Origin of the sequence: Xenorhabdus hominickii (assembly GCF_002632725.1) — a bacterium.
Classification (GTDB): Bacteria; Pseudomonadota; Gammaproteobacteria; order Enterobacterales; family Enterobacteriaceae; genus Xenorhabdus; species Xenorhabdus hominickii.
The window spans coordinates 56,725-102,378 of sequence record NZ_NJAI01000009.1 but is presented as its reverse complement, the minus strand read 5'-3'; the positions used below and the strand labels follow the sequence as shown (position 1 = coordinate 102,378).

The following is a 45,654-nucleotide window of genomic DNA, read 5'->3' as shown; positions in this document are numbered from 1 at the left end:
GCCTTAGCCGACCAGATAACATGCGTTGATTGGCGAGCCAGAAAGGTGACAAAGAAAGGTAAGATTAACTCTTCAGAACTGGAAGATATAAGAGCTAAGGCAAAAGCGCTTATCGGATAATGGGGTTTTCACATGATTGGACTCGAAACCCCCTAGTCTTACCTCATGAAATCGACTTTTCGCCTAGATTTTTGACAGAATAGGGCACTGTATAAGGCTGGCTGCTGAAGTTGTGGTGGGACTGAATTTAGGGTGACGGAAATTTCTGGGATTCCGGCTAATCCCATATTAACGCTGTTCTGAATATCAAACAGCAGGGTCTCTTTGAATTACAGGCATCGGGTTTCGTCGTCTCTGCCTAGGTCAGACTTGTCATGGATAAGTCGCGGAGCAGTTACTTAGGATCATCCCGTTAGTAGGGGCTAATGTATTCTTTGAATAAAATCGTTTTAAAAATAAAATCCATCAAAATAGGTAAATAAATACTTATTGCAATAAATGTAATTATGTTGTTATATTGTCATCGTCATGGAATGACGTGCTCAGCGGTAGCTGTTATTACTCAGGATGAGTAAAAATCGGGGTAGCGGAATCAGATTTTCTGATTCCCTCTCCACCGTCAAGGAGACGGGTTTACGGGGCATTCCTAATTCTCAAAAAAACACTCGCTACATTGGCCGCTTTCATTACAGGTGATAAAGATCTTGCAATTGGAGGACATTCAGAGAAAAAGAAGTTTTAATTAAACTGAGTCAGTCTTTATCCGGGATATCCCTTGCATCATAGTAATCAATGCCAATTCCATAAAAAAGTTCCCGCCCGTCAGGGCCTCCATGAATATCTCCAACTGCAAAGGTGTTTGGCGCGTTATTGCTTCTTAATTTTATTATGTCCTCTGTTTTTGGTGGGGAGCGTTCGTCATTAGTAAAATCTGGCAACGGCTGTAATGGTTGGTAATCTACTCCAGCAGGATTATAAGACAAATAGAAGTTACGATAATTACCTGGATTTCCCAGATAATGATATTCCATGTACTCATAAAATTTTGATGAAAAGCCAGAATAAAGGAATTGGTAATCTTGTCCGTAGTTTGTAAATAGCTCTCCTAAGCGAACGTTAAGGTAAGGAACGTTTGGATGAAAATCTTTATCTTTACTGGTTACAGCATAGAAAATTACAGTGTTGTTGTTATCGTAAACAATTTGTAGATAGAATTTTTTAAATGAATAAATATATTCATGAATTCCTTCTTCGCTATGCATTTCTCTAACAGGGGAGCCAAATATCGATTCAATATACTTAATGGAAGTTCCTGTATAAATAACACTCAAGTTATCTTCTGCTTTTTTTTGAAAAAATGCTTCACTAATGTTTTGATAAACATCAAAAGTGCCATTTAATAGTGAAAATCCTTGTGAAGCAAACATAACAGTAGCACTAACGAAAGCTGCGAATGCAGCCATCCAAGCTAAAATCTTTCTTTTCATAAATAGTGATTGCTTTTAGATCGTTTGATAATGCCATCAGATTACGGTATGGCTTGTAGTTATGTAAACCATACAAAAATTATTTTCAATAAGTGGTTATGACTATGAGGTGGATCATGAAAATGATCCTTTCCGTCTCGAGTTTTATTCTTTCATTCGCAACAAGTACCCTACTAAACAAAGTCAGATTTAATGATTGCGTATTCTGTGTGAAATAGAGGCATCCCAAAATTTGATTGCTTGATTGTGGCAGTTATTTTATAACACGCTCACTAAATTCTTTATCAGAGATACCCACAATAATGTTGTCATCACTCATGAATACTTTAGATCGAGTCTTAAACAAACCTAGAACCTCAGACGAAGAAGCGGAGCAATACACCCCTGAACAACTCCTCTCATGGGCGCAAGGCTGTATGCTTGAAGGATTACCTGATGATTTTAACGAAGCGTACATCGAATGCCAGCAACAACAGCTCCCTGATGGGAAAAGGGAAGTAAAAATAACGTATCAGTTTAAGCTTAATGCAGATTCTGCATATGAAACATACACACCAGCAGATAACCTTTATCCTGCACAGTGTATAGAGATGGTTCTGACAGGAAAGGACTGGAAGAAAGCTAGGCTGACATTCAACCCAAAAGAGGCGACATTTTCTTGGGAATAAAACGTTCTTTTAAACCACTAACTTGAACTTCTTTGTTAGTAAAATAAAAAGATAAAAATTTTTTTCACATGCTCTGCAACACTTTTAGATCAAATCAGATAGGTAATTAGAGTTCCCTTAAGGTCATGATGATGCGATTGTAACATCATAAATGTGACCACAAACAAAAAGGATAAGAGCTGTAATGTTTTGGAGAAAAAGTAAAACCCCAGTCAGTAAAAGTAAAGCCTGATTTGAACACCTGCTTGATTGTGGCTAACCAATTACCACAGGCGGCGTTACCGGATTTATTGCGAGTCATCGTGCGACAAACACAGAGTGATTTTCTGCTGGCTGTTGCAGAGGAAGGTATTATGCTACGTTATCTCACCCGAAGATTACGATAAATACATCAGAAAGGTGCAAAAATAGCACGTCAAACAGAGTGCCAAAAACTATGTCACAGTTGACCATCTCTATAAGTACCAATTGACTATCATTTTAAGCCTCTTTTTATTTTTTTTATTTAATTAAATCAATAACATATTGCGAGTATAGCAAGCAGGAATCTAGATCAATGAAAAGTCAACGAAAAACCCATTTTTGAAAGGTAAAAAATTGATCTAATTTCCAACCGATTCTTACATATTTCAAATCTCAATTTCAGAACAAGCCACTAAAGAAACTGAATTGCAACAGAGCAAAAATGACTCAACCAACAGACCTAACAATCCAGCCTAATTTCCATCCTGAAACACTGTGAAATGATCCCAAGCCAGAATCAATAATCAAACCACAAATAGAACCAACCTAAATCCAGTCAGGTTATAAAGACCAACCCAATAACACTAGGCAAACACAGACCTAAATCTCATAGGCAACCAACTCAATATCAATTCAACCAGAGAGAACCGAAGAAGAACTATTCCGGCAATATTCTCAATACGTCATTACCAACAGTTGCAAAACCCCAACCCAACAGAGATAAAACCAACGGGAAAGCCCATACGTCAACTATTACAGCAAGGAATAGATAACCACTATATCAGTATCCAAACAAAGAAAATAACTAATTCAAAACAATAACTAAATAATATAAATAACCAATGTGTCAATACTAATAGCAGCAAGGAAACAACAAAAGTAAAGAAACAACCCATAGAAGCAATGCAACCAATACAGAGATGATTAAAGCAATCACATACCAATAGGGATAACGATTAATAAGATGCGGATAGAAACCAATACAGGAAGTAGAAAGAAGTATTAACCGCAGGAAGGAAACAGTAGGAAAAGCAGCCACGGTTATACAGTCATTCACGTAGTAGGGATAGCATACAGGTAGCAGCAGAAGAAGCAGAAGAAAGTAGCAGGGCAAAGAGGAGGTATAAGAGAGGGGGAATCTGAGGGGGCGGATTCCTTTCCCGTATTTATTCTCCACCGATGCCTAGCTCCCCTAAACAAGCCTCCGGTTACGAGCCTCAGCAGCCCTACGGTCAGAAGCGGGAAACGGGACGAAGTTCGCATCAGGTGGAAAAGGGAAACGGCTGTAAACGGGGAAAGGCGGAGTTTTCGCATAGGTGTAGGTTAATACAGGCGGAATACGGTTATTCGCCTGATAAAATTTTCGGGGCGAGCATAATAACACTGCGGATATTATACGCCACCCTCAGAGGGTCACGAAGCACTATTAAACGGCTTTATCGGGTATCAAGTTGTCTATCAGGTTAGTTGCGGCAGCAAATCGCCTCCACCAGCCTAAGTGAACCTACGGCGTGTAGATTGTTCTTAACTACGGTGGATATAGGCTGATTTGCAGAATGTTCTAAATTGATCACCAAGGCTAATAGAAAAGAACTCACTATAAAAAAGATAAATAGCCGAATAAAATTCTAAAATAATGCTTTTTCGCCGTTTTCAGTCAGTGATAATAGTCACATCTCAGGAAAACGAGATGACGCTCTTTAAAAATAAATAATTCAAATTAAGGAATTTAAAAATGGCATATATCACAAAAATTTCTGGCTCTGATGTAATTCACTTAATCGGAAATGCTGGCAAAACAATTGATGGAAATTTTGCGATTGTTTCAGCGACTCATTTAATTGAGTTTATGGAATTAGATGGAAATTCTTATTTGTCTGTTGTCGCACTGGCTGATGATCACGAAGTTACAGACATTACAGCGATTCATAAAGTGCACCAAGACAAAGCAATGGAACTCAACAATATCATGTTTGGTTTGAAAGTTACTGGCTACAATGCTCGTTATATTGCTGGCATTTTGATTGGTCAGTGTATGGCGGAGCAATCCATAGAACCATTGCATAACGCGTAACATCAATCTGAAAAGCTCTCAATAACGAGAGCTTTTTTCTACCATTAGCCACATACATTAATAACATCAATAAGAAAACAACTTGAATAACTTAGCGCTATAAGTAAGATAACCATTCCAATAATGGAAAGTAGTTAACAAGGAATAGTTATCATGGAAAAGATTAATCGCTCAAATCTCGTTTTCGACATGTACTACGCTTCTAGGAAGAATGGAGCAGCTAGTGAGAAGATTGCTGAAATCACAACCATTGTTCGTGATCGTGCAACTGGAGAAGAAGTTACCACTGCTACATTCAAACGCATTACCGGTAAAGATCGAAACCAGAAATTCGATTTAGGTGTTATCCGTTTGAGTCGTGGTAATGACTTGTTCTGTACATCGGTAATCGAACACTATCGCAAAGACGTGGAAAACCAATTTAAAAATTTGATGGTCGAAGTGAGTGATGTACTGGAAAGTGGTTTAAACAGCTCCACTTGGATCAGTATGTTTGGCCTGCGTATTATGGGCGATATCCCTGTTGAGCAGCACCTGCCAGAAGAAGTCTTGACTCTGATTGGTGAAAAGCCGATTGAAGAGCCTGCGGTGGTTGCAGGTAAATAAAGGTCGATAGACTGATACCTACGGGGCGCGGCATAAAAACTGCGCCCTTTTCACTTTTAGTTACCCCTATTGCTTTCACTTTCTCACCTATCTGCTGGTGGCAAAATACATCTATCAAAACGATAAAGTGCAAATTAAGGAACGCAGTATGGCTAAGAGCTTAATGAACTCTGAAAACATGATTTTTCCAGATGAGTCTCGTGAAATTGAACTTGTTGAAACTATCATGCTGGTGGAAGTGGGACACACTCAGTTTGAGTTGGTAGAAGAAGAAATCTATCGCAAAGCTGACGGAAAGCTCATTGATACACGGATTGCGCTAACACGTAAAGAATGGAAGTATGGAAGACGTGTTACAGTGACTGCCAAACATTACCCAATGTCAGAACGCGATAAAGCGATTGGTGAAATGGTTACATTAACTCAGTGGGCGATTATGGAAACAGCTCAAGAGAAAATGACGAAATAAAGAATTATCGGCGGATAAGGTGTTGGAAAAACCTTGTTTAGTATTTTGTGTAATCGCCACTTCCTCGAAAAGTTCACTAATACTGAGTGGCCAAAACGAAAACCGCATTCCGTAGTCATGGTTGGGATAGGGGGTTTTGGGCACAGTGCAATGCACCCTATTTTTATCCCCTTTTCTTCAACATAACCCAGTGCAAAACACGGAGAAGGTGATGTTATTAACTTACTGATAAACAGTTAATTCATTATCAGGCTGGGGGAAGTAGGTATGAATTTCTCCCATGATGACTTTTTCCTTATTCTAGATAAAGTAAATCCAATCTTTCTTTCACATTTCTTATATTACAAAAGTATCGTACTCAGTACGATTTATTTGTTGATTTTCGTACCATGTACGATTACAATGTTTCTCATTGATGGGCAAGGATGTTTGTTATGGAATACTTAGTTTTTATCGAAACTCCTGTATTTAGTAGAGAACGAGCTGGGTTATTAACTGATGATGAATTCAGACTATTACAGGAACACTTATTAAAGAATCATGAACAAGGCAGTACCATTAGCGCTACTGGAGGATGTAAGAAAATTCGCTGGCAACGTGAAGGAATGGGTAAAAGTGGCGGTGTCAGAATTATTTATTACACAATAACCAAAACTGGAAGGCTCTACCTTCTTTTGATTTATCCTAAAAATAAAAAGGATAATGTAACGGCAAAAGAAAAAGAAGTGCTCAAAGCCATCAGTAGCAAATTGCAGTAATCAACGCCGCGCAAAAGCGCGGCATGTTCATACCACGGAGAAACTATGGACAAAGAACTTTTTAATGACTTGGTTGAAAGTATGAAGCAGATGGTAGCGATTGAAAAAGGCGAACTTTCTGTCCCTAGTGAGAATATCCATTACCATCGTTTACCCGATGTAAAAAACTTGCGCGAATCTTTTGGGTTAAAACAGAGTGAATTTGCTGAAGCTGTTGGTGTTTCATCCTCCCTAATTCAAAGCTGGGAACAGCACCGTCGTATTCCTTCAGGTTCATCATTGAAACTTCTTAAGATACTTGAACGCCATCCAGCACTCATTAATGAATTAAATTCACTTTAACACTTTCATTAGAACTCTCCGCTTTAAATGCGGGGGAGAAGTCAGAAAAAAATCGGAAACAAAGTCCATTCCCACGCCGCTAACATAGCGGCTTTTTTTACCCACCTGTTTCCCGTAGGCAATAGACTCTTTTTACTCGGCTACCGAACTCTCCCGTGGGAAGCCGCAGGGAGTTTATCTAACGCATATATGTTAAGTATTTATTTCCCTGCACCATTAGATGTATTACTTCCTGTGCCCGTCAGTTATCTCTTTGTACCCGTATCCAGTGTGTGAAAATAACTCCATTAAGAAAATAATATAAATAACCAAATGGAGTAAATAATATGCGCCGTAACGCATTTAACCACAGCAACGCTCAAAACCTATTTGTCGATCATGCTGCTCTTGAACACGATCTTGAATTGGATAAGAAAATCGCCGAAAAAATCGAAGAGAACCGTCGTCATTTGCGTTTGAAGATACGTATTGCTGATGAAATACGAAAAGAACATGAAACCTATAAGCGGCCATCAGCCTGTGAAAAGCTGACAATGTTTTTCTGTCTGTTGGATAAAACACCAATTTATTCAAACGGCACTGAATTTTTCAAACTGAAAAAAGATTTCAGCCGTGAACCTTTTTGTCTATAACGTTGTGTTGTGTGTGAACGAAGAAAGCGGGGGAAACTCTGCCTTTCTTTTGGAAGTAACTAGCCGAAGGGGAAAAATGCAATAAAGTGGAGAAAAACCTACGGCTGTGAAAGGTGAGAAAAGATTCCAAAACTTGAAAAATGGCTACCTGCGGGAAACGGTCGTGCGCGGGAAAAGGGAAAAGGGTCGCATCCCGCTGAGGTATAGTCGGGGGAATAAACGCGGTTGAGGTTTATTTTCAAATGCGGTTGAGAATTACCCGTATTTACTATTTCTTTCTCGCTCGCTGTTTTTCGTTGCGTGTATTGTGTCGGATCTGTCTAGCCAAACAAGCAAAATTAAACGGTTGTTACAACTTTTAAACGAATTTTTCTAAAACGCAATATAAGCCATTTTAATAGACTATTAATTATTAATAGTGCAATACAGCAAGTTGTTGGTTAAAACGTCTTAAAATCTATTTGGTGGCGCTACTTTTCGTTTATTGTCGCTACAGTTGCCAGCTTTTCCACTTGTAAGAAAGTAAACCAGATTAAAAGCTAATATAAAGCGTTTTAAACGTGATTTGATTGTTATGTATAGGATAGATAAGAGAGAATAGAAAAGCGTTATAGTGCGATTTGTGGCGTTATCAGTGCGGATAGTGTGAAGCGTTGAGCGTGTCAGAAAAGAAGCAAAAAAATCCGCTACAATGAGCGGATTTCATAAAGTGGTTAAATTGTTATTCTGTTACTGCTAGATCTAATTTTTTTTGTGTGGCTTTATCTTTCACAAAAATAGATTTTAGATATTTTACTAATTCATTTTCTGAATTGATCTTATATTCGCCATATCCTGCGCTGATTTTTCCGCCAGTGTACGAAACAATACCCATACGCTCACAAAGTTTTAACGCTTGATTTGTTTGTGTGAATCCATCGTCAATATCGCGATCAATTTGTTTTTTATATTCGCCCATTACTGCGCGATATTCACGCATTGAAAACTTGATCTTATCCGCTTTGATAAAGTCTAAGATTGCAATGATATTTGACGCGCTCATATCTGATATATCGTAGTTATAGAATCCATCTGCGATACTTTTAATAATAAAACCAAACTTATTTAAACTGTAAGAGTTGGTAGCAATTTCTTTTAATAAATCAGCTGGGTCTTGTTTAGCATTCATTACGATATAGTACAGCGCGGATACTGCTTTATTATTGGTGGTAATAAGTGCAGATAAACCAGTAAAATATTTAACTTTCGTTTGTGCTGCTTGTAATTCCTTTTTTTCCGCGCTAGATAACTTCTCAACGCTTGATAAGCGTTGTTGTATTTGTTCAAGATTAGAAGCGTATAAAGAAAGAGTAGAAGCAACAGAAGAAGCGATTAATGATTTAGATAATGTAGCCATGATATTATAGATTCCTTAACTATGCGCCAATGCGCTAAATTTGATTTTTTTATCGCTGCGTTATTTCGCTTTGATGGGATGTATAATAACAGTCAAAAAACCCGTTTCAAGTCTTTTTTTACTTTTTATAAGTTTTTTTTGTTTTCATCTATATATATTAAGTCCTAGAAAAAACAGCGTGTTAAGGAAAGGTGTTCCCTCAATAAATCCCCTTTCTCGGTGTTTAACCTTATATATTACGAAAAGTCTCTAAATTAATAACTTTCCCTGTAGAAGTAGCGGTGGAACAGTTGGATGGCGAGGTCTGCTGGTCTTGTGGGGCAGGTAAAATACGAGCAGTCGATCCTTATACAAATTACAAGTGTACAACGAGGGCTTTGTCCGTGCCTTTCGGCACAGGACAATTTGCAGGAAGCTGGTAGGGCGATTTATTCAGCCAGAGAACCGTCAGCTTCGAGAGGAACGATACGCTTAACTGCATCGTACATGATTATAAGTTGTTTATCTTCTTGCGTTATTAGTAATAAGGTGTCGTAGTCTTGTCTTATTGATTTGCCCTTATAAACATTTCCATCTTTCATAAAAACAGCCACATCTTTGCTTAGGGCGTGGGCTTTTTTTAAAATCAAGTGGAATGTTCTCGGCTTAGACAGAACGCTAGAATCAAAATTCTTAACTTGGGATTCGATAATCTCCATTTCTTGCCGCCCAATTAGTTCAATTTTTGCGATCTGGCAAAATAGCATTCTGTGGTCTGAAAACACAACAACACCATTGCGATTATTGGTTTTTATTACATTGCTAACAAACTCATTCCCATCTATATCTAAAACCTTTACCGAACATAGTCCCTTGACTGCTGGAACAAGGCTCGTATAAAAAGTTTTGTAAATGCGATCGTTGTAACGCTTCGTGCCGTATGTAACATCAACTTTAGGTAGTTCGTTGTTCATTTTTATTCCAGTTATTTTGTTTGTTACATTTTACCAAAACTAAAACGGTTAGTGGTTTTTAATCAAACTATGCTGATATCTGAGTTCACAATCTGTTTGAAATTCAATCTACTTATGAGATGTTTTTAAATCAATTATGTTTGCAAAATGTTCACATTCACTCGGTGATTAAAAAACAAACGTTCATGCTCTAGCCCTGTGTAACGAGGGCTTTGTCTGTGCCGAAAGGCACAGGACAATTTGCAGGAAGCAACTTATTCAGCAAGAGAGTCGTTAATTTTCCTTGATGGCTGGAGTCTTTTTAGGAGGGTAGGGGGCTTGTTGATTAGTCGAATGTTCGTCTAATTCGTAGGTAATAAATGATATTAGTTGTTCTAGTCCTTTAATATCATAGATTGCCACTTCTATACCAAACTGTGTGTTAGATATTTTAGGTTTGAACATAACACACCCTGTGCTTTTAACCGTTTTCAACCCATATTTCGAGTGCTGAAAGCTAATAAGACGTTCATTGACTGCCGGAAGTTGATTTAGTCGCTTTTGGATTTCTTCGCAGAAAGGGTATATGACGATTCTGAATGATGAGTTCTCTTTTTCGCCAGTTGACTCTTTTACATACATGTACTCTTTCCTTGCTGCTGGATCTCCCTTACGTTGCCTTGCTTTAAATACTTATACAATCATACAATGCGAACAATTATCAATAACAGGGCAGTTGTATGAAAAATAAGGTATTGTTGGTTGGTTTTAGCGCAGTTTATTTGTCCTTGTCTGGTTGCGTCGTTCAACCTAAGCAAGTAAGACCTGTCCATAAATTTGAACCTTATATCACTGGTGAAAAATTGGTCATAACACCAGAGGTAATTGAGAATTCTAAAAATATGAGGACAACAACTCAAGAAGACATAGTAAAGCTGTATAAGCGGTTAGGCGGAGACAGAGGAGAGTTTGAGACAGAGGCGGATTTTCGGAAAAGAATGTCAAATGTTGGCACTATGAAAATGTGTCAAAGTGTTGATCGTTTTGATTATAAGTTTGATCCAAAAACAGGTTTAACCGAATTGTTGGTAAGCGCTTATAATGGTGCTTATAACCCTTATAGAGTAGGGCTTGTAGATGATATAGAGGCTTGGAAGAGGACTAAAAATTTACACGCACCAAATATCCCAATGGGATATTTTGAAGTTAAAAGAAAAGGTGGATATAAACAAAACTCTTTCGGAGTAGAAGTCCTTGTTAAAGACAAAGATACATTTAGCATATATCTAACCCTAAGTCCGTATTATACCGAAGAGCTCTTTATTAGTTCGTATTTAAAGGCTGACATATCTGACCCAAGCAAGTTAAAGGATATGTCGTATTGCGTTGTCTTTGAGCCTATATCACCTTTTATTGAAAAATCAAAAGGCTATTTGTCTTATGCTACGTTGGATTCACCATACGAAGGATACTCTGCTGATTATTATATTAACTCAAAGATTATTGACTTGTTTTTGCAGGATGAGCACGAGAATAGATTAAGTGACAAACTATCGGTCATTATGAGAGAAAGATAGTTTCCCTCACAATCAATTATAGGAAAAATTAGCCAACTATTTGGTTGGACTAATACAGCGCATAGACACCCTATGCGCCTTTAAAACTATTTGGCTACAATTTGCATCAAGACGCCCATTCCTTTCTGAGTTAATACCCAACTGACTTTATTTCGCCCGACACTCATTTTCATAAGGCTGTCATTTAGAACCGGTTTTGTTGGCATACGGTCTGTCTTTTTGAGCCATTTAATTGACTCTAACATGTTGATCAACTGAGACGCAGAAAAGCCTATTTCCTTTGATGCCTCTAAACGCCCATACGTTTTTTCTTCTCGGTTTTCCAAAGCCTCAAGTTCATCTAGTCCAGTGATAAAACTGCGCGACCGTTCTTCTTCTATTTTTGCTTTGGCAACCAATTGCATGACCGAACTGCAATCTACTTTTTGGCTGATAACCATGTGTTCAATGATTTGCAAAAAGCCAAGTGCGGTTTTGTCCGAATCTCCTTTTTTGAGATTCATGTCACTAAGTATTGCATGAAGAAGATTAGCCCCTGAAAGATAAGGATTGCTTCGGAGGAAATCGATAAACTCTGCGCCGTAAGCTTGACCAAGTACAAAACTATCGTTCGTCTTTGGTTTCCACATATTTACCCTAGACAGCACTTTTCCATCAACAAAAGGTAGGTTTAGGATTGTTGTTGCGATAGTTTCGTTTGTTTTTGATTGAGTTTTTTTGTTGCTAGAATGCTTTGCCATTTTCCATTATCTCGTTTGTGTGTGTCTAAGAACGAGCAGCATATTAAAATGGCAAAACAGGGTGAAAAGTTTTAGTTATCGGGGGCTTAGGCTGTATTTTTGAGAAGGCTATTAAGCATTTCTTCGGTAATTCTCCCCTCTTTGTGCATCTTGAGAAGTTGGGTTTTGACGCTGTTCTCGGACACTAACTGACTGACGCATTTATCAAAGAAAGCCATTGTTATATTTTCGAGCATAGAGTTAAGAACAACCTCGATACTTGGTTTAACACCTTTTTCTTTGAGTCTGGCTTTTAATTCTTCAAGTTTAGCCTGAGATTTTGGCGTGGCTCTAAACTGAACAACTTTTGTTTTATCTGACATAAAAAAACCTTAAAAAAAAGACCTATAAAATTATTGTATCTATGTATTAAGTAGATGAAAAGGCAATTTACTACCTTCTGGCAACATTCCCTGATGGAACCCGTCTGTTTCTCGGATAATCGCTCGGCGTTCAAAAGAGTGTTGGAGTAGGTGGTTATTAGAGTAATCCAGTAAATCAACCACAAAACAGATATTCGCCTGATCGGTTTTCTTACGTAAGCCACGACCTACACGTTGTCGTAATTCCACCTCAGCTTTGCCACCACCAGCAAGAACCACACCGCCAACACCGGGAACGTCAACGCCCACGTCAAGAATGGTTGAACCGATAAGAACGTCAATTTCACGGTTGCGAAGCTTATTAAGCTGCGCTATACGTTCCTTTTGTTTGCTCTCGCCGAAGATAAACTCTGCACGAATACCAACTTCATCAAGCATTTCTTTTAAGATTTGACCGTGACGTTTCAGACGAACTAAAACCATAACCGTAAGCTTGTGATCAAACATATCCTTGACGTGTCTTACGATAAGTCGGTTTCTTGCGAGATTGTAGGTGATGCCTAGCTGTGCGGCTCGTGTGTAAGGTGAAGTTCTACCCAATCGAGAGTTACCGACTTTCTCTGCCAGATCTTCTTTGATTCGAGCCTCGTCAGCGACATAATCGGTGCGAAGATACAGAAAATAAGGTTTTGCCAAAATACCCCGGTCGATGAGATATTTTTCACTCACTTTAATGCCAATCGAACCAGTAACTGCCATTAGACGCATGTTGGCTTCTGCCGAGTCTTTCATAAATGGCGTAGCTGTCAGTCCCAAACGATAATCTGCATTCACACACATACGGGAAACGTCGTAGAACGAGTTTCCTGACGATTCGTGCGCTTCTTCTAATATCAGCAGACATGTTTCTTTAAGCATCATTTTAATAGCTGCCTGTCTGCGGTAATGAAATTCTCGTTTTTTCTCCCACTCTTTGCGCTGTTCCTCCTTGGTTGGGTGTGGTTTTTTAAGTGTTTTTACTTTTGGCGGTAGTTTTTCGACAAACCGAGGGTATTCATCAAGGAAGCTGGCAAGCGTTTGAATAGTTGCAATGTTGACATGACGTGAAAAATGGAACATGCCGTCGCCGATGATCCCGACTTTCTCACCTTTCAGATGTGGTTCGCCATTTTCTGCACGAAAATCGATTGAACGCTGAAAGTTGTCTCTCATTTGGTGCATAAGTACTGACCGAGTGGTGATAAATAGCGTCAGACGATTGACTCTTGCTGCGGCTTTACATGCGATATTACTCTTGCCTCCGCCGGTCGCAATTTGAGCAATCATGCCGCCGATGTTGACCATTCGCTCTACGGTTTCGTCCTGATAAATATAGTCAGGGTTATAGAGGAAGTCGTTAATCTTCGGGTTTGGCAAACCAAGCGGTTCTACCATTGATTTTCGTTTAAGAAGCACTCTATTCCCTTGTGCTTCCAGTTTTTTCTTCACAGCCTGAACAAACCCTGATGGAAAACTGCGGTTTGACCAGTTAAACATCGTCGATTTACCATCCCATCCACTCGAAGTAAATTCCGCACCTGCTATTTCATAGCTAAGTGTTTCCTGAATACATTTTTTGACTGATTCATCGGCATTTTCGCTGATTATGGCGTTAACAGCGTTGTAAACGATAGCGAGATCCATAAATAAGACCTTATATTTTTATAAAACAATCATTATAATGAGTAATTGAGTACTTATGGAAAAGTATGGAAAAAATACAATGGAAAGTAAAACTAAATTTTTAGAGGTAGAAACGAGCAAGCTAATTCCTAATGGTTGGAATACAAATAGCGTTCCCGTGCTGAACATGGATAAGTTGAAAGCGTCTGTAACCAAGCTCGGTTTATTCAAGCCGGTGATTGCACGTGAAGTTGGCGACAAGTACGAAATACTAGGTGGTGAACACCGTTGGCGTGTTGCTGTTGAATTAGGTATGCCGACAATCATGATCGCTAATTTAGGTGAATTAAACGACACGACTGCAAAGCAAATCTCGGTTATCGACAATGAGCGATATGGGGAAGACGATGCGGACGGCTTCACTCGTTTACTTGAAGATATTCAAGCCGACCTTTCTTACAGCTTTTCCGATCTCGCCCCTATTGATGACATTCTCAAAGATGTCATGCCTACGCTGACTTCTGAATCTGCCTTTCGTGAGCTTGAAGCGCTGAGTGCTGAAATGGGGATGGGTTCAGGTATGGACGAGTCCCGCACAGAGTCGTTGCGTGAACGTGCTGAAAAAGCCGAAGTGAGTCCGTACCAGACTATGCGATTTAAAGTGCCTGCTGAAGCTGCGGAAACAATCGAAGCGGTTATTGCTGCTGCGATCCGTGACGAGGGGATTAAGACAGGTAACAAAATGGAAGATGCAGGGGAAGCCTTGCTTGTTATTGCTGAAAAATACAAGGAAGTTCGCTAATGGCTCATAAATTTGAGATTGTTTACTTAGACCCTCGCACTCTCATCCCGTATGAGAAGAATGCAAAAAAGCACAACGAACAGCAGATTTCAGACCTTGCGGCTGCGATTAAAAAACGCGGATTTGACCAGCCTATCACCGTTGATAAAGACATGGTGATCATTACCGGTCACGGTCGTACCGAAGCCTCTATCTTTGTAGGCTTGGCGAAAGTGCCGGTCATTATCCGTGATGATTTGTCAAAAGCCGAAGTTGACGCAAAGCGACTTGAAGATAATCGTCTCGCTAGCACCGACTATGATGCTTTGCTGTTGCAAGAAGAATTGAAACGCCTTGTTGATGATGATGTAGCGGTTTACGGCTTTTCTGAGCGTGAGTTGAATGTGTTGGTTGAAGATATGACCGCCGCCGTTGCGACAACCGATCTTGTTTCTGATTTGGCGGTTGAGACAGAGCGTCAGCGAGACGAGCACGAAGAAATTACCCGTGATGTAGCAAAAGAAGACGTTCGTCTGATAGATATAATGGGCTTTAAAGCACTCCCTGCGAGTGCCGCTATCCAAGTTGGGGATTTACTCGCCCACATGGAAGAAGTCACTGGAAAAGAGGGTGTGGATGCTTTCGTTGCGTTTGCTGAAAAAATCTCGCAAGAAATGTACGGGGCAGATCAATGAGCGAATACATCATCAACGTGTCATTTGACACCCGTGTAACCAAAACGACTCGCACATTAGAGGTGGCGGAGTCATTTGGTTTAGGTATGGACGACAAGCAATTCATGCTTTACGACAACCTGCCGGTACACATTGAGCAAGGTGACATTGTTTATATTACCGGGCAATCAGGGTCAGGCAAATCTGTGATCTTGCGTGAACTACAACGTCTGATGAAAAAAGAAAGCAAAACGGTCGCTTCAATTGACGACATTGCCTTTGACAATGACAAGAACGTCATTGACCAAGTAGGAAAAACAACTGCCGAAGCCTTGAGCCTACTTTCAATGGCTGGATTGAACGATGCTTACCTGTTTATCCGCAAACCGTCTGAAATGTCTGACGGTCAACGTTACCGCCTTAAAATCGCCATGTTGATTGAGTCAGGTGCAGAAGTTTGGGCTGCTGATGAGTTCGGGGCGGTTTTAGACCGAGTGACAGCGCAAGCCGTAGCCTCTAACTTCCAACGTGCGGCTCGTAAAGTGGGTGCGACTATCATGGTGGCAACAACACACGAAGATCTGATTAATGCCTTACGTCCAAGCGTGACAATCACAAAGCACTACAAAGAGCGGGTGAAAGTAGATTACTCGGCAGAGAGTTGATCATGAACGATGTAATCATTAATCGCCACCAGCCAGAGGACTTTCCGAAGCACCTCGACTTTATGAAAAATATGGTCGTGTCGAAAGGCACTATTGATGATTGGCACGAGCTAAAATCACTGCACTACAAGACAGACGGCAAGCCGTTTGCTCCGTGTTATTACAAGTGTGAGCTGAACGGTCGGTTAGTCGGTGTCGTGGTGATGGCATATCCGAAGTTGTTGCTTGCGCCTCGTCACCGCATGTTTCCTAAGTTGAAACCGACAACCAACACTACGGTAGCAAATCAGTATTGGGGCAAATATGTGAATGCCAGCTTTGCGGTGATCAGTCGTTGTGTGGTTGATACGCTTTATCGTGGACTAGGCGTTAGTTACCGCCTGATCAACATTGCTTCACGTATGCACAATAAGCCGATTATTGAGATCCAATCTTCAATGAGTAAATACAACCCGTTTGCTATGAAAGCGGGTTTTGAGTTTATTCGCCCAGAGCGTCCGAAGACCTACGAAAGTGCATTGCGTGTTTACCAGCGTCATTTTCGTTCTGATGCCGGTGATACCGAGTCGATTCTGAAAGAGTTGTTCGGCATGACGGAAACTCGCAGACGCAGAGCATTGGCTGACCTTGTTGCGAATTACCACAAAAACTCATCACTGGCGAAAGCCGGTCGGAACAGAGGAACAACGATTAAGGACATTTTAGACACATTAACGACCGAGGAAGCGATTGTTAAGTTGCTAAAAGAGATCCACAACCTCAGCTTCACCACTCCGCTCTATGGGGCATATCACAATCCAGACTTCGGGAGAGAGCTGCCTAGCAAAATCCCACTTCTGGCATTTGATAATCAAGAAGTGCGCTCAGAGTTGGATTTAGAGCGTTTAAAATCGATTTTATAATGGAGATTTAAAACATGGACGTAACGAAAAAACAAAAACAAATTATCCGCACGATTTGGATCGGAATAGAACGCTGCGACCCGATTGATATGGATGAACTGCTGGAATTGCTGCCGTATGCTACGACAAAACAATCAATGCAATTCTCGATCCGTGCCTTGATTAAAAAGGGACTTGTGGTTAAAGGTGGATTAAAGAAACGAACCACTGACGGCTATAACCGTGTGGTTTATGGATTAACAGAACTCGGTAGTGCTGTTGCAAAGATGTATCGTTAATTGCCGTTCTCCCAATAATATATATTAGGAATTTATATAAATTAGGTATTTTTATTGTTTAGTAATTAACTTGTTTTTAATGGTTATATAAGTAAGAAATATATATATATATATTATGGGAGCACGGTATTTTAATTAACACTGCGAAAAAAGGAATTTTCGAGTGACTATCAAGGAAGAAAGAACAAGGCTTACTGCTGCACAATGGGCGGAAGCTGAGGCGGCTTGGTCGTCTGGTGAGTTTTCGCTATCTCAACTTGGAGAGCGATTCGGGATAAGACGTGAAACGCTGTCTCGCCATTTTAAAAAGAAGAAAATCAGTAAAGGCACTGATGCGATCGGAAAAATGGTGCGTGACTCCATCAAATCCGATGCAGAGATCAGAGCGAAAGAACGTTCGGCATTGGTTGATGAGCGCAAAAGTAAGTATGACCGTTTTGCATTTAACATTGCGGCATTGCTGATGCGTGAAGTGACGGAAGGCTCTAAAGCTGTGGCGACCGGTTCGGTTGCTGGTTTTGAGATCCATGAGGGAAACATAAAGGCTTTGCAAAGGGCATCGATTACGTTGAGCAAATGCTTTGAGGTGTCGAGCAAGGCTCTTAACATGGATCGTGTTGAAGGAGAAGATGACGACTTGCCGGCACTGATGTTTGGTGAATTAACTCAGAGCCAAGTTGCGGAGCTGCGTAAATCGGAAGAGCCGGTAGACCTGTCAGAAGAACTCGATCTTGAAAGTGAAGATGACAATGAGGATGATAAATAATGTTGGCTAATAATAGTGGGCTTAAATTAGTGCAACTTCACGAAGGTCAGATGAAGGTGTTTAAATCTCCGCATCGTTTCAAAGTGGTCTGTGCCGGGCGACGTTGGGGGAAGTCTCGTCTATCAATATCGAAACTGCTACGTGCGGCAATTAAAGCACCAAAGCAGCGTGTTTGGTATATTGCGCCGACTTATCAGATGGCACGGCAAATACTTTGGGATGATTTGCAAGAGCTGATCCCTCGTAAGTGGGTAAGAAAGAAAAACGACACGACTATGAATATTATTTTAAAAAATGGATCTGAGGTAGCTTTAAAAGGCGCTGATAAACCGGATTGTTTCGATGATGAAACAGATATTTTGACTGTTGATGGCTGGTGTAAGATTAAAGATCTGCCAGAAAGTCTTGCCGTAATGACGCTCAATACAGAAAACAATAAGGCAGAATGGCAAGTTCCTACTAGATATATACATAAGTATTATGAAGGCATGATGTATCGTGTAGAGAGTAATAAACTCGATGCTTTCGTAACACCAAATCACCGATTCTTGGTTGAATCCCGCAAAGGAAAGCGTAAATTTAGGACATTGGATGAAATGGCGTTCAATGACAAGATACCTGCTTCCACAGGTTGGGTGGGAGAGGATGATCCTGAATTAACACACGACATGCTTGCTTTTATCGGTTTTTACATTGCAGAGGGATGTGCTCGTAAAGATCCGGGAACTAAGTGTTCGTATGAGATTACATTCGCTCAAACTAAAGGAAAAAAAGGTGGTGATAAAGGAGATGTTCGTTCGGAGTTTTTGGCGGTTCTTGATCGGATGGGAATTAAATATAATGAGAAAGAAACTGTAATTAAAATTAACAATAAACAGTTATGGGAGAGTGTTGTTGGTCTTGGTGTTGCTCATGAAAAGCGAGTTCCGAATCATATCCTAAACTTGCCCCCAGAAAAATTAGAAACTTTATTGCATTGGATGATCTTAGGTGATGGAACGATACGTAGAGGCAATCAAAAAGTATACTATACAACCAGCAAAGGATTGGCTGGTGATGTACAAGAAATTTGTTTAAAAATCGCTAAAAGTGCTCGTATATCTATCAAAAGGCAAAAAAGTTCGTATATCGAGAATAGATTGGTTCAGCCAAAACATGTTTTGTATGCGGTTTCAATTTTTGGTAATAAGTTTAACTATTTACGAGATACTAAAGAGAGTTATATTAAAGAAGTAAATAATTTCAAGGGCATGGTTCACTGTGTAGAAGTTCCCAATAGTACTGTTTATGTTAGGCGTAATGGAAAAGCTATGTGGTCTGGCAATTCCCTCCGTGGTGTGGCATTGCACTTCGTTGTACTTGATGAATTTCAGGATATGAAGCCTGATACGTGGTACAAAGTTATCCGTCCGACTCTTTCATCTACGAAAGGTGAGGCGTTAATTATCGGTACACCTAAAGGTTACTCAGCATTTCATAAGCTGTGGTCTATCGGGCAAAGTAAAGCTATGCGGAAGAAAGGTCACTGGAAAAGCTGGCAGTTCGTTACCGCAGATTCCCCGTTTGTACCGGAAGAAGAAGTCGAAGCGGCTCGTGAGGATATGGACCCGAAATCTTTTGCTCAGGAGTACCTTGCTTCGTTCGAGAACATGTCGGGGCGCGTGTATTATCCGTTTGAGAGAAAAACCCATGTAAGAGAGTGTGCCTTTAATCCTAAATTGCCGATTTGGATTGGTCAGGACTTTAACATCGATCCCATGTCGTCAGTTGTGTTACAGCCGCAGCCGAACGGTGAAGTGTGGGCGGTAGATGAGATTGTCCTGTTTTCATCGAACACGGCAGAGGTTTGTGATGAACTGGAAAGACGATTCTGGCGTTGGAAAAATCAGGTTGTTATCTTCCCTGACCCTGCCGGTAGCTATCGACAACATGCACGAGGCGAGTCGGATATTGATATCTTCAAAGAGAAAGGCTTTACCCGTATCGACTTTCCGAAGAAGCATCCGCCGATCGCAGACCGTGTTAACTCCACAAACCGTATGTTGATGAGTGCGGCAGGCACGGTTAGACTTTATATTGACCCAAAATGCAAGTACCTTATTGAGTCATTTGAAAAGGTGATTTACAAACCGGGTTCAAGGGATGTGGACAAGGCGGCTGGCGTAGAACACAGTGCCGATGCTATCGGTTATCCAATCCATAGGCGATTCCCTGTTAAAGAACGTATTATACTCGGCGGCTCTCGTTAAAAATAGTACGTATTTAGATGCATATTAAAAGGATTTATAAATGGAAAATGATAATTTAGACCAGAAAAAACTCAAGGAATTGGTCAGCCGTAGACATCCTGAGTATGAGGCGAAATTAAGCCATTGGAATTTCTTAGCTGCAACCTACGCTGGCGGTCGAAAGTGGTTTGAAGAAAACATTTTTCGTTATTACAAAGAGGGAGATCAGGACTTCAAAGAACGTTTGGAAAGAGCCTACCGGTTCAACCATACCCGTGAAGTTGTGAACCTGATTAACAAATATATCTTTCGTGAAAACATTTCTCGTGAACGTGAAGATGCGCCTGACGCTGTTGTGAATTTTTGGGATCGTGCGACTCGTGAGCAGATGACCATTGATGAGCTAATGTCGGCAATTGATATTCAAACTTCTGTTTTTGGCCGAGTTTGGGTTGTTGTGGACTCAACGATGAAAGGTAACAATGATCATGTTACGTCTGTTGCTGACGAGAAGAAAGCAGATGCTCGTGCTTACGCCTACTGGTTGCCGCCGCAGCAAATGTTGGACTTCGCTTATGATGACGACGGCAATCTGTTGTGGGCGTTGACGCATGAGTTAGTTAGAGACGACAAAGATCCGTTTATTTCGTCAGGTAAGCAACAAAACCGCTATCGCCTGTGGACGCAATCTGATTGGTATCTTTTCCGTGAAGTTAAGAAAGGCAATGGAAAACAGGGGCAGATTGAGCTTGAGAATAGCGGAGAACACAATCTCGGTGTTGTTCCTGTCTTCCCCGTTGATTGCATGGGTAACTCACAGTCTCGTTATTTTAGCCCGTCACTGATTGATGATATCGCTTACCTTGACCGAGCTGTTGCTAACTACCTGTCTAACCTTGATGCGATTATTCAGGATCAGACTTTCAGTCAGTTAGCTATCCCTGTTCAGTCAATGATGCCGGGTGACGATGACCATAAAAAAGTGTTGGAGTTTGGCACTAAACGAGTCTTCACATACGATGCAGAGGGCGGCTCTCAGCCATTCTATATGTCGCCAGACCCGAAACAGGCATCAATGATTATTCAGACTGTGCAGACTGTTATCAATGAAATCTATCACTCGGTCGGTGTCGCTGGAGAGAGAACAAAACAGGATAACGCCAAAGGAATTGATAATAGCTCAGGGGCAGCGAAAGCCTACGACTTCCAGCGTGTAAATAGCTTACTGGTAACGAAAGCGGAACGCTTGCAACGTGCGGAACGCCAAATGCTTTACCTTGTAGCTAAATGGATGGGACAAGAAAAAACACAGGAAGAAATTGACCAATTACTTTCTTACCCTGAAAGTTTTGATGTTCGAGGTTTAATGGACGAATTTGACGTTGCAAAACAACTTAAAGAAATCGATGCTCCCGACTCTGTGCGCCGCCACCAGATGGAAATCTTGATTGATAAGGTGTTCCCGAACGTGTCAAAAACGATGAAAGTTGCCTTTGACAAAGATTTAAACGAGTTTCCACCTAAAAATGATCAATTAGTGCTTGAAAATAAGTCGTTGCTTACCTATGATTCAAAGAATAGAGATCGAGAAACTGATCCAAAATCTACTCAAGAAACCGAGTGATTTTTTACAAGGAAAGTAAAACATGAATTTATTACAAATGCTGATGTCGCACCGTGGCATCTTGATGGACATTGCGGACGATGGAACTGGCGGTGGCGGTGGCGGTATGCCTCTTGAACCACAAAAAGATCCAGAAGCCGACAAGGATGGCTATTCTGCTTTGTCTCAAGAAGAGCTGGTTGCCCGTCTGAAAGCGACTGATGCGGAAAAAGCGACTCTCATCAAGGAAACGATGAAGCGCAAAACCGACAACAAAACGCTTACGGAAAAACTGGCAGCATACGGTGACGCAACACCTGAGCGTATTGCAGAACTTCTGGCAGCGGAAAAAACGGCTGAGGAAGAAAGGCAACGTCGTGAACAGGAAGAACAAGAAAAGCGTGGAGAGTTTGATGCTGTCAAAAAACAGATGGTAGAAGCTCATCAAAACGATCTGAAAGCTCGTGATATACAAATCACAGTCTTAGAAGAAGAAAAAGCATCCCTGCGCTCACAAATTCTTGAACTGACGGTTGGCTCAGCATTTAGCGGTTCTAACTTCTTACGTGAAGAAACGCTGATCACGCCAGCTAAAGCTCGTGTGATTTACGGATCTCACTTTGAGGTCGGAGAAGACGGCAAAGTTGTTGGCTTCGACAAGCCAGCGGGTGCAAAAGAACGTACTATTTTAGTTGACGGCAACGGTGCAACTTTAGGCTTTGAGCAAGCGGTTGAACGCATTCTTAAGGCTGATCCAGAAGTTGATGCCCTGTTACGCAGCAAAGCCAAGCCGGGTGCGGGTTCTAAATCGGATCTTGCGCCGACAAAGCCAGTATCAGTAAAAGAGCAAACAGCTCTGGACAAGATTACCGGTGGTTTAGCGCAGTTGCGCTCTAAGAAGTAATAAAAGGGGAGCAGGAAGTTCCCTAGAACAATCCAATCTGTGTGCATAAAAGGGAATTTACGATGCCATTACTGCGTGAAGAAGCTGAAAAGCTGTCTAATAACACCCTTGAACAAGGTGTAATCGAAACCATCATCGACCGAGAAGATCTATTTGCGGTACTGCCGTTCATGAAAGTGGACTCAAAGGCGTATCTGTACAACCGTGAATCTGAACTGAGCGAAGCAGCATTCATTGATGTGAATGACGTTGTACCAGAAGGTGCGGCTAAATTCACCGAGCACGTAGCTAAACTACGCATTCTGGCAGGTGACGTAGATGTGGATAAATTCCTCGCTACCACAATGGCAGACACCAACAGCCAGTTGGCTATTCAGATTCGCTCTAAAGTAAAAGGTTTGGCTCGTGCATTCCGCCGTAACCTGATCCTTGGTGATAGTTCAACTAACGCTAAAACTTTCGACGGTATTCCTAAGCTGATCCACGCTGACCAGAAAATTGTTGCCGACAACGCAATGACTTTCTCTATGCTGGATGAATTGGTCGATGCAGTTAAAGATTTAGGCGCTGATGCAATCATGATGCGTTCTGAGCATATCCGTGCGTACCGTGCGTTACTGCGTACCGTAAACGTTGGACCGACTGAAATTATGATCGAAAACTTCGGTCGCCCAATGCTGACCCACAACGGTATTCCGTTCATCGTGAACGACTTTATCCCTACCGTTGGCGAAGGCAAATCGAAGAAAGCTGACATCTTCTGTTTGCACATGAGTGAAGAAAACGGTCTGACTGGTCTGTACGGTGGTGATACTGCGGGTATCGTTGTTGAAGATATCGGTACGGTGCAGAACAAAGACTCCACTCGTACCCGTGTTAAATGGTATTGCTCTCTGGCAAACAAACACGACAAAGCACTTGCAGCACTAACCGGTGTTGCGCTGTAAGAAGTGGGGTAGAAATCAAAAAAGGGTGAGGCGGAAGCCCACCCTTTTTTTATATCAAGGAAAGATAATGATGAATTTTGGCGAAGCGTTAGAAGCAGTTAAATCAGGTAAACGTATTGTGCCGCATCTTGATTTGAAAAATGCTCAGGGAGTTATGCAGCCCGGTTGGTCGCCATCACAAAGTGATTTATTTGCAGAAGATTGGATTGTTGTTTAACGGAGAAAACTATGACCAACAAGAAAGTTAAGCTGAACGAAAGCTCTATGCGTGGGTACACCGGTCACTTGTTTATGACTGAGTTCAAAAATGGCGAAACGGTCGCTCCTGTATCACAGAGAAAACAGGATCGTATTTTAGCAACCGTTCGTGCAGAGGTTAAAAAGGATAAACCGAAGCCGCCAGATACAGCCCCTAATCCAGACGACAAAAAAGAGTAGTAACACAACGATGCGGTCTACCTGACCGCATACCTATTTAGGGATGAATAGTAATGAAACCAGCAAAAATTAAATTATTAGAACCCGCTTTTACAAACTATACCGGCATCATGTGCGGCATCATGTTCAAGAATGGTGAAAGTAAAACATTAGTGCCTTTTATTGAGCAGCAACGTATTTGTTCCATTATGAAAGCTGAAACCGTAGAGGGTAAAAACGTCAGCGGAGCAGCAACTCTTGCGGAGTCTCGTGATATGACTTCGGTAGACGCTCTGAAAGTCGAACAGAAAGCTGAACAGATAAAACCTAGTCAACGTGAAAGTGAAGTTGATGAGCTTATCGTGCGATATACACGAGGTGAATTAGAAGCTTTGGCAGATAAGGGCGGCATTGCAGCGTTGCGTGAAGTCGGTGAACGGCTTGATATTCACGAAAAATCTATCGAGCTGATGATTGAAAAAATTCTGATTGTGGCAGGTGAATAATGGCGCAACTCAACGTTATCAAGTCAGGAAGTGCGTCAGACATTACCGTGACGTTTGATGCGCTGGACGTTGCTTCTGTAAGTTATTCGGTATACGACGCAACCGGAAAACTCATTGCCGAAAACCAACCTATTACAATTAATAGCGGCGTCCTTTTTGTTTCATTCTCTGTGTCTGGTGATTTGAATACGTTGACCGATGGAAAACAGAAAGATATGCGACGTATTGTTGTTCGCTCGGAAACAGAAACGGGTCGCGTATCTGAGACGGAACAATTTTATGCCGTTATCGCTTCTTTTGACCTCGTTGTACCTAGTCAGTCATTTATTTCTTTGATGGAAGCAAAACTGGCGGCAATGGATATGTATGAAGCTGATGCGTTTTTAATGCTGAACGATCACACTCAACGACAAGCGTTGATTGAAGCAACAAGTCGATTGAAAGCCATGAGTTTTAGCTTAAAACGGATTTATAAGATTTCAGATTATGAATACGACCGTCCGCAGAACATTTTAGTCGCCAATACACTGCCGTTCTATCTGGCTGGTGATTTCAAAAGTGACATTATTGATTTTACCGAACTGACGGAGGATGAGTTTAAAGTCCTGCCTGATTACTTCACAAAAGATTTGGCTCAAGCCTGCATGATAGAGGCGGTTGCAACAGTGAAGACGGACGGTGCTGCTGATGCTCGTGAAGATGGATTGTTGTCTGAGTCTATCGGTGAGACAACAAATATGTACCGCTCTGGCAGATCTGCGACGAAAACACTCTCTCGTAAAACATGGCGGCTTGTTGCTAGATACACTGACAACGTGATCAGGTTAAGGCGAGGTTGATATGAAAACCAGTTGGCAATCAACCGCAACGATTTATCGTAAATCTGCCAGCCTTGATATTTACGGACAGGCTTCTTTACAGTTTGCAGGAAAGTCCCCTATTGGGATTGTCCGATTCGTACAGGCTTATGACAAGACGTCGGTACGAGCGGACAGTTCGGCTTCACGCGGCAAGGCGGACATTGCGTTATTCGATGCTGTATTAATTTTCCCGAAAAGTTCTAAATTGCAAATTGACGATGTATTGCTGGTTGAGGGTGTAAAGCTGGAAGTGAAAAGCATACATAATCGCTTTGGTTTGAGGCGAAAGGAGGGGCATTTTGAAGTGGGGGCAAACCTATGGGTCTCTCAGTAAATATCGGGTCGTTTAAACGTGCTCAGGAGCGTTTGACGCACAGCCAGAACGCCCTTAAACGTAATCTCCTTAATGAACTGCGGAAAATGGCTCACACGATGGAAAAATATTCCCGTGCAATGTCGCCACGAGAAACTGGCAGTTTGGAAAGATCTATTTTTTCCCGTGTTGTGAATTCAAAAAACGAGACTCACGTCAATTTGTATGTGTCGGAAAACACCATGCGAGAGGGGGTAAACAACAAAGGCAAATTTGTTCGTAGAGTGCCTGTTGGACGGTACGCTGATTACATGCATGACGGTCAGTATCGATTGGGTCGGCTTTCCCGTCAGAAACAGCTTCAAAGCTACGCTCTCGGCGCGAGAGTTAAAGTCGGAACAGGGTTTATTGAACGAGCTGGCAATGTGGTTTGGAAGCGTTATAGAAACGATTTGAAAGACGCAGGTATTAGAGCTGGTTTTGGTCGGGGTAGGTGGAATTGACTGCTCCCCGCCGTAAAAGGCGAGGTCTCCAGAGGGCTATCTGATGATTTTAGAAGCATTTACGAAATATCTTGAATCAAAAGGGGTTGGTAAGATTGGAAAAGACCTATTTTGTTACTATATGCCGCCCCAAGTAACTCGTGGTTATTTGGTAATGACCCCTAATGACGGGATTTCAATAGATCCTGAATTAAAAGGCTATTATCAAGACATTTTTCCGTTTATGATTAGAGCTGAAAGCATTGTCAAACTTAACCAATTAAGTACAAAGGTTATGGACATAATTGAAACGAGAGATGTTTCGATTGGCGGTGTGTATTTTAACTCTATTCAGCCAGTTACATTGCCTGCTATTTATCCTCAGAATGATGGAGGATCTTTCGAGGCTGGGGTTGTGGTAGAGTTTAGTTGTTATTTACTTAATAAGTAAGGGAATACTTATATGTCAGGAAATAAAGTAGAGAATATCAAGCTAGGCGCATGTAACGTTTCTTTCAATGATGTGGATTTGGGTTATACCAAAGGCGGCGTTGAAGTGGAAATTACAACCGACACGTTGAAAGTGACAGTTGACCAGTTTGGCGAGACAACCGTTTCCGAGCTGATTCAGGGTCGTAATATCAAAGTGACAGTGCCATTAGCCGAAACCGTTCTTGAGCGTTTAGCTGCGGTAATGCCGGGCAGTGAAGTGACAGGTGAAAAAGACGAGATCACGATCAAAACTGGTATCGGCATCAACCTCGTTGAAGTGGCGCAGAAGTTAGTTCTGACTCCACTAAACAAAGACGACTACATTCTAACTTTGCCAAAGTCTGCAACGGCTGGTAGCTTCACAATGGCATACAAGCACGACGATGTTCGTGTCTTCAACGTTGAATTTAACGCTTACCCTAGCGACGATGGTGTTTTGGGTACGATGGGTAAAAAAAAAAGTAACCCCACCAGTCGAGATAAAGGACGATAAACTCGATGCAAAAACAGAAGGCGAGATGAGTGGAGTGTTAGAAAAAGACAATGGGTGATAAACTTCCACCTTTGCGGTTGTAAGTACATAAATACCTAATGTACTATAGGGCTTCTAATTATCTTGAAGCCCTTTTTTATTACATGGAGTTTAGTATGGCCAAGTTACTGGATTTAGATGCCCTGATACCTGAGAAAAAGACGATTAAAATCAGTGGTAATATTTATACCGTTGCACACATGACCGTTGGCTTGTTTGCTTTGGCTCAACATTACCAGACTCAAGACATTGCTAGCAAGTCACCTGTAGAACAGCTACATGCTGGCATTGAACTTGTTGGCAAATTGCTTCCCGAAATGAATGAAGAACAAATTCAAAACCTACCAATTGAATTTATTCAATCGATAATTGTTCATGCTTTCCAAGATGGCGAAGCAACAAACGAACAACATGCAGGTGAAGAAGCAAAGTAATATCCCGTACAGAAGCCGGTGTAGAGATAGTATCAATCGATTTCGGCTTCTACTTTTGTCGTGTCACGGCTTTTTATGGCGAAAGTAGTAATGCTGTGCTGGAAATGCCTCTTGAGCGATTCTGGTTACTAAGTCGAAACATAGATCGCATCAAGTCGGAAGATGATATCCGGCGGTTGCAGATTGCCAGAATTTCACAAGCAACTGGCGATAGTTACGTGGCATTTGAGAAAAGTTTACAGCAGAGAATAGGGCAACCTGTCTTGACAAAACGAGCGATGTTGCCTGTCAATGTCGAAGCCGATCCAGATGCCGAATTTAAATTAAAAAGGATATTCGGTGGAGGCTAAGGATGGCTGACTCGTTAGGTTTTAAATTAACGCTCGATAGCAAAATTTTTGAAATTAAGATTAACAACGCTGAGAGACTGCTTAATCGACTTTCTCAAAGAGCGACATCTTCTAGTACGGGTGTAAAACGTTTAGAGGGCAGTTTCAATAGTTTCGGTAGAACGTTGTCAGATACGATTACTACAATCGACATGGCATCGTTTGCTATCGGAACAATGAAATCTGCCCTTTTTGATTGGCAAAAACCTATTCTCGATAGTGCTGGTAAGTTAGAACGCCTGCAAATCATGCTTCAAGGTTTGGCTACATCTTCGGATAAAGCAGCTGAATCAATGCGTGATTTCAATTTCATCGTCGATAAGGCGAAAAACGCGCCTTTTTCTATCGAATCTATTTCAGACAGCTTTGTAAAACTTAAATCAGCGGGGATCGATCCAACCAAGGGCTCGTTAGATGCGATGGTTGATTCGGTGGCAAGATTTGGCGGCAATAGTGAGCTTCTGAAACGTGCAACCATTGCGATCCAACAAATGTCCGGCAAGGGTGTTGTCTCAATGGAAGAACTTCGTCAGCAATTAGGTGAAGCAATTCCGACCGCCATGCAGTCAATGGCATTAGGTATGAACGTGTCAATGGCTGAATTGGTTAAAGCAGTTTCTAGCGGCTCTGTTCGTTCAAAAGATGCTATTGAATCAATGATGAACATTTTGGAAGTTTCATACGGCGGTTCTGCCAAACGAATGATGAACACCTATGTTGGTTTGTTATCACAAATGCAAACTAACGCCGCCCTTTTAGCCAAATCCATTGGTGACTCTGGTTATATGGATGCTGTTAAAGATGCAATTCGAGATATAAACAGGCTATTGGGTAGTAATGCGGCTGTTTACTATGGAAAGCAGTTTGGCGAGATGGTTAAGGGGATTATTGATGCCTCTAAAGAAATGCTTGTTTGGATTTTTAATAACAAAGAAATGCTACTGTCTTTAGGTTCAGCATTAATGTATATCGCTGGCGGTGTACTTGTTCTGTCCTTTTTTAAGTCAATAACTGGTGCGTTAACAGGCTTTAACAGAATGATCGCAACGACTGTGACAAGTTCTGGCGGTCTAGCAAGACAAATGCTTTTAATCTCTCAACGCGCTTCTAGCATGGGGCAAAATCTTAACCTTGGAACAATTGCCATTGGAAAAATGAAACATGCTTGGCGTGGTTTAGACGCTGTTATGAAAGCCAATGTCATTGTCTTTGCGGTCACTACGATTATCGAGGTTCTTGCTTTACTTGCGTGGTGGTATGACAAAGTAAATGAAAAAGCCAAAAACGCGATGGAGACGGCTAAAAATACGCCTGAATTGGTGACTGATGAGCAAATGGAGGACTTAAAAAAAGCAAAGGAGAGTCAATTAAAAGAATTAAAAGAAATTGAAAAAAAAATCAAATATCAGCAAGAGCTTATGCAACCTGCTTTAGAATATAAAAAGAGTGGTAAGCTTGACAACGAAGAAGCGTTGAATCAAGCCTTGAAAGTAGAAAAAGCCCTCTTAAAAGAAAAAGAAAAAATTGCTGGAAAATTACAAGAATTGCAAGATTCGTTAACCAATACCGAAGTCGCTAAAGCTAAATGGGCGTATGAAAGAAAACTATCCCAACTTGAGGACAGTATTGAAAGAGAAGATGAGGTAAGAAAAGCAGCATTAAGATCCAAACTTGAGGCTCTTAATGCTGAAATGGGGGCAAAACTCAACGCAGCAAAAAATGATACCGCGTTGCAACTTTCTATCCGAAAGGAATACGGTGAGAAAATGGGGGTTTTGTACAATGAGGAATTAGAACGTGGTAAAGCAAGTATCACCAAACAGGCAGATTTAACTCGATCTGAAATCAATCGCATAATGACAGAGTTAGCGAAAGTTCGGGCACAGGCTGGAAATAATGCAACTGATCATCAGAAAAAGCTGATTACTCAACTTGAAAACCAGTTATTAGCCGCTACTAACTCTCTAAATAATTATGAAAAAATGTACCAATCCACCCTTGAACGTATAGCCAATTCCGCAAAGATGTTTATGGGGTCGATAATCGGTATTAATGGTGAGGCTATGGATGCTACATCCGATGCTCTCGGTGGTAAGTTGAAAACTATAGAGGATAATAGCCGTAGAAATTCCGCATCAGCACGTTTAGGTAATGGCGAGAAAATAAAGACAATCGATGGTAGAACCGCCACCTCACAACAAGAATTGCAGACTCATTACAATATAGTGGATGCGCTCAAAGAAGAAGAAATTAACGTTGATGATCTTGAAGTTGCCTATAGCAATTTAAGTAAAAGTCATAAAGCAAGTATAGATGCAGCAATGGCAAACGCACGTATGGCGGGTGATGCGGCGAATGAAAATAAAGATAACACCAGTGCAAGAGCTGCCGAATCCAGAGCCGAAAAAGCTAAGCGTGAAGCTGAACGTATGGCTGAGGCACATAAAAAGTTACTCAACGATGCTGAAGTTATGTCTGAGAAAATCAGCTTTGGTAGTGAAGAAGTTGCTAATTATAAGAAAAACCTTAGTGATTTAAGAGCTGAGTTAGAAAAAATAGCCAACGCTGTCCCTAGAGAGGGCATTTTAAGTCAGGAGCAAATCGACAGAGCTAATGCAAGACTTGCCGAAGTAAAAGCTGAAATTAAGGATAAGGACTACCTTAATGCACTTGGCAAAGACTCAGCCGATCAACTTATTTCTAAATGGGCGGGTTTTGCGAATACCGTTAAAGGCAGCATGACTCAATCCGTTACTGAAATGCGTAGTGAGTTTGAAAAAAACTACCAAGAAGCGGACAAGTATTTTCAAAAGATTATTGCTGCGGCATCAAACAACGAAGAGGTTCAGCGTCATTTAGCAGAAGAACACGCCAAATTCCAAGCTGGTAAGCTGGAAGCAATGGTGCGTATGACCGAAACTGCTACGGCGCAGATGGCATATGATTATCAGAATCTTGGTAAGCTCATTGATGACAATATCAAGTCGGTATTCGATAACCTCGAAGATAAGCTGATGAGTTTTCTTGAGACCGGTAAATTTGATATAGCGGATTTTGGAAATTTTATTTTTAATGAACTTCAACGAACGTTTATCCGCAGCATGGTTATTTCACCGATGATTAACGAGCTGGGTTTAGGTGTTGGTGGAAATACTGGTGAAAGCTTCATCTCAAAAATCGGTGGAGCTATGGGAAGTATAGGGAGTATGTTTGGTGGTTCTGGTAGCTCTAATGCTACAGGAGGCACCGATGGCATTGCTAACCCTGCTCAGTCTTTCGGTGAAAATGCCGCGTCTAAATCGACTGAAGAGCTTGGTAAGGCGGCAACTGAAACAACAGGTGCATTGCAGACAATGCAGTCACAGGGTATTTTCGCTACCCTCGCTGGTTACGCTCAGCAATTGTGGGCAATGTTTACTGGTGCAACCGCACAAACCGCGAATGCTGCTGCCACAACAGCTTCTTCCGTTGCAAACACTACTTTATCGACTAGTGCGGCTATGGCTTCTGCATCGCTAATTCAGCTTTCAATAGCAGCTACAACAGCGGCAATGAAGCAATCGATGGGAAGTTTTGCTTTTGCGAACGGAGGTATCATGAGTGGATCTGGGGCCATACCATTAAAAGCATATTCAAAAGGTGGCATTGCCACTTCACCCCAGTTAGCTCTTTTTGGTGAAGGGTCGCACAACGAAGCCTATGTGCCTTTACCTGATGGTCGCCGTATTCCTGTAAACATGAACATTAATGGTGATGATATTGGTGCAGGTGCTGGTTCAGATAAGAGTGTTGTTATCTCAATATCTGTAGTAAATCAGGGCGGTGACAGCAATGAGAAAAGTAATTCAAGCAACGAGTCGGCATGGAACGAGACAGCTCAAAAAATTAAATCCATTGTTATTGAGACAATGACCGAAGAAAAACGTCCGGGCGGTATGTTAACGGAGTAACATATGGAACGAAAAACCTTTAAATGGCATCCGAAGTTTGACTCCCGAAAGAACTTCAAGTCAACGCTTAGCAAGCAGTCCTTTGATGAGGGGTACGAGCAACGATTAACGTCAGGGTTTAACTGGCGTAAATTTGAGTGGAGTTTGGTGTTCGAGGGTGGCTATTCGTTCATTGCGGAAATTGAAGAATTTCTGTATGAGCACGGCGGGAAAGACTCGTTTAATTGGGTATCTCCCGACAAAAAAAACTATACAATTGTTTGTGAAGATTTTAACGTAGTTAGACATGAAGGTGCGGCTACGCTTTCCGCAACGTTCAGACAAGTGTTCGAGTAAAAATATATGCCGCCTCATGGATTGAGGCGGCTTTGTTTCAAGGAGTGAAACGCAATGACAGGAAAGTCAATCAGACAGCAAATTCAATTATTATCACCTGAATCTATCTTTGAATTTTTTATTATCGATCTGCCTAAGAATACGGGCGGAGGTAGATTCTATTTTCACGCTGGTACAAATGATGTAAACCAACCTGTCGTATGGCAGGGAAAAACCTACCAACCTATGCCGATAAAGGCAACAGGTTTTGATATTAGCGGAGAAGGTAAACTTCCAAGGCCTAAGTTAAAAGTTGTCAATCTGCATGGATTGATTTCTGCTGAGTTGCAAACTAAAGATGATTTGTTAGGTTGTCAGGTGACACGCAAGCGGACGATGCAATGTTTCCTTGATGCAGAAAACTTTCCTGATGGGGTCAATCCAGACGCAAATCCAGAACAGCATTTCCCTGATGATGTATGGTTTATAGACCAAAAAAATCTTGAAACCTGCGAAATAGTGGAATTTGAACTAGCGTCAGTTTATGACCTGATGGGGGTACAACTTCCTAATCGCCAAGTGATCCGTAATTCTTGTCAGTGGGATTATCGTGGTGCAGAGTGTGGATATACTGGCCCTGCTTTTGATAAAGATGACAAACCAACTCCTATCGCCGGAGCAGACTTCTGTCCTAAGCGATTATCTAGTTGCCGGGCGCGGAAGAATTACTTTGCTGATGGGATCATTATGTTTGGCGGCTTTCCGGGAGCGACACGCGCATGATCCAAGATATGATGAGTACAGAGTTATATTTGGTAATGCAACAGGCAGCAGTCACCGCTTATCCAAATGAGGCTTGCGGATTGTTGGTTAACACAAAGGGAACGAAGTATGAGCTTGCGTTGTGTAAAAACGTTGCGGAAGACCCCGTTAATTTTTTTGTTATGGACGCAGACGAGCAGATAGCAGCGGAAAGGAAAGGGGAAGTCGTAGGAGTATGGCATAGCCATACGGATGGAACCAATAAAGCCAGTGAAGCAGATTTGGCTGGTTGTGAAGCCTCAGAGCTTCCGTGGTTTATCATCAATGTGACAAAGAATTATAACCCTGAAATTGATAGTGAATTCATTATCAGTGATGTGAATGTCATTTCCCCAAATGGTTTTGAAATGCCTTATGAGGGAAGACCTTACGCTTTTGGAGTATTTGATTGTTGGATGTTATGTCGCGATTACCTCAAGAGAGAATTTAATATTCAGGTGGGGGCGTGTCCACATCTACACATCCCTAATTGGTGGGATGGCAATAAAGATATTCTAAGTGACAACTTTGCTGAACAAGACTTGGTTAAACTGCCTTACGGAACAAAGCCCCAGCGCGGCGATCTGTTTGCTATGAAAATAGGCTCAAAAATGCCCGACCACTGCGCTGTTTACATTGGTGATAACATGATATTGCACCATCAGGCCAACCGATTAAGCAGTAAAGCAATCTATGGCGGCATGTACCAGAAAAATACTATTCACCATTTACGGCACAAGGATTTGCTATGAGTGAAAAAACAAACACACCGAATATCGTCACCTTTGAATTTGGCGGTGTGCTGGGCAAGAAATTTGGTAAAGAGCACAAAGTAAAGTGCACGACGGTACGACAAGGTATCAGCATTATTAACTGTAACAGACAAGGGTTGCTCGCTTGGATGAAGCAGAATGCTAGAAAGTACCAGAAATATCATATCCGGGTGACTAGGGCCAATGGCGCAATACGCGACATGAGTGAAACTGAATATCAGATGGAAAATAATGGGGATATGATTCATGTCTGTATTACGCCTATTTATCGCGGTGCCGGAGCTAAGGCCATGAGCATTGTTCAGGTCGTTGTTGGTGTGGCGTTAATGATATCCTCATTTTGGTTAGGCCCACCAGCCTTTATGGCTGGTCTTTCCATGTTGGCAAGTGGTGTAGTTGGTCTTTTGTCAAAACAACCGAAGCCAAATACGGGAGGGGCGAATAACCGCAAAAACTCAACTTACTTTGACGGCCCTGAAAATACAGTAGAGCAAGGTGCGCCTGTACCCCTTATTTATGGTGAAGAAATCCTCGTTGGCTCCCAGTTAATCAGCCTTAAATTGTCCGTAGAACAATTAATACCTGACCCACCAGAACCGAAGGAAATTGCGCATAAAATGGCGAATGCTATTATAAATAAAAAAGAAAAAGCATAGCTCTAGTTAAGAGTAGTTAACAAACTGTATTTAAAATTGTATTTGATTATAAAGTTATACATCATTGTATGTACTTAAGTACTTGCTTGCGATATGGAGATTGCAATGAAAAAAGAAAAAATGATTATAGCCGGAGCTGGTGGTGGTGGTGGTGAAAAACCAAGACAATCTGTTGAAGCTCCTGACAATGTTGAATCTAAGACACTCGCGTCAATACTGGATCTTTTGGGTGAAGGTGTAATTGGTGGTTTAAAAAATGGCGGTCAGTCTGTCTTTTTGGACAATGTACCTTTATTGAATCCTGATGGCTCACCAAACTTTAATGGAGTGAAATTTTGGGAAAGACGTGGGGAGCAGAATCAAGACCCGATAGATGGCTTTGATGACATTGAAACGCCTCACAATGTTGCGACAGAACTTAAAAGTACAACGCCTAAAACGTTGCAAATTGACAATGATGATGCTGACCGAGTACGAGTCATCATGGAATTTCCCCGTATGGTTTCGACTAACAAAGAAAATGGAGATGTATACGGGGCGAAAGTTCAATTGCAGTTCCAATTAGCTGTGGGTGGAGATTCATTTAAGCCAGTTATCCCAGTAGATCATAAGGATAGTACGATTACGGTAGCTAAAAAATCAAGTGGCAAATTCCTACGAGAATATTTTATTGATTTACCTAAACCCGGAAAAAATTACCGTATTCGGATTTCTCGATTTACTCCTGATAGCAGCAGTGATTATTTGCACAACAAAACGCTGGTATCGTCCTATGGAGAAATTGTATTTACAAAAATGGGATATCCTAACAGTGCAATAGTTGGAATTACCATTGATTCGCGGGAATTTGGCGGAAATATGCCTCGTCGTTCATACCTTGTTTCGGGTATGAAAATCCGGGTTCCTTCAAACTATATTCCTACCGAAAATATTTATCAGGGAGATTGGGATGGAGGCTTTGATATTCAGGTGTCATCTAACCCTGCATGGATTCTTTATGATTTGCTTACAAATAAACGATATGGCTTGGGAAATTTTGTCAATGAATCAATGATCGACAGAGGACAGTTCTATCAAATAGGGCGTTATTGCGATCAGGAAGTTCCTGATGGCTTCGGAGGGACAGAAAAGCGATTTACTATTAATACAGTGATTGCCAGCCGTCAGGAGGCGTATAAGGTCATTGCTGACATTGCTTCGGTATTCCGTGGTATGGTCTTTTGGGCTGGAGGAATGATTAACCTCCGGCAAGATAGTCCGTCTACACCTGTTATGCAGTTTTCGGCAGCAAATATCATTGATAAAGTTGTTCGCAAAGGGTCATCACGTAAAGATCGCCCAACCGTTGCCGTTGTCACCTACAACGATAAGGATGACCTTTACAAACAAAATATTGAATATATCGAGGATGAAGAGGCTAAAAAACGCTTTGGAATTCGTAAAACGGAATCGCTGGCGTTTGGTTGTACCAGTCGGGGGCAAGCGTACAGAACTGGCCTTTGGCTGCTTTATACGTCTAAAATGGAGACAGATGTTATCACTTTCAAAGCTGGGATCGACAGTTCATTTTTGGTTCCCGGTGAATTAGTAAAACTGCAAGATAAATATCGTTCCGGTAAGCGTAATTCGGGGCGTATTAAATCCTTTACTAAAAACAGTATAACACTAGACGCTCCGGTAAAACTCGATAAAGAGGGAGCATTCATCACCTATCTGACGGCTGATAGTCGCATGATAGATCGTAACTTGCTTGAGCCGACTGGTGAATACCAGACTGTGACGTTTAAAGAGCCGATTAATACCGGTGACGAACCTATGGAAATGGGTATCTGGACGATCACTGAACCTGATTTAGAACCAGTTTTGGTCCGTGTACTGAGTGTGAGAGAAGGGGATGAAAAAGGTACATTTGAAATCACCGGCGTTGAGCATAATCCCTCTAAATTTGAAGCGATTGACCGTGGTGCAACCCTCATCCCGCCTAAAACAAGCATCTTAGATCCGACTTTCAGTAAACCCACTGGGTTAGAGATAACAGAGGTAACTTATCTTTCATCTCCCGGTAACCTGTCGGTGAAATTAATTGTATCTTGGGAAGGACGCTCCCCTAAATATGTTCTCCGCTATCGCCGTAGTGATGTGGTGGACAATTGGGTTCGGATGGAAGTCACCGACAATCAATGTGAAATATTGAATGTTGTGGATAGCGCTAGATATGATATCGAAGTTTTTGCGATCTCAATTACTGGTAGAAAAACCGAGACGTTAGCAGCGACTTACACCACTCTTGGTACTTTGATGCCACCGGGAGCACCTAAAAATCTGGCAGCAGTTGGAGACTACCGACAAATTGTGCTGACTTGGGTAAATCCTGACGCTATCGACCTTGAAACGATTTATGTTTATGGCTCACAAAAAAATAACTTCGAGACGGCGAGTCTTTTGGCAAAAATATCGTCAACAACCTTTACGCACTCTGGTTTGGACGATGACGTTACGTGGTATTACTGGGTAAGAGCAGTCAACAAACGAGGTATGTTAAGCCCTGTAAATTCTAACTTAGGTACAAGTGCGACTACGAAAGATGTATTGTCTTTTTTGAAAAATAAAATCACATCAAGCGAACTCGGTAAAGAGCTATTAGAAGAACTCGAAACTAAAGCTGTCAAGGGAGATCTTGATGCAATACAAGGTTTGATTGATAAATCAGAGATAAAGATTGATGCGATTCAGGACTTGGTTAACAAGTCGGAAATTAAGATCGATGCAATACAAGATTTGGCTGATGAGTCGGATAAAAAAATTGATGAGATTGATAAAATAACTGGTGAAATCAAGGCTTCTCAAGAAACTCTAAATTCTTCCGTTGAAACGGTAAAAGAGAGTGCCCAAAAAGCCCTGCAAGACGCAGATAATAACGCATCTAAGATTGTCAAAATCAAAAATACTGTCGATGAGCAGGATAAAAAGCTCTCTTCAACGTTGGAGGTTATTCAGACGGTAAAAGGCAATATAGAAGCCGTCTTGATCGAAGAGAGAAATTCTCGAATTGAAGGGGATAAAGCAACAACTGAAAAAGTCGAATTGATCGAAACAAAAATAAACAGCCACGATGCGGCCATTAAAAGAGCTGAGTCTACAGCTATTGATGCCGAGAAGACAAGCGCTCGCGTTACCGGTTCAGTTGAAGCTGTTGCTAAGGCAGCTATTGATACAGCGCTAAAAGGTGAAGAAGAAGTTAGGGAACAACGTGATACCAATGCCAAGATATTCACTGATCAGAAAGTAATTGTGGACGGACAGCAAGCATTATCTCAGAAGATAGAAACAATAACCGCAGAGTTCAATCAAAACATAAAAGCTCAATTAAATGAGGAAAAACAAGCACGAGCTAATGCAGATGAGGCACTATCTAAACAAGTTACCCAACTGAAAAGTGAAGTCGATCAAAACATCAAGGCTCAGTTAAGTGAGGAAAAACAGACACGAGCTAATGCGGATGAGGCATTATCCAGACAAGTTACCCAACTGAAAAGTGAAGTCGATCAAAACATCAAGGCTCAGTTAAGTGAGGAAAAACAGACACGAGCTAATGCGGATGAGGCACTATCTAAACAAGTTACCCAACTGAAAAGTGAAGTCGATCAAAACATCAAGGCTCAGTTAAGTGAGGAAAAACAAGCACGAGCTAATGCAGATGAGGCACTATCTAAACAAGTTACCCAACTGAAAAGTGAAGTCGATCAAAACATCAAGGCTCAGTTAAGTGAGGAAAAACAGACACGAGCTAATGCGGATGAGGCATTATCCAGACAAGTTACCCAACTGAAAAGTGAAGTCGATCAAAACATCAAGGCTCAGTTAAGTGAGGAAAAACAAACACGAACGAATGCAGATGAAGCATTATCCAGACAGGTTACTCAGTTAAAAAGTGAAATCAATGAAAGTATCAATGCGCAACTGAATGAAGAAAAGCAAACCCGTGCAAATTCAGATGAGGCATTGTCTAAACAGGTAACTCAGCTAAAAAGCGAAGTAAACCAAAGCATCAATGCTCAATTGAATGAAGAAAAACAAACACGGGCGAATGCAGATGAAGCATTATCTAGGCAAATCACTCAGTTAAGAAGCGAAGTCGGGACAGACATCAAATCTCAACTTGATGAGGAAAAGAATACCCGCGCAACTAAAGATGATGCTCTGTCTCAAAGTGTTGAACGTCTTAAGACACAGACTAGCAAGGATATTGAAGCAGCAGTATTGACAGAAAAAAACGCACGTACAACTTCCGATAAAAGTTTAGCTGATAGTGTCAATGTCTTGAGTGCTAAAACTCAAAAAGATATTGCCAGTGCGGTATCCAATGAAGCCAGTGCTAGAGCTACCAAAGATGATGCTTTAGCAGAGGAAATATCTAAAGTTCTGGCAAAAACCAATGCTAATGAGGCTGCTGTAAAAGTAGAGCAAACAGCGCGTGTTAATGGTGACTCGGCTCTTGGGAACCGGGTGGATACGGTTCAAGCAAAAGTTAATGAGAATGCTGCAATTGTTCAGCAGACCACAAAAACAGTAGCTGATATTAACGGTAAAATTTCCGCTTCTTGGAATCTGAAAGTAGAAACGACTAAAGATGGGAAAAAATATGCAGCAGGTATGGCATTAGGAGTCAATAACAATGCCTCACAATTTCTTGTTCAGGCAGATCGATTTGGTTTAATAAATGTAAACAATGGTGCAGTGACAACCCCGTTTGTTGTTGAAAATGGCACTACCTATATGAATGCCGCTTATATCAAAGATGGCTCAATAAGTAGCGGTAAGGTTGGCGACTTGCAATCTGACAACTACTCAGCAGGGAAAACAGGCTGGAGATTTGGCAAAAATGGTCAGCTAGAAATGAATGGTCAAACGTCTGGACAGGGAAGGTTAAACATCTCCAATAATCGCATTGATGTTTATGACGAAAAAGGTGTTTTACGAGTAAGGCTTGGTTTGCTGTAAATGGCGTTATTGAGTGTGGTAATATTATTTTTATTGTAAGTAATTAAATACCTATTATACATCTGAAAAGGAAATATGAAATGTGGTACAGGGAAGGTACTAATTCTTTTGAGAAAGGCAGTAAAAATGTTACCGGTGTTGGAACTTTTTGGTCACAGGCGAAATATGGCGTTATGCCGGGCATGGTGCTTATTGGTTCTGATAATCTCTTATATGAAATTGAAAGTGTTCAGAGTAATACAGAACTTACTCTGGTAGAGGTTTACAAGGGAAATTCAATCAAGGATCAGCCCTGCCGTATCATTACCACTTACGAAGGGGATTTGTCGCAGTTTAGCGCTCGGTTCTCAGCCTTGCTTCACTCAATATCCGGTGATTCCCGTGAAATTCGAAACTGGTTAACTTCCCCATCACCAGTCGTTATTGTCCGAGATGACGGTACTACATTCAAGGCTGATTCACTGGAAACGATCTATGCGTCACACAAAGCCCGTATAGAGTGGTTTGATAAAAATCAGACACTGATTTCAGATGCAGGTAATCAAGCAGAAAATGCGGCTGGTTCAGCGAAAGCAGCAAAAGACTCACAAATAGCGGCTAAGACCAGTGAAACACAAGCTGAGAATTCAGCTAAAGCTGCGAAGGATTCCCAAGTTGCAGCATCCATGTCTCAATCGGCAGCAAAAACTTCAGAAGCCAATGCTAAGACATCTGAAATTAATGCGGCTAATTCAGCGAAAGCGGCAGCGGCTTTACAAACTGTGACTAAGGTGTCGGAAACTAATGCCGCTAACTCAGCTAAAGGGGCAAATGAGTCTCAGGCGGCTACAAAGGTTTCTGAAATTAATGCGGGTAATTTTTCTAACGCTGCTAAAGCATCCGAACTTGCTTCTAAAACCTCAGAGACTAACGCAAAATCATCCGAAGTTAGCGCTAAGTCATCAGAGACTAATGCTAAATCTTCTGCGGATTCTGCAACTGAAAAAGCCAAACAAGCAGCCGATTCACAAATAGCAACAAAAGCCTCTGAAACTAACGCAGCAGCATCCAGTGATACCTCAACTAAATCTGCCTCTAATGCTTCTGCTTCTGCAAGTAAAGCAGAACAAGAGGCCAATAAAGCAATTAGTTCAGCCAATAATGCTGCAACCTCAGCATCCGGTGCGGCAAGTTCTGCAAATTCTGCGAAAACGTCTGAGACTAACGCCAAGTCGTCAGAAAATAACGCCACCACCGCAGAGAAAAATGCTAAGGCATCAGAAAATAATGCAGCAGCATCTAAGTCAGAAGCTGAAAAGTCGGCAAAAGATGCGGCGAACACTCTTGCGAAAATGGGGAATGATGCAAAAATTGCGGCTGATGCAGCTAACGCCGCAAAGCTATCAGAGACTAATTCAAAGGCAAGCGAAATCACTGCCAAAACCTCAGAAACCAATACTGCCAACGCAGAAAAAGCAGCTAAAAGCTCTCAAGATGCCGCCAAAACCTCAGAAACCAATGCCGCAAATTCAGCACAACTTGCGTCTGCTTCTCAGGCATCTGTAAAAGCATCGGAATCTGTTGCAGTATCATCAAAAAATGCAGCACAAGAAGCCGCTACTTTGGCAACTAAAAAAGCGGAATTAGCGTCAGTCTCAGAAAGTAAGGCGCTGGATGCTGCCAATAGAGCAACTCTTGCCGCACAATCAAATGAAGACTCTCTCAAAGGGAAAACTGCCGTAATAACTATAGGATCAAATGTAGCGACTTGGACAAAAATAGCCGAAGTCATCATGCCACAGGCAGCCAGTACTGTTCGTATAGAAATTGTAGGCGGTAGTGGCTTCAATGTTGGTCATTACGTACAGGCATCTCTATCCGAAATTGTTTTACGTTCTGGCAATGGTCATCCAAAAGGGATAAACGCGGTTATTTACAGAACGAATACTAGTGCCGTGAATAAGATAGCAACCATTAATACAGAAAATGACAAATACGATGTTTATGTCCACCTTGGTGCTTTCGCATTTTCCTTGATATGCAATGCGCAGCAAGCTAATGCAACCATTTTAAACTTGGGAGCGTTGTCAACCCCATCAGCGACATTACCTGAAGGAGTATTGGAAGGTAAAACATACAATTATGTTTTGTCATCCTCAGACGAATATGGAAATTTGTCTGTTGATAAAAATATGTATGGACCGGGATTTGTCTCTGGTATGCAAGGGCAAGATAGAACGTGGCTAGAACCTAAAGAGGGTAATGCTTATTGGTTAGCTAATATTGGTGACCAATACGTTGGTGAGTTCAAACATCCTAAAAAATCAGGAACGGCTGCTATATTAGAAGAACATTACACCAAAGGGGAATCAGATAGTAAGTATGCGTTAAAAAACTCACAAGAAGAACTTAAGGTTGGCTACATATCGGCTAAGTGGGTTAACAATTACGCAGGTATTAAACTTCAAAAACCTGATGATCGTTATGCCTTAATTGAGACTACTCCTCATGGTAGCGCACCATTAAACTTTATCTACCGTGATCCAAACGGTAATAATATTTCTGTAGCTTCTTTGCCAACAGAAACAGGGGTTATTGCATTACAAGGTTATTCTTACTCAAAAGATGAAATTAACCAGAACTTTGTAAAAAGCGATACAATAAATCTTGGCAAGTCATGGACCGCTCTGAAAACGATCTCATCTGGTGAGTGGGGTCAACCTATTGGTTACTCAACAATGGTGCATATCGACAGTATTGGGTTGCCAAATGGATTCGGTGATCATGGTTATTGGCATGTTATCGCTGCTCGTGATATGGCTCAGGGATATGCAGGGTTTTTGACTGGATTTGACAAAGGGCACGTTTATTACGGATTCTCTAATACTAAAGAAGGCAATCCTACTTGGGTTAGAGTGTACACAGAAAATCATAAACCTTCTGCGAGTGATGTAGATGCGTATGCAAAAGGTGAGTCTGATAGTCGTAACTACAGCAGTCTACCTTATGTAATGAAACAATCTGGTGGTGATAATTCAGACCTAAATAACTGGCCGAACAATAGAGTTGCATTTGTCTATCATGATGCTGAAAACAGTGCTCAAGAGACTGGAGTAGGTGCTTCATTTGCTCATGGTAATTATGTTTTGCAGCTTGTTTCTCGATATTACGGTAATGGGGATGTTCTTAAATTCAGAACAAAAAATGGGGATAACAATACTTGGAACCCTTGGCATCATATTGCCACAACAAATTGGACATATTCACAAGGCGATATTGATGCGAAAGTTAATGGACGTATGGCGAATGGCACTGCTTACACTAAAGGCGAATCAGACGATAAATATCAGCCAAAAGGTAACTATGCTAATGCTGCTTCTCATACTTTCAGTGGGGATGTAAGAGCACCTCATATCATTACAGGCTCAGGAAATAACCTTAGTTACTTTTTTCAACGTGATGGTGCTTGGGTATGGACTGCGCAACAGAATGGCAATTGGCAAGGCGAGATCAAACATCCCGGAAGAGGGGGGGTATTTGCGCTTCAAGGGGATAGTTATTCTAAAGGTGAATCGGACGGCAAATTTCAGGCTAAAGGAAACTATGCAATAGCTGGAAGTTCTTACTTGAAAGAAGAATCGTCTACATTATTTGCCGGATATGCAAAGTCACTTCCTGATCTTAATGATAGAAATTTTACTTTTTTCTTTACTGGTGATGATTCTTCAGGATGGGCTAAAGGAGTAAATATAAACTGGCGAACTGGTGGCGATACTGGACAATTCTTTGTTGACTCACTAGGTAAGTTTAGAGCTAGATTTTTAAACGATAATGGCACGATTGCAGAAAAAGGATTTTTATATTTGGGTGACGCCTATACCAAAGGTGAGTCTGACGGAAAATATCAGACCAAAATAGGTCAAAGTATCAGCTTTGGGGAAAGCCAGCAGGCATGGACTACAGCCCAATTTATTGACTGGATAAAGTCAAAAGGGGCTTTTGATACAGGATATTGGTTAGTCAGAGGTTCGTGGTGGTACGCTGGGAACTGCTATATCTCAGACACCGGTGTTGGAAATATTCACTTGGCAGGTTGTACGGTTGAAGTGGTTGGTCTTATAGGCGCTTACACAATTAAGATTATAACACCGACAACCTCTGCAAGTGGTGAGGTTAATAAAGAGTTTATTTACGTTAATAACGGTAATGGCAATGATTATTCCCCCGGTTGGCGCAGATTGTATAACACCAGTTCGCCGCCGACTGCATCGGAAGTTGGGGCGTACTCTAAAGGCGAATCTGATAACAAATATCAACTGAAAGGTAACTTTGCCAATAAAGGCGAGAGCTATACTAAAGGTGAGTCTGATAGTCGTTATTTTGAAAAATCAGGTGATTTACACTTAAATCGTGCAGCTCGCCGCCATATTGTCTTTCATAATGGTTCGCAAATTGATGGATATATTTTTAAAGATCCTAATGGACACTTGATGTTTAATAACGGTGTCCACGGTGGTGATTGGCAGATGCAAACTAATGGGGCGTTTTATTGTGGCGGAAATGGTAACTTTAACGATGTATATATCAGATCTGATAAGCGTTCTAAAGAAAACATTGAAAAAATCAGTGATGCAGGTCAAAAACTGTCAAAACTGCGTGGTTATACCTATACCGTATCTGACGATAACAACAATAGCAGCCGTTCTGCCGGCCTTATCGCTCAGGAAGTACAAGATATTTTACCGGAAGCAGTGACTAAAGACGAAAAAGGCTTGCTACGTCTAAACTACAACAGTGTAATTGGCTTGTTGGTTGAAGCGGTAAAAGATTTGCAGAAACAGGTTGACGCTCTTAAAAATAATATGTAACCACTTACCTATTGCGTTAAAAAATGCTATAAATTTCCCACCCCGATTTGCCTAACACATGGAGGTTAAAATGGCTAACGAGGTGGGAAAAGTGACACCGGAAATGGTGGAGCGAATTGCAAAGATTGTCGCACAGGAAGTTGCGGTAAATTTGCGTGACGACCTAAAGGATAAGGTCGGTGAAGAAGTTAATCGCCATCTTAAAGCCTACTTTGGCGACATGACGGCGGCACAGCACAGTATTCAACATGCCAACATAGAAAAGCTGCTGGTTAGATTAGACAACCTTTCTAGCGGATTTTACGGGGGCATAATCTCAAAAATAGCCTCTATGCTGGTGGCGGCTCTTATTTTAGGGCTGGCGGCGTGGGGTTTAAAGAATGGTATGGGTAACTAAAGGAGTAGTTAGCTATGACAAGTAAAGGATTACCTCGTGGGATCAGAAATAACAATCCCGGCAATCTCGAAATGGGTTCGCCGTGGCAGGGTTTGACCAAAAGACCTCAAGACGCTCGTTTCTGTTCTTTCGTTGATGCGACTTTCGGCATTCGAGCATTGGCGGTTACGCTCATCACCTATCACGATAAGCGTAAAGCAGCAAATGGCACTCGCATTGATACCGTGCGTGAAGTCATTGAACGTTGGGCACCCTCAGTTGAAAACCACACTGAGCGGTATGTTCAGTTCGTCAGTAAGGCAATGGGAGTTTACCCTGATCAAAATATTGATCTACATGATTATGACACTATTCGTCCGATGGTGGAGGCGATCATTCGTCAGGAAAACAGTCAAGGTAAACTCAAAACCCTCAACTCGTGGTACAGCCGTGAAGTGATTGATGAGGGGTTACGTCGTGCTGGTGTTGTCAAAAAGACGAAAGAAATTGCCAAAATTCCGGTAACGAAAGAAACCGCTAGTGCAACAGTTGTTGCATCTTTGGGAATCGGCCAGATTGCCGAAGTTATGCCTCAGCTTTCAGATGCTATGGTGAAGTCAGAGAGCCATCTATCCAGCGGGTCAGTAGTTCGTATCGTCTTCGGAGTTGCAACTATTGTGGTGGCTTGTGTCATCGCGTATTCGCAGGTCAAACGTTTTAAGCAAGGTATTGGTTAATTATGTTTGGATTGGAATGCAGAACTTTAGAAGGTCATATTGACGAACTCACTAAATCTATAGGATATGTTGTATAT

At 41.4% G+C, this 45,654-nt stretch carries 44 protein-coding genes and 3 pseudogenes (1 of these 47 only partly in view); 40 read left to right on the top strand and 7 right to left on the bottom strand.

Annotation, left to right across the window (positions count from 1 at the left end; genetic code table 11):
- Window positions 1–752: 752 nt before the first annotated feature.
- Window positions 753–1,487: an ETEC_3214 domain-containing protein gene (locus Xhom_RS22385; RefSeq protein WP_244590809.1), complete on the bottom strand. Its 735-nt coding sequence runs from the start codon at window positions 1,485–1,487 to the stop codon at window positions 753–755.
- Window positions 1,488–1,789: 302 nt separating this feature from the next.
- Here Xhom_RS22385 and Xhom_RS22380 point away from each other — a divergent pair, with 302 nt between their 5' ends.
- The 8 genes from Xhom_RS22380 to Xhom_RS22350 all read left to right on the top strand — a co-directional run bounded on the left by Xhom_RS22380 (window position 1,790) and on the right by Xhom_RS22350 (window position 7,279).
- Window positions 1,790–2,155: a hypothetical protein gene (locus Xhom_RS22380; RefSeq protein WP_244590808.1), complete on the top strand. Its 366-nt coding sequence runs from the start codon at window positions 1,790–1,792 to the stop codon at window positions 2,153–2,155.
- Window positions 2,156–2,406: 251 nt separating this feature from the next.
- Window positions 2,407–2,541 (top strand): hypothetical protein, encoded by a 135-nt coding sequence (locus Xhom_RS41100; RefSeq protein WP_274540190.1) that lies wholly within the window; start codon window positions 2,407–2,409, stop codon window positions 2,539–2,541.
- A 1,592-nt stretch (window positions 2,542–4,133) separates the two neighbouring features.
- Window positions 4,134–4,472 (top strand): hypothetical protein, encoded by a 339-nt coding sequence (locus Xhom_RS22375; protein ID WP_099139938.1) that lies wholly within the window; start codon window positions 4,134–4,136, stop codon window positions 4,470–4,472.
- Between the two features lie 153 nt (window positions 4,473–4,625).
- Entirely contained in the window at window positions 4,626–5,078 is a 453-nt protein-coding gene (locus Xhom_RS22370; protein WP_099139937.1) for a hypothetical protein, read from the top strand.
- 148 nt (window positions 5,079–5,226) lie between these two features.
- Window positions 5,227–5,547, top strand: coding sequence for a hypothetical protein (locus Xhom_RS22365; RefSeq protein ID WP_099139936.1), 321 nt, complete (start codon window positions 5,227–5,229; stop codon window positions 5,545–5,547).
- A 434-nt stretch (window positions 5,548–5,981) separates the two neighbouring features.
- Complete coding sequence (locus Xhom_RS22360) at window positions 5,982–6,305, top strand: type II toxin-antitoxin system RelE/ParE family toxin (RefSeq protein ID WP_099139935.1); 324 nt, start codon at window positions 5,982–5,984, stop codon at window positions 6,303–6,305.
- A 45-nt stretch (window positions 6,306–6,350) separates the two neighbouring features.
- Window positions 6,351–6,647, top strand: a complete 297-nt coding sequence (gene nadS, locus Xhom_RS22355; RefSeq protein ID WP_099139934.1) for a NadS family protein — start codon at window positions 6,351–6,353, stop codon at window positions 6,645–6,647.
- 326 nt (window positions 6,648–6,973) lie between these two features.
- Window positions 6,974–7,279 carry a hypothetical protein gene (locus Xhom_RS22350; protein WP_099139933.1) on the top strand — a complete coding sequence of 102 codons (306 nt, stop codon included), beginning with the start codon at window positions 6,974–6,976 and terminating at the stop codon, window positions 7,277–7,279.
- 721 nt (window positions 7,280–8,000) lie between these two features.
- Here the strand turns inward: Xhom_RS22350 and Xhom_RS22345 are convergent.
- The 3 genes from Xhom_RS22345 to Xhom_RS22335 form a co-directional block, all read right to left on the bottom strand.
- Complete coding sequence (locus tag Xhom_RS22345) at window positions 8,001–8,675, bottom strand: hypothetical protein (protein ID WP_099139932.1); 675 nt, start codon at window positions 8,673–8,675, stop codon at window positions 8,001–8,003.
- A 428-nt stretch (window positions 8,676–9,103) separates the two neighbouring features.
- Window positions 9,104–9,628 (bottom strand): hypothetical protein, encoded by a 525-nt coding sequence (locus Xhom_RS22340; RefSeq protein ID WP_099139931.1) that lies wholly within the window; start codon window positions 9,626–9,628, stop codon window positions 9,104–9,106.
- Window positions 9,629–9,901: 273 nt separating this feature from the next.
- On the bottom strand, window positions 9,902–10,249 hold the full coding sequence (locus tag Xhom_RS22335) for a hypothetical protein (protein ID WP_099139930.1): 348 nt from the start codon (window positions 10,247–10,249) through the stop codon (window positions 9,902–9,904).
- A 98-nt stretch (window positions 10,250–10,347) separates the two neighbouring features.
- Between Xhom_RS22335 and Xhom_RS22330 the strand changes: the two genes are divergently transcribed.
- Window positions 10,348–11,184, top strand: a complete 837-nt coding sequence (locus tag Xhom_RS22330) for a hypothetical protein (RefSeq protein WP_099139929.1) — start codon at window positions 10,348–10,350, stop codon at window positions 11,182–11,184.
- Window positions 11,185–11,270: 86 nt separating this feature from the next.
- On the opposite strand, the gene Xhom_RS22325 is transcribed toward Xhom_RS22330, so the two are convergent.
- The 3 genes from Xhom_RS22325 to Xhom_RS22315 all read right to left on the bottom strand — a co-directional run bounded on the left by Xhom_RS22325 (window position 11,271) and on the right by Xhom_RS22315 (window position 13,969).
- Window positions 11,271–11,924 (bottom strand): hypothetical protein, encoded by a 654-nt coding sequence (locus tag Xhom_RS22325; RefSeq protein WP_099139928.1) that lies wholly within the window; start codon window positions 11,922–11,924, stop codon window positions 11,271–11,273.
- Between the two features lie 86 nt (window positions 11,925–12,010).
- Window positions 12,011–12,286, bottom strand: coding sequence for a hypothetical protein (locus tag Xhom_RS22320; protein WP_099139927.1), 276 nt, complete (start codon window positions 12,284–12,286; stop codon window positions 12,011–12,013).
- Window positions 12,287–12,325: 39 nt separating this feature from the next.
- Window positions 12,326–13,969: a DEAD/DEAH box helicase gene (locus Xhom_RS22315; protein ID WP_099139926.1), complete on the bottom strand. Its 1,644-nt coding sequence runs from the start codon at window positions 13,967–13,969 to the stop codon at window positions 12,326–12,328.
- A gap of 79 nt (window positions 13,970–14,048) precedes the next feature.
- Between Xhom_RS22315 and Xhom_RS22310 the strand changes: the two genes are divergently transcribed.
- The 31 genes and pseudogenes from Xhom_RS22310 to Xhom_RS22160 form a co-directional block, all read left to right on the top strand.
- The gene (locus Xhom_RS22310) at window positions 14,049–14,750 is read left to right on the top strand and encodes a ParB/RepB/Spo0J family partition protein (protein ID WP_244590807.1); all 702 of its coding nucleotides are present in this window, start codon (window positions 14,049–14,051) and stop codon (window positions 14,748–14,750) included.
- Window positions 14,750–15,424 (top strand): ParB/Srx family N-terminal domain-containing protein, encoded by a 675-nt coding sequence (locus tag Xhom_RS22305; RefSeq protein ID WP_099139924.1) that lies wholly within the window; start codon window positions 14,750–14,752, stop codon window positions 15,422–15,424. Before Xhom_RS22310 ends, Xhom_RS22305 begins: the two co-directional genes overlap by 1 nt.
- On the top strand, window positions 15,421–16,068 hold the full coding sequence (locus tag Xhom_RS22300; protein ID WP_099139923.1) for an ATP-binding cassette domain-containing protein: 648 nt from the start codon (window positions 15,421–15,423) through the stop codon (window positions 16,066–16,068). The genes Xhom_RS22305 and Xhom_RS22300 overlap by 4 nt, the downstream gene beginning before the upstream one ends.
- A 2-nt stretch (window positions 16,069–16,070) precedes the next feature.
- Window positions 16,071–16,970, top strand: a complete 900-nt coding sequence (locus Xhom_RS22295; protein WP_099139922.1) for a hypothetical protein — start codon at window positions 16,071–16,073, stop codon at window positions 16,968–16,970.
- Between the two features lie 14 nt (window positions 16,971–16,984).
- Window positions 16,985–17,248, top strand: coding sequence for a hypothetical protein (locus Xhom_RS22290; RefSeq protein WP_099139921.1), 264 nt, complete (start codon window positions 16,985–16,987; stop codon window positions 17,246–17,248).
- Window positions 17,249–17,411: 163 nt separating this feature from the next.
- Window positions 17,412–18,014, top strand: a complete 603-nt coding sequence (locus Xhom_RS22285) for a DNA-binding protein (protein WP_099139920.1) — start codon at window positions 17,412–17,414, stop codon at window positions 18,012–18,014.
- Window positions 18,014–18,556 (top strand): annotated as a pseudogene (locus tag Xhom_RS47135) (Hint domain-containing protein); the annotation flags it as partial. The gene Xhom_RS22285 and the pseudogene Xhom_RS47135, both read left to right, overlap by 1 nt.
- Before the next feature lie 780 nt (window positions 18,557–19,336).
- Window positions 19,337–20,263: pseudogene (locus Xhom_RS38055) on the top strand (terminase); the annotation flags it as partial.
- Between the two features lie 40 nt (window positions 20,264–20,303).
- Complete coding sequence (locus Xhom_RS22270; protein ID WP_099139919.1) at window positions 20,304–21,866, top strand: phage portal protein; 1,563 nt, start codon at window positions 20,304–20,306, stop codon at window positions 21,864–21,866.
- A 22-nt stretch (window positions 21,867–21,888) separates the two neighbouring features.
- Window positions 21,889–22,749, top strand: a complete 861-nt coding sequence (locus Xhom_RS22265; RefSeq protein WP_099139918.1) for a DUF6651 domain-containing protein — start codon at window positions 21,889–21,891, stop codon at window positions 22,747–22,749.
- Window positions 22,750–22,811: 62 nt separating this feature from the next.
- On the top strand, window positions 22,812–23,696 hold the full coding sequence (locus Xhom_RS22260) for a major capsid protein (protein ID WP_099139917.1): 885 nt from the start codon (window positions 22,812–22,814) through the stop codon (window positions 23,694–23,696).
- A gap of 67 nt (window positions 23,697–23,763) precedes the next feature.
- Complete coding sequence (locus Xhom_RS22255; protein ID WP_211287904.1) at window positions 23,764–23,913, top strand: Thoeris anti-defense Tad2 family protein; 150 nt, start codon at window positions 23,764–23,766, stop codon at window positions 23,911–23,913.
- Window positions 23,914–23,924: 11 nt separating this feature from the next.
- Window positions 23,925–24,134, top strand: a complete 210-nt coding sequence (locus Xhom_RS22250) for a hypothetical protein (protein WP_099139916.1) — start codon at window positions 23,925–23,927, stop codon at window positions 24,132–24,134.
- A gap of 53 nt (window positions 24,135–24,187) precedes the next feature.
- Window positions 24,188–24,619, top strand: a complete 432-nt coding sequence (locus tag Xhom_RS22245) for a hypothetical protein (protein WP_099139915.1) — start codon at window positions 24,188–24,190, stop codon at window positions 24,617–24,619.
- Window positions 24,619–25,458: a T9SS type A sorting domain-containing protein gene (locus Xhom_RS22240; RefSeq protein ID WP_099139914.1), complete on the top strand. Its 840-nt coding sequence runs from the start codon at window positions 24,619–24,621 to the stop codon at window positions 25,456–25,458. Before Xhom_RS22245 ends, Xhom_RS22240 begins: the two co-directional genes overlap by 1 nt.
- A gap of 1 nt (window position 25,459) precedes the next feature.
- On the top strand, window positions 25,460–25,813 hold the full coding sequence (locus Xhom_RS22235; protein WP_099139913.1) for a hypothetical protein: 354 nt from the start codon (window positions 25,460–25,462) through the stop codon (window positions 25,811–25,813).
- Window positions 25,798–26,295 carry a hypothetical protein gene (locus tag Xhom_RS22230; RefSeq protein WP_099139912.1) on the top strand — a complete coding sequence of 166 codons (498 nt, stop codon included), beginning with the start codon at window positions 25,798–25,800 and terminating at the stop codon, window positions 26,293–26,295. Before Xhom_RS22235 ends, Xhom_RS22230 begins: the two co-directional genes overlap by 16 nt.
- A 43-nt stretch (window positions 26,296–26,338) precedes the next feature.
- Entirely contained in the window at window positions 26,339–26,725 is a 387-nt protein-coding gene (locus tag Xhom_RS22225; RefSeq protein ID WP_099139911.1) for a minor capsid protein, read from the top strand.
- Between the two features lie 12 nt (window positions 26,726–26,737).
- Window positions 26,738–27,226: pseudogene (locus tag Xhom_RS22220) on the top strand (hypothetical protein); the annotation flags it as partial.
- A 188-nt stretch (window positions 27,227–27,414) separates the two neighbouring features.
- Complete coding sequence (locus tag Xhom_RS22215; protein ID WP_099139909.1) at window positions 27,415–27,732, top strand: hypothetical protein; 318 nt, start codon at window positions 27,415–27,417, stop codon at window positions 27,730–27,732.
- Window positions 27,733–27,836: 104 nt separating this feature from the next.
- Window positions 27,837–28,082: a hypothetical protein gene (locus Xhom_RS22210; protein ID WP_099139908.1), complete on the top strand. Its 246-nt coding sequence runs from the start codon at window positions 27,837–27,839 to the stop codon at window positions 28,080–28,082.
- Between the two features lie 2 nt (window positions 28,083–28,084).
- A complete protein-coding gene (locus tag Xhom_RS22205; RefSeq protein WP_099139907.1) occupies window positions 28,085–32,071 on the top strand; it encodes a tape measure protein in 3,987 nt (1,328 codons plus the stop codon).
- A 3-nt stretch (window positions 32,072–32,074) separates the two neighbouring features.
- Window positions 32,075–32,407 carry a phage tail protein gene (locus Xhom_RS22200; protein WP_099139906.1) on the top strand — a complete coding sequence of 111 codons (333 nt, stop codon included), beginning with the start codon at window positions 32,075–32,077 and terminating at the stop codon, window positions 32,405–32,407.
- Between the two features lie 54 nt (window positions 32,408–32,461).
- Complete coding sequence (locus Xhom_RS22195; RefSeq protein ID WP_099139905.1) at window positions 32,462–33,169, top strand: phage minor tail protein L; 708 nt, start codon at window positions 32,462–32,464, stop codon at window positions 33,167–33,169.
- Window positions 33,166–33,939, top strand: coding sequence for a C40 family peptidase (locus Xhom_RS22190; RefSeq protein WP_099139904.1), 774 nt, complete (start codon window positions 33,166–33,168; stop codon window positions 33,937–33,939). The genes Xhom_RS22195 and Xhom_RS22190 overlap by 4 nt, the downstream gene beginning before the upstream one ends.
- Complete coding sequence (locus Xhom_RS22185; RefSeq protein WP_211287903.1) at window positions 33,936–34,616, top strand: tail assembly protein; 681 nt, start codon at window positions 33,936–33,938, stop codon at window positions 34,614–34,616. The genes Xhom_RS22190 and Xhom_RS22185 overlap by 4 nt, the downstream gene beginning before the upstream one ends.
- Before the next feature lie 105 nt (window positions 34,617–34,721).
- Window positions 34,722–39,617 carry a phage tail tip fiber protein gene (locus Xhom_RS22180; protein ID WP_244590806.1) on the top strand — a complete coding sequence of 1,632 codons (4,896 nt, stop codon included), beginning with the start codon at window positions 34,722–34,724 and terminating at the stop codon, window positions 39,615–39,617.
- Window positions 39,618–39,697: 80 nt separating this feature from the next.
- Window positions 39,698–44,464 (top strand): tail fiber domain-containing protein, encoded by a 4,767-nt coding sequence (locus Xhom_RS22175; RefSeq protein WP_099139902.1) that lies wholly within the window; start codon window positions 39,698–39,700, stop codon window positions 44,462–44,464.
- A 70-nt stretch (window positions 44,465–44,534) separates the two neighbouring features.
- Entirely contained in the window at window positions 44,535–44,861 is a 327-nt protein-coding gene (locus Xhom_RS22170; RefSeq protein WP_099139901.1) for a hypothetical protein, read from the top strand.
- Window positions 44,862–44,875: 14 nt separating this feature from the next.
- Window positions 44,876–45,577: a hypothetical protein gene (locus tag Xhom_RS22165; RefSeq protein ID WP_099139900.1), complete on the top strand. Its 702-nt coding sequence runs from the start codon at window positions 44,876–44,878 to the stop codon at window positions 45,575–45,577.
- Window positions 45,578–45,579: 2 nt separating this feature from the next.
- On the top strand, window positions 45,580–45,654 hold the 5' portion of the coding sequence (locus Xhom_RS22160) for a hypothetical protein (RefSeq protein ID WP_099139899.1). The gene runs 249 nt beyond the window's last position; 75 of the gene's 324 nt are visible here — the first part of the coding sequence; its start codon is at window positions 45,580–45,582; its stop codon lies beyond the right edge, outside the window.

Excerpts from the sequence above, each read along its gene's own strand:
- Xhom_RS22385 (WP_244590809.1), bottom strand. The coding sequence starts at position 1,487 with ATGAAAAGAAAGATTTTAGCTTGGATGGCTGCATTCGCAGCTTTCGTT.
- Xhom_RS22380 (WP_244590808.1), top strand. The coding sequence starts at position 1,790 with ATGTTGTCATCACTCATGAATACTTTAGATCGAGTCTTAAACAAACCT.
- Xhom_RS22375 (WP_099139938.1), top strand. The coding sequence starts at position 4,134 with ATGGCATATATCACAAAAATTTCTGGCTCTGATGTAATTCACTTAATC.
- Xhom_RS22370 (WP_099139937.1), top strand. The coding sequence starts at position 4,626 with ATGGAAAAGATTAATCGCTCAAATCTCGTTTTCGACATGTACTACGCT.
- Xhom_RS22365 (WP_099139936.1), top strand. The coding sequence starts at position 5,227 with ATGGCTAAGAGCTTAATGAACTCTGAAAACATGATTTTTCCAGATGAG.
- Xhom_RS22360 (WP_099139935.1), top strand. The coding sequence starts at position 5,982 with ATGGAATACTTAGTTTTTATCGAAACTCCTGTATTTAGTAGAGAACGA.
- nadS (WP_099139934.1), top strand. The coding sequence starts at position 6,351 with ATGGACAAAGAACTTTTTAATGACTTGGTTGAAAGTATGAAGCAGATG.
- Xhom_RS22350 (WP_099139933.1), top strand. The coding sequence starts at position 6,974 with ATGCGCCGTAACGCATTTAACCACAGCAACGCTCAAAACCTATTTGTC.
- Xhom_RS22345 (WP_099139932.1), bottom strand. The coding sequence starts at position 8,675 with ATGGCTACATTATCTAAATCATTAATCGCTTCTTCTGTTGCTTCTACT.
- Xhom_RS22340 (WP_099139931.1), bottom strand. The coding sequence starts at position 9,628 with ATGAACAACGAACTACCTAAAGTTGATGTTACATACGGCACGAAGCGT.
- Xhom_RS22335 (WP_099139930.1), bottom strand. The coding sequence starts at position 10,249 with ATGTATGTAAAAGAGTCAACTGGCGAAAAAGAGAACTCATCATTCAGA.
- Xhom_RS22330 (WP_099139929.1), top strand. The coding sequence starts at position 10,348 with ATGAAAAATAAGGTATTGTTGGTTGGTTTTAGCGCAGTTTATTTGTCC.
- Xhom_RS22325 (WP_099139928.1), bottom strand. The coding sequence starts at position 11,924 with ATGGCAAAGCATTCTAGCAACAAAAAAACTCAATCAAAAACAAACGAA.
- Xhom_RS22320 (WP_099139927.1), bottom strand. The coding sequence starts at position 12,286 with ATGTCAGATAAAACAAAAGTTGTTCAGTTTAGAGCCACGCCAAAATCT.
- Xhom_RS22315 (WP_099139926.1), bottom strand. The coding sequence starts at position 13,969 with ATGGATCTCGCTATCGTTTACAACGCTGTTAACGCCATAATCAGCGAA.
- Xhom_RS22310 (WP_244590807.1), top strand. The coding sequence starts at position 14,049 with ATGGAAAGTAAAACTAAATTTTTAGAGGTAGAAACGAGCAAGCTAATT.
- Xhom_RS22305 (WP_099139924.1), top strand. The coding sequence starts at position 14,750 with ATGGCTCATAAATTTGAGATTGTTTACTTAGACCCTCGCACTCTCATC.
- Xhom_RS22300 (WP_099139923.1), top strand. The coding sequence starts at position 15,421 with ATGAGCGAATACATCATCAACGTGTCATTTGACACCCGTGTAACCAAA.
- Xhom_RS22295 (WP_099139922.1), top strand. The coding sequence starts at position 16,071 with ATGAACGATGTAATCATTAATCGCCACCAGCCAGAGGACTTTCCGAAG.
- Xhom_RS22290 (WP_099139921.1), top strand. The coding sequence starts at position 16,985 with ATGGACGTAACGAAAAAACAAAAACAAATTATCCGCACGATTTGGATC.
- Xhom_RS22270 (WP_099139919.1), top strand. The coding sequence starts at position 20,304 with ATGGAAAATGATAATTTAGACCAGAAAAAACTCAAGGAATTGGTCAGC.
- Xhom_RS22265 (WP_099139918.1), top strand. The coding sequence starts at position 21,889 with ATGAATTTATTACAAATGCTGATGTCGCACCGTGGCATCTTGATGGAC.
- Xhom_RS22260 (WP_099139917.1), top strand. The coding sequence starts at position 22,812 with ATGCCATTACTGCGTGAAGAAGCTGAAAAGCTGTCTAATAACACCCTT.
- Xhom_RS22255 (WP_211287904.1), top strand. The coding sequence starts at position 23,764 with ATGATGAATTTTGGCGAAGCGTTAGAAGCAGTTAAATCAGGTAAACGT.
- Xhom_RS22250 (WP_099139916.1), top strand. The coding sequence starts at position 23,925 with ATGACCAACAAGAAAGTTAAGCTGAACGAAAGCTCTATGCGTGGGTAC.
- Xhom_RS22245 (WP_099139915.1), top strand. The coding sequence starts at position 24,188 with ATGAAACCAGCAAAAATTAAATTATTAGAACCCGCTTTTACAAACTAT.
- Xhom_RS22240 (WP_099139914.1), top strand. The coding sequence starts at position 24,619 with ATGGCGCAACTCAACGTTATCAAGTCAGGAAGTGCGTCAGACATTACC.
- Xhom_RS22235 (WP_099139913.1), top strand. The coding sequence starts at position 25,460 with ATGAAAACCAGTTGGCAATCAACCGCAACGATTTATCGTAAATCTGCC.
- Xhom_RS22230 (WP_099139912.1), top strand. The coding sequence starts at position 25,798 with ATGGGTCTCTCAGTAAATATCGGGTCGTTTAAACGTGCTCAGGAGCGT.
- Xhom_RS22225 (WP_099139911.1), top strand. The coding sequence starts at position 26,339 with ATGATTTTAGAAGCATTTACGAAATATCTTGAATCAAAAGGGGTTGGT.
- Xhom_RS22215 (WP_099139909.1), top strand. The coding sequence starts at position 27,415 with ATGGCCAAGTTACTGGATTTAGATGCCCTGATACCTGAGAAAAAGACG.
- Xhom_RS22210 (WP_099139908.1), top strand. The coding sequence starts at position 27,837 with ATGCCTCTTGAGCGATTCTGGTTACTAAGTCGAAACATAGATCGCATC.
- Xhom_RS22205 (WP_099139907.1), top strand. The coding sequence starts at position 28,085 with ATGGCTGACTCGTTAGGTTTTAAATTAACGCTCGATAGCAAAATTTTT.
- Xhom_RS22200 (WP_099139906.1), top strand. The coding sequence starts at position 32,075 with ATGGAACGAAAAACCTTTAAATGGCATCCGAAGTTTGACTCCCGAAAG.
- Xhom_RS22195 (WP_099139905.1), top strand. The coding sequence starts at position 32,462 with ATGACAGGAAAGTCAATCAGACAGCAAATTCAATTATTATCACCTGAA.
- Xhom_RS22190 (WP_099139904.1), top strand. The coding sequence starts at position 33,166 with ATGATCCAAGATATGATGAGTACAGAGTTATATTTGGTAATGCAACAG.
- Xhom_RS22185 (WP_211287903.1), top strand. The coding sequence starts at position 33,936 with ATGAGTGAAAAAACAAACACACCGAATATCGTCACCTTTGAATTTGGC.
- Xhom_RS22180 (WP_244590806.1), top strand. The coding sequence starts at position 34,722 with ATGAAAAAAGAAAAAATGATTATAGCCGGAGCTGGTGGTGGTGGTGGT.
- Xhom_RS22175 (WP_099139902.1), top strand. The coding sequence starts at position 39,698 with ATGTGGTACAGGGAAGGTACTAATTCTTTTGAGAAAGGCAGTAAAAAT.
- Xhom_RS22170 (WP_099139901.1), top strand. The coding sequence starts at position 44,535 with ATGGCTAACGAGGTGGGAAAAGTGACACCGGAAATGGTGGAGCGAATT.
- Xhom_RS22165 (WP_099139900.1), top strand. The coding sequence starts at position 44,876 with ATGACAAGTAAAGGATTACCTCGTGGGATCAGAAATAACAATCCCGGC.